Genomic DNA, 57,671 nt, shown 5'->3' on the forward strand with positions numbered 1-57,671 from the left:
CCACTAACAGCTAAGGCTTCGTTCGGCATGCAATGCCTAGAATGAAGCCAATGTTGAACTTAATCTCGAGTAGTTTAGTTTTTCTCTTTTTTCCAAATCTATGGGGTTCTCGTCTATTGCCTTATGAGTTTCTGAAACAGTTTCCTTATAATTTTTGAAGCTTTACCCTATTTCCTATCTATTTCTCCAAATACCCCAAAATCTTTTTCATGTCAAACTCGTCTTCTCCTGAGGCTTCTAGATAGTCGGTTTTTATCGTAGAGGGTTTGCCCATTTTGAGGTAGGATTTCCAGATGTGGTCGATGTACCAAGTGGGTATATAGCCCCAGCGGGAGTCCATGGCTTTTCTGATGATAAAGGTGCGTTTGGATATTTTCACAAAAATGCGTTTCTCGTAAATAGCATTCAGCCGAGCATCATGAAAAGCAAAAAAACCTTCCACTATCACTACATCAAATCGTTCTCTAAAATCAGCAACGACTTCTAGCATAAGATCGTGATCAATAGAAAGCGGTGATTCCCAGTCGGTTTTGTCCTTTATTTTAGGTATTTGGGTTTCGGGAAAAACAAAGTCGTCTTGGTGAAAAATAATGGCTTTTTTGCCATTTCTTCTGAAATGCGTCACCAAAAGATTGGCCAATGTACTTTTGCCTGACCTACTCGGCCCACCGATTCCTATTACCATATTGATTGTCTTAAAACCAACTAGTTTTCTTTTTTCCACCCAAGCCCAAAGCTCCCAAAAGCGACCTTGTGATGATACTGGCAGCAGTTCTACCTATCTGTCGAGTAACGGAGCTTGACAAAATAGTTTCTAAAGTAGATTTCTCTTGTTTTCCTTTTGGAGCCTCTTCTTGCTCTTCAGATTCGTCCGCAGTGTTCAGTTTTTCGTTTAATATTTCGTATGCACTCTCACGATCTATTACTTCATTGTATTTCTTGGCAATCTTCGATTTCTCTATGATTTCTTCTATTTCATCGTCTGACAAAATATCCATTCTACTTCTAGGAGGACACATAAAAGTAACAGCCAGTGGAGTTGGAATGCCCTTTTCGTTCAAACAAGTCACCAATGCCTCTCCTATTCCCATAGCAGTTAGAATATCTTCGGTTTGGTAAAAATCCGTCTCGGGGTAGTTTCCGGCAGCTTCTTTTATGGCTTTTCTATCGTTGGCAGTAAAAGCTCTCAATGCATGCTGTACTTTCAAACCCAACTGAGCCAGAACCGACGATGGCACATCTTGAGGATTTTGTGTACAAAAATATATCCCAACACCTTTCGATCTGATGAGTTTTATAACTGTTTCTATCTGATTCAACAAGGCCTTTGAAGCTTCTTGGAACACCAAATGAGCTTCGTCTATAAATATCACCAGTTTTGGTCGATCTTCATCACCAGCCTCGGGCAAACTTGCATACAACTCTGCCAAAAGACTCAACATAAAGGTAGAGAATAGCTTAGGTCTATCCATCAAATCCATCACTCTCAATATTGAAATCATCCCTTTCCCTTCGTTGTCAATCCGCATCAAATCGTCGATATCAAACGAAGTTTCGCCAAAAAACACGTCGGCTCCTTGCTGCTGAAGCTCTATTACTTTTCGCATAATTGTACCCAGCGAAGTAGTAGACATCCTTCCGTAGTTATTCTCAAACTCGTCTTTGCCTTCGTCGCTCAAAAACTGAATAACTCTTATAAAATCCTTTAAATCAAGCAAAGGCAGTTTATTATCGTCACAGTATTTAAACATTACCGACACAATACCTTCTTGTGTATCATTCAAACCTAATATTTTCGAAAGCAAAATCGGTCCAAATTCCGACACTGTGGCTCTCAATTTAGTGCCTTTTTGGTCACTTAGCGTCAGCATTTCTACCGGGAAGCCATTCGGCGTATATTCAATACCAGCAGCATTTGTTCTTTCTAAAATAAAATCTTTTCCTTCGCCCGGCATGGCTATACCACTTAAATCGCCTTTTATATCCATCATCAGCACAGGCACACTGGCATCACTCAGACATTCGGCCAATACTTGCAGGCTCTTTGTTTTGCCTGTTCCGGTAGCTCCAGCTATCAAACCGTGGCGGTTCATGGTTTTAAGGGGTATTTTGACCTGAGTACCTTCTACCACTTCACCATCGAGTTTGGCGGCTCCCAAAACAATAAAATCACCTTTAAAAGTATAACCTTTCGAAATCTCGTCTTTGAATGACTGAATTTTTGACATATCTGAATGCTAAATTTATATAAACTGCAAGTTGTTAAAACTTCGGTATAATTGAAAATAATTGGGTTTAATAAATGGCGAATTAAAGAAAGAATTCTATTTCGATTATTTAATTTTGTAAAAAAAACACTTTGAAGGACATTTTAAACAAACTCGGTTGGGCATTGCTTTTTTCATTCACTTTGATGGTGGTCATTATTTCTGTCATTTTATTTCAAAACAACTTCACAAATCAACCAAAAATAAAACTTTCCGCATTTTATTTTATCATTTCGATAATTTTCCTGATTTCCGGCCTATATTTCAGAAATCTATCTAAGAAGGTTTAACATCCTGCCTAAATCGAACGCATTGCATTGGCAGAACTACGGCTGCAATCAAAAGCACAATTTGCTTTTTCGACTCCCGCTTGTCGTGGGGTGATATCGGTACGAAATTTGACTAATTTTTCAAAAAAGCAAAGTTTTGCATCGTTTTTTTTCAAAAAAAATATAATAATATAATTAGATAATTTACTTTAGAACATTTTTTAAGGTTTGTTCGTTAGTATTTTGGAATATTAATCTATATTTACTCAAACTACAATAGGGATTCAGGATGTTTAGAAGAAATTTGATTTTATTTTTTACGGCCGCTCTTTTACCTTTTATAGGCTTTTCACAAAAAGCTGATGAAGATACAGAAATAGACACCAAAACGCTATCCTATGGACTTACCACAAACAATTACACCAGTTTGTTGGGAGGAGTAATTCTGCGAAACTCTTTTCCTGTCTCGAAAAGAAAAAGTAAACCTGTCAATCGTTATATTTCTATTGAAGCCATAAATCTCAAAAATCCAAGAGAGGAGAGCATATTAAGTGCTTATGGTAGCAAATTTGTTTATGGCAAAACCAATTATTTCTTTTCTATCCGACCACAATATGGCAGAGAGTATTACTTTTTCCAAAAAGGCGACGAAAACAGTGTGGGTTTTAGCATAATAGTAGCTGGTGGACCGAGTATTGGCCTTTCAAAACCTTATTATATTAAGTATACAAATCAAAAAGGTGATTCACCTCAAACTGTGGCTTACAACCCTGATATTCATACCAATACAAGTTACATAATAGGTGCAGGTAGTATTTTCCAAAGTATGTTTAATGGCTTAAAGTTTAATCCTGGCTTACACGCAAAAGTGGCCACCAATATTGACATTTCAACCTTCAATAATAACGTGACCGGGGTAGAGCTTGGGACACTTTTTGAGGTTTTTGCCAAAGAACCAGAGATATTGGCTCCCAAATTTTCACATAATCCTCAGACCTTTGCTACGCTTTATTTAACTTTGTACTTTGGAAACAAGAAATTGGTAAAAAACAAAAAGAATGGAGGTAAAGGAACCGAGTGAGAGAAAGAAAAGGCCAGATTGGCTTAGAGTGAAACTTCCTATTGGCGAGAGTTATAGAAAAGTAAGAGAGATTGTTGATAACAATAAGCTACACACCATTTGTCAAAGCGGCAACTGCCCAAACATGGGCGAATGTTGGGGTGAGGGTACTGCTACTTTTATGATTCTTGGAAATATCTGCACCCGTAGTTGTAATTTTTGTGCGGTAGCCACTGGCCGACCAACCGAATACGATACTGACGAGCCACAAAGAGTGGCCGAAGCTATAAAAACGATGGGGGTAAAACATGCAGTAATAACCTCCGTAAACCGTGACGAGCTGAAAGACAAAGGTGCCGAGATATGGTACCAAACCGTAGTTCAAACCAAAGAATTGTCTCCAAAAACTACAATTGAAACCTTAATTCCAGACACCAAAAGCGATTGGGATGCCTTATACAGGATGATTTCGGCTGGACAAGAAGTAGTTTCGCACAATATGGAAACCGTAAAAAATCTCTACAGAAGAGTAAGGCCACAAGCCAGATATGAAAGGAGCTTGGAACAAATCAGAAAAACCAAAGAATACGGAAAACGTACAAAAACAGGCATAATGCTTGGATTGGGCGAAACCAAAGACGAGGTTTTTGAGGCCATGGATCATTTGGCAGAAAACGGCTGTGATATACTAACACTCGGCCAATATTTGCAGCCAACCAAAATGCACCACGAAGTTTTGGAGTTTATTCATCCGGAGATGTTTGCTCTTTACAGAGAAGAAGGCTTAAAAAGAGGCATAAAATATGTAGAGTCTGGTCCACTGGTACGTTCGTCTTACCACTCAGAAAGACATGTAAACGTCTGATAAACAATCCTGTAAATGCCAACACTCACATCTCAAAATAATATGTACGATTATATTATTTGTGGAGGAGGCATGTCTGGCCTTTCCCTAGTTTATCAATTATCTAAGTCTTCACTTTCAAAAAAAAACATATTAATAATTGACCATGAAAGAAAAACCAAAAACGATAGAACTTGGGCTTTTTGGGAAAAAATAGACAATCCTTTCGACGAAATTCTTTTCAAAAAATGGGACAAAGTAAAGATAGTTGACACACTCAAATTAGAAAAAACTTACGACTTAGGAGAATACAAATACAAACTACTTAAGGGAATAGACTTTTATGATTTCGTAAATAAACATCTAGACGACTTTCCAAATATTAGTTTTTACTTGGACACCATAGATTCTATTTCAGAACATACTGATAATGTTACTGTTATAACAAAAAACAAAACAAAGTTTGAAGCTGAATATGTTTTTGATAGCACTCATCAGCTAGATCTTAAAAATAGCAATAACCACAACTTCCTTCAGCACTTTAAAGGCCTTGTAATCGAAACCAAAGAAAATACTTTCGAACAGGATATTCCTGAAATGATGAATTTTGGAATACCCCAAAAAGTAGCCGAATGTAGATTTATGTACGTTTTGCCATTTTCTAAAAACACAGCAATTTTGGAGTTTACAGTGTTTTCAGAAAACCTTCTTTCAGAAAAGGAATACGACCAAAGCCTTTTTGATTATATAAAAAATGAACTCAAAATAACCGATTACAGAGTAATTGAGGAAGAATTTGGCGTAATACCCATGTCAGACACTGAAATCACAGAATATCCTTCAAAGAGAATTATCAGAATTGGCACTTCTGGCGGTTATACCAATCCAGCTACAGGATATACTTTTTCTAACACCCAAAAAAAACTAAAAAAAATAGTAGAAAGTCTTGAAAAACAGCATATTGATTTACTCAAAACAAGCATTTGGCAAAAACGGCACAATCTATACGCCTCTACCCTACTCAATGTTATCCAAGAAAACAGACACTCTATGGCTGAGGTTTTCGATCAATTATTTTCCAAAAATCATATTTCTTTGGTCTTCAAATTTCTAGATGGCGAAACAAATTTTCGGGAAGAATTGAAAATAATGTGGTCAACGCCAAAGGTGAAATTCGGAATGGCCTTCTTTGCAATAATTTTGAAAAAGCTCAAAAATGCTTTTTTGTAGAAATTTTTATTTTTCAAAAAGCAAAAAACCATATTAAATAGTTAAATTTTCTAACAAATACTAATTTAATAGATTTTTTCACTAACATTTTTTAGTTTCACCAAAAATTCTGAATTTTGCATTACATCAAGAGTTCCTGATTTATTAGGAAACCAACCGAGTACTTAGAAACACCGCGGTGGTAAAAAAGATGTGGGTCGCCCGACCAAAAAAGTTTCGGCAAAGCACCTGACATTCAATTCTCTTGCTAATTTTTTCAAATCTTTAAAAATTTAAAAAATGGCTTATTTATTTACTTCTGAGTCAGTATCAGAAGGACACCCAGACAAAGTTGCGGATCAGATTTCAGACGCACTTATCGATCACTTTTTGGCATTTGATGCCACTTCAAAAGTAGCTTGTGAAACCCTTGTAACTACCGGATTGGTGGTTTTGGCAGGAGAAGTTAACACCAGCACTTATTTGGATGTGCAAACTATCGCAAGAGACGTAATCAAGAAAATTGGTTATACCAAAGCGGAGTACATGTTTGAGGCAGATTCTTGTGGAATTATTTCTGCAATTCACGAACAATCAAAAGACATCAACCAAGGCGTTGACCGTAAGTCTGGCGACGACTTCGAAGCCAAGGCAAATGCTCAAGGAGCTGGTGACCAAGGAATGATGTTTGGATATGCCACCAAAGAGACCGACAACTACATGCCTTTGGCTTTAGACTTGTCGCACAAAATTCTTCAAGAATTGGCGGATGTAAGAAGAGAAAATGCTGAAATTAAATATCTTAGACCAGATTCTAAGTCTCAGGTTACCATCGAGTATTCTGATGACAACCAACCGCAAAGAATTGATACTATTGTAGTTTCAACGCAACACGATGATTTTGACGAAGACGAAACCATGCTTGCCAAAATCAAGTCGGACATTATCAATATCGTTATTCCTAGAGTAAAAGCTAAACTTAAGCCTGAACTTCAAGCTTTGTTTACAGACGATATTCTTTACCATATTAACCCTACAGGTAAGTTCGTAATCGGTGGACCACACGGAGATACTGGCCTTACGGGTAGAAAAATCATTGTGGATACTTATGGTGGTAAAGGTGCTCACGGTGGTGGTGCTTTTTCAGGAAAAGACCCTTCGAAGGTTGACCGTTCCGCAGCTTATGCGACACGTCACATTGCCAAAAACCTTGTAGCAGCTGGAGTTTGTGACGAAGTATTAGTGCAAGTTTCTTATGCTATTGGTGTTGCTCAACCATGTGGTATTTTCATTGACACCAATGGAACAGCCAAAGTGTCACTTTCTGATGGAGAAATTGCTAAAATAGTGGAAAATACATTCGACATGCGTCCTTATGCTATTGAGCAAAGACTAAAACTACGCACGCCTATTTACTCAGAAACAGCTGCTTATGGACACATGGGTAGAGAGTCAAAAATCGTTAAGAAATCTTTTAACAATGCTGGTCAAAAAGCAGAAGTTGAAGTTGAATTATTCACTTGGGAAAAATTGGATTACGTAGATAAAGTAAAAGCTGCTTTTGGCATCTAATCAAAACTTGTAATCGATTTATAGAAAGTATAAGTTCTAAAATTTTAGAATTTATACTTTTTTTTATTACCAAAAAACTTAAAATACTTACAATAAGATACTTAACCTTTTTTAGGTAAATTTTTTTACCGAGTTTTTTGTATTTTTCTAATTTCGAGGGTACATTTGGAGGAGAATTAATAAGTATTTTTTATCATTTAAATATTTAGTCCGCGTAGCGGCAAAAAACCATAAAGATGAGTATTCTTGTAAACAAAAATTCGAAAGTAATTGTACAGGGCTTCACAGGATCGGAAGGTTCGTTTCATGCCGGACAAATGATTGATTACGGTACAAATGTGGTAGGTGGAGTAACACCGGGAAAAGGTGGTCAAAAACACTTAGAAACGCCAGTATTTAACACCGTTGAGGAAGCAGTAACAGCCACAGGAGCAGATGTATCTATTATTTTTGTACCGCCGGGTTTTGCAGCCGATGCCATTATGGAAGCCGCTGATGCTGGTATCAAAGTGATTATCTGTATCACTGAAGGTATTCCAACCAAAGATATGGTGAAAGCCAAATCTTATATTCAAGACAAAGACGTAACACTTATAGGGCCAAACTGCCCAGGAATCATCACCGCTGAAGAATGTAAAGTAGGTATCATGCCTGGTTTTATTTTCAAAAAAGGCACTATTGGTGTGGTTTCAAAATCAGGTACTTTGACTTACGAAGCAGTGGATCAATTGACCAAAGCTGGACTTGGACAAACTACAGCAATTGGTATTGGAGGCGACCCTATCATTGGAACAACCACCAAACAAGCTGTGGAAATGTTTATGAACGACCCAGAAACAGAGGGAATAGTTATGATTGGAGAAATTGGTGGAGGAATGGAAGCAGAAGCTGCTCATTATATTAAATCAACGGGCAACAAAAAGCCAGTTGTAGGCTTTATAGCTGGTCAAACTGCACCAAAAGGACGTAGAATGGGTCACGCTGGTGCTATAATTGGTGGAGCTGATGATACAGCAGCAGCTAAAATGGCCATCATGCGTGAATGCGGAATTTTCGTAGTAGACTCTCCTGCTGAAATCGGAGAAACAATGCTGAAAGCATTAGGAAAGATATAATTTTTCAAAAAACAGTTCTATTTTATTTTTTGGCACGGTTTTTAACAACTCTTAATTAGTAACGACTAATTAAGAGTTTTTTTTTTGCATTCCTAAACAATAAACATCATGAAAAAGATTTCACTACTTCTTGTAACGCTTTCATTTATAACCTCTTGCACTCCAATTGAGAAAGAAATCCAGTTGATGCCAATAGACTATCTAACTGCTGGATTATCTAAAACTTGGAAACTAACTCAATTTAAAAACGCAGAAATTGACCAACTGACTGACTGCATAAAAGACGACACATTCACATTTAAGAAAAAAGCAGGCGAATATGAATGGAAAAAGGGAGAAAACAAATGTTATTCAGAAGATGTAGATGCTGTGTTTAGTTATAAACTCACTGCAGATGGCTCTACATTGACTATAAACGAATATGAATATAAAGTGAACCGTTTGGATATGAAAAATTTAGAAATTGAAATTGTTTTAAATGGGCATAAACAAATATTGGGTTATTCTACGGTAGAGTAGTTTATTTTGTCGAGAACAATACCATCAAAAAAGCCCGAAAACTTTATAGTTTTCGGGCTTTTTTATATGCCTAAGGAAGAAAATCACAAAGCTGCGTTCATAGCTCTTACCGCCTCAGCTGATTTCTCAAATGCCTCTTTTTCGGCATTGCTCAATCTTAGGTTTATTATTTTCTCCCATCCGCTTCTACCAATTACTACTGGCACACCTATACAGATATCCTTTTGGCCATATTCTCCATTCAAGTAAACACATGAAGGGATAATTTTCTTTTCGTCACGAAGGATAGACTCAACGATTTGGCCAATTGCTGCACCCGGAGCATACCAAGCCGAAGTACCCAACAGACCCGTAAGGGTAGCCCCACCTACCATAGTTTTGTCAGAAACTTCTTTCAGTTTTTCTCCACTCAAAAATCTGCTAACAGGAATACCATTCCAAGTAGCTAATCGAGTCAAAGGAATCATAGTAGTGTCACCATGCCCCCCTATAACCATACCATGAAGGTCACTTTGAGCCACATTTAGAGCCTCACCAAGTCTGTATCTGAATCTCGATGAGTCCAAAGCACCGCCCATTCCAATCACTTTCCTTTTCGAAATACCCATTTCTGCCGCTATTTGATAGGTCAAGTAAGTCATGGTATCCATAGGATTAGACACTATTAAAATAACTGCTTTAGGCGAAACAGCCAAGGCGTTTGTCACAACAGTTCTAACGATTCCGGCGTTTATACCAATCAACTCCTCACGTGTCATACCTGGCTTACGTGGCAAACCCGACGTAACTACTATGACATCAGACTTTGCAGTTCTTTGATAATCATTGGTAACACCCACTAATTTAGTATCGAAACCTTCAATAGAGGCTGTTTGAGCTAAGTCCATAGCTTTACCTTCTGCAAAACCTTCTTTGATGTCTAAAATAATGACCTCAGAGGCTATTTCTTTTCTGGCGATATTGTCTGCGGCAGTAGCCCCGACAGCACCAGCACCTATTACTGTAACTTTCATGTGATTTTAACTATTTTTAGGTAAACCCTATTTGATTTAAAAATTTTAACAAAAATATTGTATAATTTTAATAATAGCCAATTATATCATTTTGATTTTTAATATTTTTTCGATAAATATTACAAAAGAATGGCTTAATTTGTATTGGTTTTAAAAAGTATTCTTTCATATCTGTAGACAATGAACACAAGCAACATATTAGAAAAAATCTTAGATTCGGTTTTCTATAATTCCTCACTAAAAAAAGCATCTAGAATTTCAACAAATGCAGTTGGTATATTAACACTGCTCAAGGGCGTTTTAAAAAAAATACAAGCCGAAGGCAAAAGCACTGTAATGCAGTCCATCACCTCGAAAATTATGACGTTGGGTAAACTACTAAAGTTTTATGCCACTGGCGATTACAGAGGAATTGACCTCAAAAACGTGGTAATTATCATTACAGCTTTCGTTTATTTTTTATCTCCAGTAGACCTTATTCCGGACTTCATACCCATGCTCGGATTTGCTGATGACATCGCTTTGGTAACGTTTGTGTTTAATAGTGTGGCAGAAGAAATTGAAAAATTCGAAACTTGGCTATTGAACAGAGATATTCCTTGACAAAAACTAAGTTTTCAGCGATAGATTAACACGATTTAACACCATTGGTAAAATAAAAAGTTTTTTATTATGGTTAATTTATTAAATTTGTACATCAATTATTTACAAACATGGAATTAGCAACGTTATTGTTTTTAGGAAATTTAGGCGGTACTGAAATTTTCGTTATAGTATTTGTAATCTTATTATTTTTTGGTGCGAAAAAATTGCCGGAATTGGCTCGTGGATTAGGCAAAGGTATCCGTGAGTTTAAAGATGCTACCAAAGATGTAAAAGAAAATATAGAGAAAGCGGCAAATTCAGAAGATTAATAGCCTAGAAAACATTTTTTTGAACAACAGTTTCAATAGAAAATATTGAACCTGTTGTTTTTTATTTTTAAAGGACCAAAGAAGTGATATATCAAACCTATGATACATATCGTAAAGCACTGCTAAGTAACCAAACGACCGTTTCTGCTACTGTAAAGAGTTTTATAGACAATATTGAAATCAATAAAGACTTAAATGTTTTTCTTGAAGTCTATGCAGAAGAGGCTTTGGCTCAAGCAGAAATTGTACAAGAAAAAATAATAAACGGCACCGCAGGAAAGCTTGCTGGCATGGTAGTTGGCATCAAAGACGTTCTCGCGTACAAGAATCATAGTTTGCAATCTGGCAGCAAAATACTTGATGGTTTCAAATCTCAATTTACGGCCACCGCTATTCAAAGACTGCTTGATGAAGACGCAATAATAATAGGAAGACAAAATTGTGATGAGTTTGCAATGGGTTCTTCCAACGAAAACTCTGCTTTTGGGCCGACCTTGAATTTTGCAGATAAAACGCGAGTACCTGGAGGCTCATCTGGTGCATCAGCAGTCGCCGTACAAGCGAATCTATGCCATGCATCTATAGGCTCGGACACAGGAGGCTCTGTCCGTCAGCCAGCTGGCTTTTGTGGAGTAGTCGGCCTAAAACCTACCTATTCGAGAATTTCTAGATGGGGATTGGCAGCATACGCTTCCTCGTTTGATTGTATTGGCCCTATTACTAACTCTATCGAAGATGCCGCACTTTTACTGGAGGTAATGTCAGGAAGTGATCAATATGACAGCACTGTTTCACAATTACCTGTTGAAGATTACAGTTCAGTTTCTGCTTCAGAAAAAAAATACACCATTGGTTATTTTGAAGACGCTATAAACTCTGAAGGAATTGACTATGAAGTGAAGAAAAGAACAGAAGACAAACTTGAAGAGCTAAAAAAAGCTGGTCACACTTTGGTCCCTCTTTCATTTCCAAAAATGAAATATTTGTTGCCAACATATTATATTCTAACCATGGCTGAAGCAAGTTCAAATCTTTCTAGATATGATGGTATTAGATATGGCTATAGAACTCCAAAGGCGGCAAATCTAGAGGATTTGTATAAAAAAACCAGGGGTGAAGGGTTTGGAAAAGAAGTAAAGAAAAGGATTATGCTTGGTTCTTTTATTTTAAGTGCTGATTATTATGATGCTTATTACACCAAAGCCCAAAGAGTAAGAAAGCTAGTAAAAAAAGAAACTGAGAGCTTTTTTGAGAAAGTCGACTTTATAGTATCGCCTACAACACCAACTCCAGCCTTTAAGATTGGTGTAAAAAGTACAGACCCTATGGAGATGTTTTTGGCAGATATTTTTACTGTTCACGCCAATGTAGTTGGATTACCTTCAATATCAATACCAAATGGTAAAAACGCAAATGGACTTCCTATTGGTTTTCAGATACTTGGCACTGAATTTGGGGAAAAAAAGATGTTAGAATTTGCCTTGAACATTCAAAAAATCAATTAACTACCCAGTTTCTAACATTTTTTTTATGTTTAATAATTTTTTTTAGAAAAAAAATACTAGTTTTGAAGTATTGCTTTTCTAAAAACCTCGTTTAGTTTATTTAAAATTGTGAAAACTCATTTTATTAATATGAAAATCTCAAAATTCCTTTTGACCTTTTCTTTTATTGCCGGTTTAAATTTTGCTTCAAATGCTCAAGTGAATTCAGTAATACTTGAAGACCAAGCAGTCATCGATACTACAGTTGCAGAAGAACCCAAAATTATATATCCTTATGAGTTAATTGTCTTTGATGAAAGAGATAAAAAAGAATATAAAGTTCTAATAGAAGATCCTCAGATTGTTGAGCAGAGACTCAAGGCGATAGAAAAAACCATGCCCATGGTTTACAACGAAAGTGTAAAAAAATACCTCGATTTCTTTCTGATTAGAAGACCTAGTTTTTCTAAACACATGATGGAAGAAAAAGAGATTTATTTTCCAATTTTCGAAAATTCCCTTCGACAAAATGGAATGCCAGAAGAATTAAAATATTTGGCTTTACTAGAATCTGGACTTAATCCCAAGGCGGTATCGAGAAGTAAGGCAGTTGGACTTTGGCAGTTTATGTCTTTTACAGGCAAAGAAATGGGGCTAACCATCAACGAGTATGTAGACGAACGTATGCACATAGAAAAATCGACTGATGCTGCTTGTAGATACTTGAAGCAACTTTACAAAAAATTCAATGATTGGGATTTGGCATTAGCTTCCTACAATACTGGTCCTGGAAGAATTGGCAGAACAATGCGTTCTACTGGCCTTTCAAATTATTGGGATCTTCACCCACACATTCACCCAGACACTAGAGCTTATGTACCACAATTCATTGCTTTGGCTTACATGATGAATTATGGACACCTTCATGGAATAACTCCAACTAACATAAAACAAACAGTTCCTGTAGAGAAAGTTATATTGGAAAAATATGTTGATTTAAGTGTTTTGGCTTCTTTAAGTCAGTTAGACCTTGCAGAAATCAAAAGATTAAACCCTCACATCAAAGGCAATATTCTACCAGCAATGCCTTATGGATATGAGTTGACTCTGCCTGCCACCAACCTTGCGTATTTTAACGAAAACAAATTGACAATCTTGGACTCTGCTAGCAGAAAAGGAGAATTACCAATTTCAATTGAAAATTCCGACTCTGAAAACCCAACAATGTTGGCATCTGGCAGTGGCGTAACTACTACTGATGATGGTACAATCGTAATTGGTAGAAAAACTTCGACACCACACATTACTGCATCGAATACTTCTGATGAAGATCAAGAAGAAATTCCTGTAAAGTATAAAAACATCACCAAACAAGTTAAGAAAATTCACAAAGTGAAAAGAGGTGAGTTTTTGAACAAAATAGCCATGAAATATGATGTCAATATGAAAGATATCAAAAAATGGAACAACAAGCGTTCATCTCAAGTAAATGCTGGAGAAAGATTAGTAATATATGTAGATGTAAAGCAAAAAGTTAAAGCAAACAGTATTGCTGCTAAGACTTCTTCAGAAACTATCAAGAAATCTGCTACTTACACTGTTAGGCCTGGAGACACACTATGGAATATCTCCCAACGTTATGATGGAGTAACAATCTCTGACATAAAAAAGTGGAATAATATATCTGGGAATACTGTAAAAGTTGGGCAAAAAATTAAAATTAAGTCTTAAAATACTAAATAGAAAACTTGTAAGAGGAGCTTTTGCTCCTCTTTTTTTTGTAACAATCTCAATAATATCAAAGGTTTTCTTTATTATTGCTTCCCTATTTCAACCCTAATTTAAAAAAATGCCTTTATTACTCACGCTCGTTGCCATTTTGGTATTGATACTGCTGGTTTCTGTTGTCAAACTCGACACTTTCATTTCCTTTATACTTGTTGCTATAGGTTTAGGATTAGCAAATCAGCTAGAAGTCCCAGTTCTCTCTAAAGCCATACAAAATGGAGTTGGTGGTACTTTAGGAGAGCTAACCTTGATCATTGGCTTTGGAGCCATGCTGGGTAAACTCGTCGCCTCCAGTGGAGCATCGGAACAGATTACCAACAAGATTGTGTCGGTTTTCAAAGATAAATACCTTACCTGGGGCTTGGCACTTGCAGGTTTTATAATTGGTCTGCCATTGTTCTACAATGCTGGCTTTGTAATTGTTATTCCTCTAATTTTTGCAATTTCTCAATCAACAAAACTCCCGATTTTGTATGTGGGCATCCCTATGCTGTCTGCCTTGTCAGTTGCTCACGGATATTTACCTCCACATCCATCGCCGGCGGCAATAGCTACCCAGTTAAATGCTGACCTTGGGAAAACGTTGTTTTATGGCATTATGGTAGCCATACCCGCCATTGCTGTGGCTGGACCGATGTTTGGCAGTACACTTAAAAAATACAAACCCGAGATAAACACGAGTCTTTTTGCAAGTGAAAAAGTTGAAATCAAAAACACTCCAAGTGTCTCTATAAGTTTTTTCGTAGCCCTTTTACCTGTGTTTTTATTGACTTACTCCTTATGGTATAATCTTATTTTGGGTATTCTGCCAGATAGTTTGGAGCAAAGCTTCAATGCTTTCTCTCAAATGATGAAAGATAATTTCAAAATCCATTTATTGATTGAGCCGAATTTCAGTTTACTAATATCAGTATTGGTGGCGGTTTATTTCTTAGGAATAAAACAAGGCAAAACAATGCCTCAGGTTGGCAAACTTCTTGAAGAGGCTTTCAAAAATGTAGCTCCTATTCTACTCATTATAGCTGGTTCAGGAGCATTGAAAGAAATATTTATCATCAGTGGTACCAGTAAATATATAGCAGGTTTATTGTTAAATGTGGACCTAAATCCATTGATATTGGGTTGGGCTATAGCAGCCTTAATCAGAGTTTGTATTGGTTCTGCAACTATCGCTGGCCTCACTGCGGTAGGCGTACTCTTGCCAATGATTCAAGCCCAATCAGGCTTATCTCCAGAATTAATGGTTTTAGCGATTGGCTCAGGTAGCTTGATGTTTTCGCACATCAATGACGGAGGATTTTGGTTATTCAAAGAATATTTTAATTTAAGCATAAAAGACACCATCAAAACTTGGAGTATTATGGAAACCATAGTTTCTATTATTGGACTTCTGGGCGTGTTGGTATTAGACCAAATAATATGACAGCAGACATCAAATTTGAAGCATTTGTAAATGAAACACCAGAAGCTCCAGCACCAGCTGGGGTTTACAAACCTATTTTAATAGTAGGTAATATGGCCTATGTGTCTGGCCATGGCCCAAATCTACCTGACGGTAGCCAATTTGTAGGCAAAGTAGGACTGGATGTAGACCAAGAATACGGTAAACAAGCCGCTCGCCAAGTGGGCCTTACCATATTGGCAACTTTAAAGAAAAATCTTGGATCTCTAAATAGGATAAAACGTGTAATAAAAGTATTGGGAATGGTGAACGCTCATCCAGATTTTGGAACACATCCTTATGTTATAAATGGTTGTAGCGAACTATTTGCCGAGATATTTGGAGAGGAAAATGGAATTGGAGTTAGAAGTGCGGTGGGAATGGGCTCTTTACCTGGGCGAATAACCGTGGAAATTGAAGCTGTTTTTGAGCTTCATTGAATTCGTCAATAAACGTACCATTAGATGACAATTTCTTGAAAGATTATCGAAAGGATACGCCAATTTGAAGTAAAATGAAATTCTGAAAAAATTACTAAGAGGTAGTAAAACCATTGAGTGGATACATAATGTATCCACTTTTTGTATTTATTGGGGATTTCGAACCAATATTGGTTCGCATAATTATCAAAAAAAAAACATGCCAATCGCTTGGCATGAAATTCTCATTTAATTGTTTGGTGTGAGACGCCAAAAAAATTCACTTCGACTTTCCCGATTTTGGAAAGTGTTTTCCTAATTAAATTTGCAAATGTCAAAAAGGGAAATGTCGAAGTGTTTTTTTCTCAATCCAAGTGCTTATCTCATTATCCTAGTTTTTTTATTTAACGACCTGTGTTTTTATAAATTCATACAAAAACGGCTTTTCAAAAGTTTTCACTCAATAGCTAAGCAAAGGGGGTGATTTTTTTCACCCTTCTTTCTAATATTCTTAAAATTCTATTCCTCTATCAAAAACGAAACAGAACTGTTTTTTACCAATCTTTTCCATATTATAACATCCAGCAAAAGTACTTGATGTAGCTGTGTTTTTGGGTTTTGTTGTTGTGTACTTTAATCCTTTTACTTCAGTTGGTCTCTCAGAAATTGTAACGTGCATACAAGTGCTTTATTTAATAGTTATTTAATAAGTTTGCATTAGAATTGATATAAATCAATTGCAAATATAGACGAATAATTTCTAAACTGTCACAACGCGATTTGCTGAAATTGACATAAATCAATTCATTTTAAAAGAAATAAAGTACTTAATATTAAGTACTTAATACCAAAACAATACCGTAAAATAATATTTTATTAAAATCAATAATACTTATCAAACGGATACATTTAAATCTACCGTTTTTGTTTCTCTTGAAGGAATTATTGAGGATAAATTCAAAAAATTAATATTTATCTTTTATTTTTTTAATTTTGAATCAAATTAAAACACAAGCATGGAATTAGTGAAAGTGGGAGCTGCCGCGTTGAACCAAACTCCGCTCGACTGGATTGGAAACAAAAACAATATACTGGATGCAATAGAGAGAGCAAAGGCACAAAATATCCAAGTACTTTGTTTGCCAGAGTTATGCATAACCAGCTATGGCTGCGAAGATGCTTTCTATTCGCCTGACGTATTCAAGTTATCTTTAGAAATATTAGAAGACATTGTAGACCAAACTTCCGATATAATAACGTGCGTGGGTTTACCGATATGGGTCAACAATAAAATATATAACTCATCTTGTGTGATAGCCAATAGGCAAATATTGGGCTTTGTTTGCAAGCAGCACCTACCCAATTACGGAGTATTTTACGAAGACCGTTGGTTTCATAGATGGAAGGCAGGTCAAACCTCAGAAATCAGCATAAAAGGCATAAAATATCCAGTTGGAGATTTAGTATTTAGCTTTGACAACATCAGAATTGGTCTTGAAATATGTGAAGATGGCTGGGTGGCCAACAGGCCTGCGGTGAGACATTTCGACAAAGGCGTGGATATTATCCTTAACCCTAGTGCTAGTCCATTTGGATTTCATAAGTTTAAGATTCGTGAGCAATTGGTTACAGATGCTTCTCGTGCTTTTTGTTGTGCGTATGTTTATACCAATTTGCTGGGTAACGAAGCAGGAAGATTGATTTTTGATGGAGATGCCATGGTTTGCTCAGGTGGTGACGTACTTGCTTCAAGTCAGCGTTTTAGTTACGCTGATTTCACTTTGACCTCAGCAATAGTCGACATTGGCAAAAACAAGATAGAGCAAGCCAAAATAAAATCAAACCTACCCACAGACCTCAAACTTATTCAGTCAAATTTTGAGCTGACTTATTCTGAAATCCCTAACACTACTTTTGCCGAAATGGAGGCTTTTGAAAAAGGAGGTTCATTAAAAGAAGAAGAATTTTCAAGATCAGTAAGTTTGGCACTTTTCGATTATCTCCGAAAATCTCGCTCGTTTGGATTCACCATTTCTCTTTCTGGTGGTGCGGATTCTTGTGCTTGCACGGCTTTGTGTGGCTTAATGGTAAGACTTGGCGATGAAAGCATCGGCTTTGAAGCATTTAAAGAAAAGCTCAGCTACATACCAGAGGTAAAAAATACCAAAACTATAGAAGAACTGACCAAAAAACTGATATTGACCATCTACCAAGGAACAGAAAACAGCTCGGATGACACCCTGAATTCAGCTAAAAACTTGGCAGAATCCATTGGGGCACAGTTCATGAAAATCAACATCAATGGCTTGGTGGATAGTTACACCCATTTGATAGAAGACCAAATTGGCCGAAAACTGAGTTGGGCTACTGACGACATACCGATGCAAAACATACAAGCTCGTGTGCGTGCCCCAGGTGTTTGGATGCTCGCCAATCTACACAATCACTTGCTTTTGGCTACCTCCAACCGCTCAGAAGTGGCTGTAGGCTACTGCACCATGGACGGTGACACAGCGGGTAGCATCAGCCCAATAGCTGGAATTGACAAAGATTGGTTAAGAACTTGGCTGATTTGGCTAGAAAAAACAGGCTGTGAAGTAAAAGGCAAACACATAAAAATAGAAGGCTTGAAATACGTAAACGACTTACAACCCACTGCCGAACTAAGACCAAAAGACAACAAACAAACCGACGAAAAAGACCTAATGCCATACAAAGTGCTTAACCACATAGAGCAGTTGGCCATCAGAGACAAAAAATCACCCTTGGAGTGCTTCAAAAACTTGGAGAAATTCTACGAAAACCAATACAGCCGAGAAGACCTCTACAATTGGACGAACCGTTTCTTCAAACTTTGGAGCAGAAACCAATGGAAACGAGAGCGTTATGCCCCAGGTTTCCACCTCGACACGCACAACCTTGACCCACGCAGCTGGACCCGCTTCCCGATTCTCAGCGGCGGTTATGTATTTGAATTGGAAAAACTCAAAGAGTATTATGAAGGGAAGAGTGGCGGTGGGAAGAAGAGGATTGGGTTTTAGTGGGTATTTTGAATTATATTACTCTCGATTATTTTTCTTACTTTTAATTATTATTTCAACCCTTCAAATAAAAAATGAAAAACTCTAGACGTGATTTTTTAAGAAACTTAGCCGCTTCGGGTGTTTTGGTACCTTTGGCCGCTCAAAACTTACAGGCCTACCCTATCACTACTGACCGAAAACTGCGTATAGTTCTTTGTGGATTAGGAAATTATGCTACCAACCAGTTGGCTCCGGGCTTGGCTCAATCTAAAAATTGTGAATTAGTAGGCATTGTAACTGGCTCGCCAGAAAAAGCCGCTAAATGGAAAGAAAAATACAATTTGGCTGATAAAAACATTTATAATTATCAAAATTTCGATACCATAGCCAACAATCCAGATGTGGATGTAGTTTATGTAGTTTTGCCCAATTCTATGCACGCCGAATACGTTATGCGTACGGCCAAAGCCGGTAAACATGTAATCACCGAAAAACCAATGTCGATGGATGCCAAGCAAGCTCGTGAAATGATAGCCTATTGCAAAAGCCAGAAAGTAAAACTTGGCGTAGGATACAGACTTCACTATGAACCATTTACCAATGAAGTCATGCGACTAGCCAAAGACAAAGATTTTGGCAAACCTAAATTTATTGAAACCAAGTTTGCCTGGAGAAACCGTGACCTCAAGGCTTGGCGAATGAACAACAAATGGTCGGGTGGCGGAGCTTTAATGGACGTAGGTATCTACTGCATAAACGCCAGTAGATACGCCACAGGTGAAGAGCCAATTTCGGTTACTGCCCAAGCCATTAAAACAGAACCTGAGGTTTACAGAGACATCGAAGAAACTATTTTATGGCAGTTGAAATTTCCGAGTGGTGCTATTGCAAGTGGGATGAGCTCGTATGCCACCAATGCCCATGAATTGTCTATCCATTATGAAAAAGGCAGTCTAAGCATGTCACCAGCCTATGACTATGGTCCACTTAAAGGAACCACCTCAAAAGGCCCAATGGATTTCCCGATAGTCCATCATCAAGCTTATCAAATGGATGGATTTGCGGATGCCATTTTGAACAATAAACCTATTTTAACTCCCGGAGAAGAAGGACTGAAAGATATGATTATCCTAGATGCTATCAAAAAAGCAGCCAACACCGGAAAAGAAGTAAAAATTGTAATGAGTTGATTAGCTTTTAGTAAAAAATGCATCCTTGGCATCAAGGATGTATTTTTTTTATAAATATCTCAGCCAAGCTTTTGATTTATTCGCCTCTTTATAAGCTCCGTACCATTTACACAAAGGATACATCAATACCACGATTGCCAACCAAATAAGATACACATAAGGCAGCGAAACTCCCCCACCAGTCTCTGGTCGCCCAAATTTAAATGGCCCAAAAACCAAGTCAGACACTGTATAACCTTTAGCAAAAACTATGGCAAACATTGTCAGGTGCACGACGTACCAATGGATCAGATAATAAAATAGCGGTACTTTTCCATATACTTTCAATATTTCAATCAGTTTGTTACTTCGCCCTTCAGCCCACCACATTTTTAAGAAAACCACACCTATTGTTACAAAAAAATACAAAGGCGAAGGTGGGTATTTTGAAACATTAAAGAACGACAATAGTGTGTAAACTGGAGTCTTTTGCACAGACCAATGTGCTGGGTCTCCATAAATGTCAACAGCCCTCAAAATCAAAAATAACGCTAAGAAAATTAAACCATACTTTAGAAAAAGTGCTTTGTTGTTTTTGTCTAAAAACAAACGTCCAAAGCCAAAACCGAGCATCATAATAGCCAACCAAGGAAAGGGAGGATAGGACATAAAAAATGTGAAACTTTCCCCAATAGGTATAAGGGCCGGGAAAAACAAAATTCCAGCTGAATTTCGAATGCCATCAGAAAAAGGAATCAAAGCCAATAATGGATACAATATCAATAGTAAAAATCCGATTTTACCTATGTAAGAAGTGGTGAATTTCAATAAAAGACTCAATAAAACAAACCCAAAGCCTATTGTTCCAATCACTTGAAACATAATAGTCTGAAAGTGAATATCAAACCAAATTCCAAAATTCACAACTGTAATTTCCAACAACAGAAGCCACAATCCTCTCTTAAACAAAAAACTTCGCACTTCATCCAAGTTTTTACTCGACTCAAAAGACATGTAAACTGAAACTCCTGATAAAAACACGAATGTAGGGGCACAAAGATGAGTTATCCATCGAGTAAAAAACAAAATGGGGGTAGTAGTATTCAAATCCGTGGGATCTTGTGTAAATGCATTGGTATGCATCAAATCTCTCACATGGTCTAAAGCCATTATGACCATCACCAAACCTCTGGCAAAATCTATACTTTGAATTCTTTTCATAAAAGGCAATTTTATTTCATTAAATACCAGGCTTTTATAGGATAATGGTCTGAAAAAGGCACATTCGAAACCGTCAAAAAATCAATATTTTCTATTCTTTTATCGTCAAAAAACTGATTGTCTATTCGCAAAAAACTCAACACTTTGTGATAGGTGAAACCAAAACCAAAACCAGTTTCTTCAAAAGCATTGCTGAGTTTTTTCCTTATTCTCCCATAAGCATACCCGTAAGGCAACTCATTAAAATCTCCAGCCAAAATAACTGGATAAGGACTTTCCTCTATCCAGTTTTCTAGTAAATTCACCTGTAAACCTCTATCCTCAAAGCCACCTTTTAGCTTGCTTAATACATTTCGTGTCTCTTGTTTATCTATTTTATTATCTTCCTTTAAAATCTTCTGAACTCGAATCCCCATAGACTTTAACTGAGCATTTATAACTCTAATGGTGTCTTTACCCACCACTATATCAGCCGAAAGCACTCCATTGTTGTTAGGTGGCCAATACAACTCTTTCTTCGATATTATCGGAAATCTACTAAAAATAGCTAAACCAATAGCTCCCTGCCCTTTGTTATTGTCCGTGTTGGAATGCATGTACACGTAATAAGCATTTCGTTTTGAAATACGCCTTAGCAAATCAAATTCATGGTATTTTTCAGTATTATACATTTCCTGAAAACACTTAATATCGGCCGTCAAAGTGTCCAAAACATTCGATAGACCTCTTGCAGAAACTTCGTTCTTTTTTAAAACAAACTGATGATAATCACCATACATAAGGTTGTAGCTGAGTAACGAAAAAGAAAACGGCGGATTGGGTTTTATATCTGGAGGGTTGATTTTCAATGTTCTATCAAAAACTGAGTAGGTTATCAGCAGCATAAATAAAGAAAGCAAAGCTTTGGGTGATTTACCAATAATCCACACCAAAAAAAAGAACAAATGCCCCAACAAAACCAATGGGAAAGTCAACATTAAGAAACCGCCCAACCAATGTCTGATATCAGCAGAAAAAACCAATTGATAAACCAATAGCGAATACAGACCAAAGCTAATATTGATCAGAAAGAAGAATTTTTTTATGAAATTGATTAAGCCCAATAACAATTACATTGAAATGATGGTGCAATAATAGCCAATATGCTTTAAAATATAAATAAAGTAAGGCATAAAAACATGATTTTCAAAAAACTACAAAACTCTATATTTTATTTAGTCCAAATGAATAACTTGCTAATTACTTAACACACTTTATTTCATTTAAAAAACCAATACATTCCCTTTTTTAAACTAAATAAATTTTGGCGATAATAAAGTGATAATATTCAGCCTTATAAATGGAATATTTTAAATTGTTTTTTTTAAATAATATATGGAATTTACCAAAAAATAGACTAATTTTGCATCGAAAAGAAGAATGAGGGGGTATAAAACCTCCTTTTTTGTTGGTAATAACTTTAGATTTGTAGGTTTTTAGATGGCTCTTAGAGAAGCAGTAATTAAATTTTTAGACGAAATAATATCCACCACGGATTATTACTTAGTAGATGTTGTTGTTTCCGACTCCAAAATCAGAAAAAAAATAACCGTATTTATCGATTCTGATGAGGGCATTTCAATAGATGCATGTGGTGATGTTAGTCGTCAGCTTGGTATTGAACTCGAAGAAATCATCGACATTGCCTTTGTCTTGGAAGTTTCATCTCCAGGTGCGGATAGCCCTTTGAAATTTGAAAGACAATATACCAAGAACATAGGAAGAACTTTAAAAGTAACTTTGGAAGATTTGAGCGAAGTAAAAGGAATGCTCACCCAAGTTTCTGACGGAAAAATAACCATAGAACCAGAAGCAAAAAAGAAAATAAAACCTGAAACGGTAACTTTATTGATTGAAAACATCAAGGAGGCTAAAGTTGTCATTTCATTTAAATAAAACATAGACACGTATGCATAGTGGAGATTTAATTGAATCGTTTGCTGAGTTTGCAAGAGAAAAAAACATCGACAGGCCAACCATGATAGCCATCCTTGAGGATGTGCTTAGAACCATGATTCGTAAGGCCTATGGAGATGATCACAACTTTGACATAATCCTAAATGCCGAAAGTGGTGATTTAGAGATGTGGAGAACCCGAGAAATTGTTGACGATAACTCCGAAGACATTTGGGATACAGATAAGATTCCTTTGACAGAAGCTAAAAAAATAGAGCCTGACTTTGAGATTGGTGAAGAAGTAGCTGAAGAAGTAAAAATCGAAGACTTCGGTAGAAGAATTGTACAAACTGCTCGTCAGACATTGATCCAAAAAGTAAAGGATCTTGAAAAAGAAATGCTTTTTGATCAATACAAAGACCAAGTCGGAGAATTAGTTATAGTCGACGTTTATCAAATATTGGGTAAAGAAGTAATCTGTATGGACGAAGAAGGCAATGAGCTTTCACTTCCAAAAGGAGAGCAAATACCAAAAGATAGATTCAGAAAAGGCACTAGTATACGAGCAATTATACATAAAGTGGAAATCAACAACGGAAATCCAAAACTTACACTTTCGAGAACTTCACCTGTGTTTTTGGAGCGTTTGTTTGAACTGGAAATTCCTGAGATTCAAGACGGCGTGATTTCTATCAGAAAGATTGTAAGAGAGCCGGGTGAAAGAGCTAAGGTAGCTGTAGAGTCTTTCGATGACAGAATAGATCCAGTGGGTGCTTGTGTGGGTATGAAAGGTTCTAGAATTCACTCTATAGTTAGAGAACTTGAAAACGAGAACATTGACGTTATTCAATGGACTGACAATACAAACCTATTGATTTCAAGATCACTAAGCCCAGCGAAAATCAGTAACATCAGAATCAACGAAAACAATGAAAGAGTTTCGGTTTTCCTTAAGCCAGATCAAGTTTCGTTAGCAATCGGTAAAGGTGGATTAAACATCAAATTGGCTAGCAAGCTTATCGGATTAGAAATTGATGTATTTAGAGACATCGAAGGAGTGGTAGAAGAGGAAGATGTAGACTTAATGGAATTTACTGACGAAATAGACGAGTGGATATTGTTAGAGTTCAGAAAAATCGGACTAGACACCGCCAAGTCTGTATTGACGATAGGCAAGGCTGATTTAGTGAGAAGAACTGAGCTTGAAGAAGAAACTGTTGATGAAGTACTAGATATCCTAAGAAAAGAATTTGATTGATATGTAAAACACTAGACCACAACAAATTACAATTGTTTTTATAAAATTTAAGAAATATTTATGGCAGAAGAAAAAATGATGCGACTTAGCCAAGCGGCCAAGAAACTTAACGTAGGTACAATTACCATTATTGAGATTCTCAGCTCAAAAGGGCATCGTATTGATAATAATCCCAACGCCAAACTTTCATTTGACTTACTTGAGGTTTTATCAAAAGAACTACATGCTCCTGAACTTCTAGGAGAAATGGGTGGCGGTTCTTCATCTGTTTCACCAACTGAATCATTGTCATCAACTAGGTCTAGTGATGAAATCTTGTATTTTAGAGAAGAGCCCGAAGAGCCTGAAATAATTAAAATAGAACACAATCTTCAAGGCCCTAAAGTTCTGGGCAAAATTGACCTCAATAGCAAAGGACCGGCCAAAATTATTCCGATAGATGCTGAACCAGAGATTATAAAGGAAGAACCAAAGGTTGAGACAAAGCCCGAACCAGTTATACCAATAGTAGTTGAGGAGCCTACAGTGATTGCACCAGTTATAATTGAAGTAAAACCTGCACCACTAGTTGAAGTAAAACCAATAGAGGTTACCAAACCTATTGAAGTTGTACCTGAAGTTGTTATCATAAAGGAAGAGATAAAAATAGAGCCTAAAATAGAGCCTAAGATAGAGACTCCAAAAGTAGAGACCAAAGAAGAAACACTTGGGTTAGAAACTCCATTTTTAGAGAAAATCATCGATGAGGTATTTGAGGAAAAAGAAGAAACTCCGAAACCTAAAATTGTTATTGAAGAAGATAAAATTGAAGAAATCCTACCACCGAAGCTCATTAAAGCTCAAGGGGATAAACTTCAAGGATTAAAGGTACTAGGCAAAATAGAACTTCCTGTTGAACGTAAGCCTCTCACAAAAGAGGAATTAAAGCAAAAAAGAAAAAGAAAAAGGGTAATTGTTGGTGGAGAAAAAGTAGGAGATACTACAAAATCTAATTTCGAGAATTTCAGAAAAGACCCTAAAGCTGTTGGACCAAACAGGCCAAATACACCTAATGCTCCCCATACACCTAATACTGGCGGAACTAAGCCACCATTTACAGGAGGCGGGGCCAACGTGGACAACAAACCAACCACTGCTCCAAACCAGAATCAAGGAACTGGAGGAAACACTGGAGGCAAGAAAGACTTCAAAAAAGGCGGAAATAGAAAAGAGTCGGTGTCTCAAGACGATGTAAAAGACAACATCAAGACTACCATCTCTAAGATGCAGAATAAAGGCAATGAGTTTGGTTCTAAATATCGTAAAGAAAAACGTAGAAACCGTGCTGAAGCCCAAGATGCTTTAGACCAACAAGAACTGGAAGAAAGCGGTACTCTAAAAGTGACCGAATTTATATCAGCTTCGGAGCTAGCTTCGTTGATGAATGTAACGGTTACAGAAGTTATAGCCAGCTGTATGAAGATGGGTATTTTTGCATCTATTAACCAAAGATTAGATGCTGAAACAATTCAAATGATTGCATTAGAATTTAATTTTGATGTAGAATTTATTTCAGCTGAGGAAGAGGTATCATTTGATACAGAAGTAGCCATAGACAAAGAAGAAGATTTAATACACCGTGCACCTATTGTAACTATTATGGGACACGTTGACCACGGTAAAACATCATTACTTGATTATATCAGAAGATCCAAAGTAGCTTCAGGTGAAGCTGGTGGAATTACGCAGCATATTGGAGCATACTCTGTAACCATAAAAGAAGGAGACAATAAAGGAAAATCTATAACATTCCTTGACACCCCCGGTCACGAGGCATTTACAGCCATGAGAGCCAGAGGAGCCAAAGTAACTGACGTAGTAATCATTGTAATATCAGCCGACGATAGTGTAATGCCGCAAACGAAAGAGGCTATTAACCATGCCCAGAATGCAGGTGTACCTATCGTATTTGCCTTCAACAAGATTGATAAACCAAACGCCAATCCTGCCAAAATTAGAGAAGACTTAGCCAAAGAAAACATACTAGTAGAAAGCTGGGGGGGTAAATATCAAGAGCAAGAAGTTTCTGCTAAATCTGGAATCGGTATTGACGAATTATTGGATAAAGTTTTATTAGAAGCTGAATTGCTCGAACTAAAAGCAAATCCAAACAGAAACTCATTTGGTACTGTCATAGAAGCCTCTCTTGACAAAGGCAGAGGTTATGTTTCTACGATATTGGTAGAAAACGGCACCTTGAAAATTGGAGATATCATGTTGGCTGGTCAATACTTTGGTAGAGTAAAAGCCTTAGTAAACTCATTAGGCGAGCGAGTAAAAGAAGCTGGCCCTTCTCAACCCGTGCAAATATTGGGACTTCCCGGTGCACCGCAAGCGGGTGATAAGTTCAATATCATGGAGTCAGACAGAGAAGCTCGTGAAATTGCGAACAAGCGTGAACAACTTAACCGTGAGATGAGTATCAGAGCTAAGAAACACATCACATTGGATGAGATTGGCAGAAGAAAAGCGATTGGAACATTTAAAGAACTTAACGTTATTGTTAAAGGTGACGTGGATGGTTCGGTTGAGGCTTTGTCAGATTCACTATTGAAACTATCAACAGACGAGGTGCAAGTTAATATTGTACACAAAGCAGTTGGTCAAATATCTGAATCAGACGTAACATTAGCTTCTGCTGCCGATGCAATAGTTATTGGTTTCCAAGTGAGACCTTCAAACAATGCAAGAAAAATAGCCGATGCCGAGCAAATCGAAATCAGATTATATTCAATCATTTATGACGCCATAAATGAAATAAAAGCGGCCATGGAAGGCATGCTGGCTCCAAAAGAAGAAGAAGTAGTTACTGGTAACATCCAAGTAAGAGAAGTATTTAAAATCAGCAAAGTGGGCACCATAGCAGGATGTTATGTAACAGATGGCTATGTAAAACGTAACAACAAAGTTAGAATCATTCGTGAAGGTATCGTAGTTCATGAGGGTGAAATAGCTCAATTGAAACGTTTCAAAGACGACGTTGCAGAAGTTAAAAATGGTTATGAATGTGGATTGAGTATCAAAAACTTTAATGATATCATGATGGATGACATCATTGAGAGCTTTGAAATTAGAGAGCTTAAAAGAACATTATAAATTATATTAAGAAAGCCTTTCGAGGCTTTTTTAATATAAAGTAATTTTCATTATTTTCTGAAAATATAATATAAATAATAAATTTGGAATTTACAAAATAATATTTTTATTTTTGCATACAGATGAATACAACAAATGAACAGTTGTACCAATATTGTGAAAATCACAGCAGTTTTGAACCAGATGTCTTGAGAACAATAAGTAGAGATACACATGCTAACTTATTAAAACCAAGGATGCTATCTGGACATTTGCAAGGAAGGTTGCTTTCAATGATTTCGCAAATTTTACAGCCTCAAAGCATACTTGAAATTGGTACCTTTGTAGGCTATTCGGCCATTTGCTTGGCAGAAGGCTTAGCTAAAAATGGTCGATTGGTTACAATTGAAGCCAACGAAGAATTTGAAACAAAAATAAAAAATAATATAAGACTGGCCGGACTAAGCAGTAAAATCGATCTTAAAATTGGCAATGCATTAGAAGTAATTCCTACACTAGATTGTAATTTTGATTTAGTCTTTATTGATGCTGACAAGTTAAATTATATTAAATATTACGATTTGGCGATAGAAAAACTTAACATTGGAGGCTTAGTAATTAGTGATAATGTGCTTTGGGATGGTAAAGTGACCGATGCATCAAAAAAAGATTCCACCACAAAATTATTAAGAGAATTCAACATACACGTTCAAAACGACAACAGAACTATTAAAGTGCTTTTACCCATAAGAGACGGATTATTTGTCTCAAGAAAAATAAAATGAAAATGAAAAAAATTTTAGCTTTCTTTTTTATCTACCCAATCATCTTCTTGGCTGCAGCCCAGACACAAATTAGCATACCGGAGGCTCCAAAAAAAGTTGAGTTTGCCAATATTCTCATTGAACTCAATCCTGAAGCCTTGAAAGCCTTAAATGCCGAAATAACCTCTTTGCTAACACCACAAAATAAATTTCTTGAACAAAAATTGGAAAGAATGCAGTGGTATTTTCCAATTATTGAGAAAATTTTGGAAGAAGAAGATATTCCAGAAGACATGAAGTATATAGCTGTTTTGGAAAGTTCACTACTCCCTGAGGCTATTTCTAGTTCGAATGCCGTCGGTTTTTGGCAATTCAAAGAAGCAACGGCAAAAGAAGTAGGATTAAAAGTAGACAGCAAGCAAGACGATAGAAAAAATATCTTTCTGTCAACAAAAGCTGCCGCTTTATACCTCAAACGTCACAATCTCATTTTTAAAAATTGGCTATCATGTATGATGGCTTACAATATGGGCGTAGAAGGAGCATCAAATAAGATAAATCCAGAATGGTCATTTGCTAGCGAAGTAAAGTTTGATGAGAATACAGACCCTTACTTGATAAAAGCTCTTGCTCATAGAATAGCATTCGAACACCGGTTAAATAGGCTGAAAGACTCTCCAAAAAAATTCGTTGAATATTCCACCAAAGGAAAATCTTTAGCAGAAATTGCCGTGGAACTTACCACTGACATTGCCGAAATTCGCAAATATAATCCATGGTTGTATGCTCCAAATATTCCTGAAGATAAGGCATACAATGTCCTTATTCTTTCAAGAATTGAAGATATTGAAGAAATTACCAATAAGATTCAAAAAAGAGTTGACGCCAACAAAATTGATGTTGGTTTTCCTCAACTGAAAAGAATTACGATGGTTTCTACTTCCCCTGACGATCCTGTTTATTACGAAATAAATGGCAAAAAGGGTATTTTAGCTCAATCTGGAGAAGAAGTAGCACAGTTATCAGCAAAAGCTAAAATGAAAATTGGGAAGTTCTTGTCATATAATGACATGACAGACAAAGACTTAACCAAAGAAGGTAGTATTTATTATTTGCAGAAAAAAAGCAAAAAAGCAGCAACTCAATTTCACACTGTACGCGGAAACCAAACACTCTGGGATGTTTCTCAAATATATGGTGTTGGGTTAAAGTATCTTCTGAAATACAACCGAATGAAAAAATCAGAAAAACTACAACCTGGAAGAGTTATATGGCTGCAAAAAACTAGACCTAAAAATGAGCCTGTAGAAGTCATCAGGGAGGCGATAGAGGATGAGGACAAATTGCCAATAAAAGAAGATTACACGAAAAAGGAAGAGGTGGTTATCAATACGCCTCCAGTAAGGAAAGAAATGCCAGAGGTTATCGAAAAACCGAAAGAAATAGTAAAAGAAACGCCGAAAGGAGTTCAACCTGAAACCGTAATAGACAGTCCAAAAACTGAAGTAACAAAGTTACCTGAGGTTATTAAAACTGAAAAAACGATTGACAATAAGTCAGATGGTCTAAAGGTCAATGATGACTTATTTGAACCAAAGAATACCTCTGCAAACAAACCACCTATCGTGACTACCAGTGAGACAAAATCAACCACTAAGGTAGTAAATACCAAACATATGGTAAAACCAGGAGAAACGATGTTCTCGATTGCTAAACGGTATAATTTAACCGTTGATGAACTTCGCAAAATGAACAGCATGAGTAGCACGGCGAGTATAAAAGCCAATCAATTATTAACCATAGGCTCATCTACGATAGTTACAAAAGACGAGGGAATTGCCAAAACCCCTACGAAAAAACCAATCTCTGATGAACCAATTGGAGAAGAGGAATTAGTGAAACCTAAGCCAATCGTAAAAGAACCAACTACGGCGAAACCACAAACCCATGTGGTAACTTCTGGTGAGACACTTTTCAGTATTTCTAAAAAATATGATGTTTCAGTTTCGCAAATTAAAGAATGGAATAACATTGTTGGAAATAGCATAAATTTAGGTCAGAAGTTGCTAGTTTCGAACAAGAAAACATCAAATGCTGTAATTGGCAAAGAGCCTGTTACAGAGGTCAAGAAACCCGTTAGCAATTCAGGCAGTACATCTCATACTGTGACTAAAGGAGAGACATTATATAGTATTTCTAGAAAATACGATGTTAGCGTAAATGACATAAAGAAATGGAACAACATGGCTGATAATGAAATCATGCTTGGTTCAAAAATTATTATAAAGAAATGATCTTAATCGAAGACACTTGCATAAGTGACGATGTAGCAGAGAAGTTTTTTGTATGTGACATAGAAAAATGCAAAGGTGCTTGTTGTGTTGAAGGCGACCTTGGGGCTCCTCTAGAGGATGTTGAGTTGCCCATTCTCGAGGAAATTTACGAAAAAATAAAACCCTATTTATCGCCAGAAGGCATAAAAGCCATAGAAGAACAAGGCAAATACATCAAGGATTGGGAAGGAGACTATTCTACCACCACAATCGATGAAAAAGAATGTGCTTACGCTGTCTATGATAAAAAAGGAATCTTACAATGTGGCATTGAACAAGCATATAACGACGGAGTTATAGATTTCAAAAAGCCAATTTCTTGCCACTTATACCCCATACGAATCACGAAGTATGAAAGCTACCATGCAATAAATTATGACCGATGGAGCATCTGCTCCGACGCTTGTACATTAGGTGACAAGCTCGGCGTTGAAGTTTATAAGTTTTTAAAAGAGCCGCTCATAAGAGCCTATGGCGAAAACTGGTACAATCAATTGGTCAAAGAAATCGAAGATGCAAAGCTTTGAAGAGGTTTATGAGGTAGTAAAACTCATTCCAGAAGGCAGAGTAAGCAGTTATGGAGCTATTGCCAAATACTTAAGTACTGGAGCAAGGTTGGTGGGTTGGGCTATGAACGCTGCTCATGGACTTCATGATGTACCCGCCCATAGAGTGGTTAATCGCAACGGTATATTAACTGGAAAATTCCACTTTGAAAGTCCAACACTAATGCAAGAGCTTTTAGAAGCAGAAGGCATAGAAATAGTAGCAGACAAGATTCAAAATTTCTCCAAAATCTACTGGGATCCCCAAATTGAACTCTCACTTTAGTGAGGGTTTTTGTAATATTTTTATTTAAAATATTATTATTTACACAAATAACATCTCCTAAATACCATTAAAAAAGAAGTTTATTTAAATAATTTAAAATTTTAATATAAAATAGTATCTTTACACAGAATAAAATTCTGAAATCATCAATCAAACAAATCAATGGCTGTCGGTAAATTAGATCAAATTGATCACAAACTTTTAGAAATACTCCAGAGCAACGGAAAAATAACAAACGCTCAACTTTCCAAAGAAATTGGCCTTTCTCCTGCACCAACTTTGGAAAGGGTAAAAAAACTTGAAAATACAGGTATTATTGAAAGCTATCATGCTCAAATAGATAGAGAAAAAGTGGGCTTAGGTGTAATGACTTTTGTTCAAGTTACCTTGTCTGGTCATAGAAAATCAATCACGGAGTCCTTCGTAAAAACCATAGAAGCAGTACCCGAAATCATTGAATGTCATCACGTTACAGGATCTTGCGATTTCTTACTGAAAGTAATTGCCAGAGACATAGCTTCTTATCAGACTTTAATAATGGAAACTATAAATGAAATTGAAGTGGTGGCCAGCACACAAACCATGGTTATATTGTCAACTTTCAAAAACACGAAAGTTCTTCCTATTCCTTGAAATCAGAAGATTTTGATATACAAAAAGGGAAAATTTACTTTTTCCCTTTTTTTTGTGCCTTTAACCTCTTGGTAAGGTCTTCCAATGCTTTTTTAGCTTGCTTATACGAATTCGAATTTTTCTCTGAATTCTTCAAGACTTCGGCAAAATATTCAACCGCCGCCTTATTTTCATTCTCTTTCAAAGCAATATTGCCCAAGGCCATGTTAGAAGCAACATAATAGCCTGATTCTTTGGTATTATTGCTCAAAGAGTAATTGATACATTTTTGGTAGAAGAACTTGGCTTGGGTATCGTTGTGCTTATAGTTTTGGTTTACATAACCCAAAATATAAGCCGAATATCTACCGTCATTGTCACCATATCCATAACTTTTCTCTTCCAACCTCGCCATCAATTCGTTGGCGTAAATCTCTGCTTCGTCTAATCTTCCAAGAGCAAAACTATTGCGAGCTACATATCTATGAAAAAACGAATTATTGGGATAGAGGGTGTGCATTTGACGAGCCATAGTCAATGATTTTGCCGATTGATTCTCCGCTGCGTATATCTGAATGAGAAAATACCTAGCTTCCATCCTTGAATAAAAAGCATTATTTGCCACATTTTCCAACTGCCTAATTCCTAAACCCTTATCTCCTTTCCTAAAAAAAGTAAGTAGTGGCTTTAAAGATTTATAATTATCATGAATCCACTTTGAATAATAGTTGTACACACCATCGCCAAAAAGTAACTCAGGATTTATATTCTCTTCTCCCCTACTGTAATCTAGGTATTTAATGGCCTGCTTACCCGCCCAAGCAGATTTTACCCATTTTTCCCTCTCTGCATATAGTCTACCTTTTATGGCATAAGCAGCAGACAGAAAAAATGCCGCCTCTTTGTTCTTTTTGTTTTCATCAAACATTTCGTCAGCCTTATCTATGGCGTCATCCATGTAGGCGTGGCATTGCTCATCAAAACGTTCCTGCTTGGTGTCGGGCACTATTTTCCACCATTCGTTTAGTCCCAAAAGAAAATCCCCTAGCGGATGTTCTGGATATTTTACCTTGAGCCACTTATATTCTTTCTCAGCCTCCGTAAAATTAAAGTTGTACATGTTATTAACGGCAGCAGTAGTGCTGATCTGCACACCTCTATCGAGCAATAACATTTCAGCTTTAGGTTTTTCTTTTGAATTTAAAAAAGAAAACAATTGGGCATTTGAAATGAAATGAGAACAAACAAGAATAATAAATAAAAAGCCTTTTTTCAATATGTATATTTTTGTAAAAAACGAAATAGAACTGCTAATAATTGTATGACAAAATTAGAGATTTTTGAAATTTCATTTGTCAAAAAAAGTAATCTTAACAAAATATTATTTTATTTTACATGAAAAACTAAAACATGGTAGAGGTACTGGATTTAAAATTCAAAGAATTAATCACAAGCGAACAAATACAAGAAAGAGTTGACGATATCTCAGAAAAACTTAATGAGCGTTTTAAAGGTAAGAACCCTGTATTTTTAGGGATTTTGAACGGTTCATTTCTATTTATAGCAGATATTTTCAAGAAACTCACCATACCTTGCGAAGTAAGTTTTTTAAAAATCCATTCTTATCAAAACACTGAATCTACTGGTAAAATGAAAGAATTGATAGGTCTGAATCAACCTATTGAAGGCCGCCATGTGGTTATATTGGAGGACATAGTTGACACAGGTCGTACCCTAGATTTTTTAATGAAAACACTGGAAATTCATAATCCAGCCAGTATTTCAGTTGCCACGCTGCTACACAAACCAGAGGCAATGCTTGTGCCTATTCAGCTCGATTATGTGGGATTTGAGATTCAAAATCAGTTTGTAGTGGGCTATGGGCTTGATTACAATGGTTATGGAAGAAACAGCAGTTCTATATTAATCAAAGTGGATGATTGAGGTGAGGTTAAACCTAAGTGTTTGACCAACCAGAAAAGGCTTTTTACTCAAGCAATAAATAGTTGTTGCCTGAAAATCTATAATTATTTCATAAAAAGCTCCTTTAAAAATATTATTGGTTACAGTAGCTTCGTATTCACCTCCTGAATCTATTTCGATATTTTCAGCCCTCACAAAGGATTCTTTCCCAGCAATATTTATTAAAAAGCCATCGCCTGTGAGTAGGGCTACATATTTATTTTTGGGCGAATTATAAATTACTTCTGAGGTTCCCTTCTGAACCATTCTGCCGTTTTTGAGAATAAAAAGTTCGTCGACCAAACCAAAAGCATCATGAATATCGTGTGTCACAAAAATACAAGCAATAGATTCCTTGCGAAGCACCGATTGTAAGTTAATCAAAACTTTTTTCTTAATGATGGGGTCAAGATTGGCAAAAGGCTCGTCTAACAACAATACCAACGGCTCGTCAGCAATGGCTTTGGCCAACATTACTCTCTGGATTTCTCCGCCTGACAACTCCCTTGGAAATTTTGTCAATAAATGACTGATATTTAAATCCTTAGAAAGTTTATTTACGCGTTGAGATTGATATTTTTTTTCAAAATATCTCAACTCATAGGCTATGTTTTCAGCAATCGAAATATTGGGAAAGAGTGTATTTTGCTGCGTTACCATCTTTATCTGTTTATGGCCAGCAATCAGTTTTTTAGAAGGCGGCTCTAAAGCTATATTATTCAGATAAACAGCTCCAGAACTCGGATCTTTTAGACCTGCCAACATTTTTAGTAAAGTCGTTTTTCCAGAACCGCTTTGGCCTATAATTCCCAGAATTTTCCCCTTTTCAACTTTAAGATTTATGTTTTTTAAGGAAAAAATATCAGAATATTCAAAATTTACTTTTCTAGCTTCTATCATATTTAGCAAAAGTAAAATGTATTCTCCGATTTTTTTTTATTAATTTGTAAAAAAACCTATGTATGCTCGACCTTTACAATAAACAAATCAAGTGTCTTGTCGCACTTGACTCTATAATTTTTGGATTTGACGGCGAAGAATTAAAAATATTACTAGTAAAAAGAGGACTAGAAGAGACTAAAGAAACCTGGTCACTTATGGGCGGTTGGCTTCAAGAAAATGAAGGCCTAAATGAAGCCGCAGATAGGATTTTATTTGAACATACTGGCTTGAGAGACGTATATTTAGAACAGCTTGCTGCCTTTGGTAACCCAAAAAGAGACCCCGTAATGCGAACTGTTTCGGTTACTTACAAAGCTCTTTTGAACATTGCTGATTATGACCACAAATTAACCAATAAAATAAATGCAAAGTGGTTTTCTCTTAAAAACCTGCCTATGTTGTTATTTGACCATTCTGAAATGGTCGCTTTGGCCGTAGAGCGACTAAGGGCTAATGCGTCTTTGCACCCAATTGGATTTGAACTACTTCCGGAAAAATTCACATTACCACAGCTGCAAAACCTTTATGAAGCTATTTTTGACACCAAATTTGACAAAAGGAACTTTACACGAAAACTACTTAGTACTGATATTTTATCGAAAACAGAAGAAAAGCAAAAAGGTTTTTCTAAAAAAGGAGCATACTACTATACTTTAAATAAAGAGAATTATCAACATAGTACATCCTTCAACTTCCTTTCTTTAACAAATCCGGACAAGATATTATAAAAAAAACTCAGTAAACTTTCTGAAGTCTACTGAGCTAATGCTTTCCATTAAAAAATAAATAATTACTTACTTGGTCACCACTTTTATTTTTGGGAAGTTACCACCGTTTCCACCAGATCCAGCATCAATTCTAATCGTATTTACGCCTTTCCTTAGCAGTACTTTCTTTACGGCAAATGCTCTTTTATTGTTAAGTTTAAGATCTCCTCCCTCAGAGAATGCAGTTATTTTAATTTGTAATCTCTCATTAGCATTCATCAAACCCGCAATACTGTCAATAACTGATATTGACTCATTGGTGAGATCAAATGATTTGTCTAGATATTGAATACTTTTAAAATCAAACTCTGACCCCTCTGCCTTAGAAGCATCACTCACATACTGTTTAAGAGCAGTAAATTCAGTGGCATTCAGAGGCTCTTTAGTTTTCACTGAGTCTAATCTGGCATTAATCTTAACTGAATCTTTGGATACTTTATCTAGCGAATCTGCAAACATCAATTCCTCATCCATGGACTCTACTGGGGCTTCTTCTTTGCTAAAAAAACTAAAATCACCATTTTGAGCCCACAAATAGTAGAATATTCCACCCAATAATGCTAAGACAAAAAAACCAATGAGTATTTTTTTATTAAAAAATGTTTCTGAAGCAGAGTCGTTTCTGTAGTCTTCAGAAGGTAAACTTGCTGATGAGTTAACAACCTCCTCTTCCGCTGCTCTTGCTTCAGGCTTTTTGGGAGCCACTATTTTTGTATTTATCAATTCTTGCAAACCAAGAGCAGGAATCATCTTTTCCATTAGCGATTCTGGAGCCTTTTGTAATAATACTTCGTGATGTTGTTTCAGATAATAAATCAAACCATCTTTATCCAAATTCTCAGAATCTATTTTGTTTCCAAGCAGGTCTATTAATAACGAAGACGTAAGACCTGAAGTGATAACGGTTACATTTTTGCTCGTATTGGCATAAGAACCTATCATACTTAGCAAAGGGCTTTTGTATGCTGGAAAAATCTGACTGATAATTTTCGAACCGTCTTCAGAAACCTTCTCCATCAAACCCTTCTGAGTGAAAAGCAAAGATTTATCTTCAGGTATTGAACTTTTATTGTATTTTTCTTTAATCTGATTGTATAGCATTCCAGCACTCATGTCACTGTTAGTACGCCTTATCAATCCTGCTACCAAAGTATAGAAAACACCCTTTACTGCTACTTCAACATCTCCCAAATTATCACTAGAATACGATTTCAATTTAGCTATAAAATCTTCATTGATAATATCTTCAAAGTTTTCGAAAAGATTCATTTTTGTGTTAAAGTTTAAAATTAGCATGCAAAAAAACAAAAAAAACGTTGTTTTACCTATATTTATGCGGGCTATTTATAATTTTACGGTCAAATTTTATTCAATCATAAATGAAAAACGACAACAAAGAAGAATTACGGAGTAGAGATTGGTTTGGAAAAACCGGTAAAGACGGATTTATTTATCGTTCATGGATTAAGAATCAAGGTTATCCTGCTCATCAGTTTAAAGGCAAACCTGTAATAGGAATTTGCAATACTTGGTCAGAAACCACACCCTGCAATGGACATTTTAGAGAGATTGCTCAGTTTGTAAAAAACGGCATCTATGAAGCAGGAGGTTTTCCGCTAGAATTTCCGGTGATGTCCTTGGGCGAAACTATCATTAGGCCTACGGCCATGCTTTATAGAAACCTTGCTGCTATGACTGTCGAAGAAAGTATTCGTGGTAATCCTTTTGATGCTGTCGTGTTGTTGACGGGTTGTGACAAAACCACTCCTTCCTTAGTAATGGGTGCTGCAAGTGTAGATTTACCTACCATCGTTGTGCCTGGTGGCCCGATGCTCAATGGCAGATTCCAAGGAAAGGCTATTGGATCAGGAACCGACGTTTGGAAATTTGCTGATGATTTTAGAACTGGAAAAATGTCAGCCGAGGACTTTGAAGAAGCAGAGGCCTGCATGAGTCGTTCTGCTGGTCATTGCTCTACCATGGGTACAGCCTCCACAATGGCCGTAATGACCGAAGCCTTGGGATTAACATTGCCTGGCATATCAGCAATCCCTGCAGTGGATTCTCGCAAAAAAATGCTTGCCCACATGAGCGGTATGCGAATTGTGGAAATGGTGAAAGAAAACCTTAAAATTTCGGATATCCTTACAAAAGGTGCTTTTGAAAACGCGATAAAAGTAAATGCGGCCGTTGGAGGATCTACAAATCTTATTTTGCACTTATTGGCCATTGCAGGTCGTATTGGTATAGATTTAAAACTGGAGGATTTCGACGATTTAGGTAGTAAGATTCCACTTTTGGTTAACCTTATGCCTTCAGGGAAATTCCTAATGGAAGATTTTTATTATGCAGGTGGACTACCTGTTGTAATTAAAGAAATGTCAGAAATTCTGAGGAAAGATACCATTAGTGCCAATGGAAAAAGCATCGTAGAAAACTCAGAAAAAGCCCGAAACTGGAACCCAGAAGTTATTTTTCCATACAATGCCCCGCTCAAAGAGGAAGCAGGCATAACCGTAGTGAGAGGGAATCTTTGCCCTGATGGATCCGTAATTAAGGTTTCAGCCGCAACAGATAAACTACTGACGCACAGAGGAAAAGCAGTGGTTTTTGAGACTATAGAAGACTACCACGAAAGAATAGATGACCCTGAGTTGGACATAGACGAAAACTCCATCATGGTATTGAAAAATGCAGGGCCGAAAGGTTATCCAGGTATGCCAGAAGTGGGCAGCATGGCTCTTCCAAAAAAACTGATAGAAAAAGGAATAACGGACTTGGTAAGAATATCAGACGCACGTATGAGTGGGACTGCCTTTGGAACAGTATTTTTACATGTTTCACCTGAATCAGCAATCGGTGGTCCATTGGCTTTTGTTCAAAATGGCGACATGATAACGGTAGATGTTCCAAACAAAAAGCTGAATCTAGATATTTCGGAAGAAGAAATGGAAACCCGAAGAAAGAATTGGAAACCGATTGATCTTGGTTATGTAAGAGGTTATGCCAAAATGTATATTGAGTCAGTAAATCAAGCACATTTGGGTGCCGATTTTGACTACTTGGTGGGCAAGTCAGGCAGCAAAGTAAATCGAGAGTCGCATTGATATGATAGAATTCCGAACCGTTATAGAAAAAATAAATCCTGAGTTTCAGATTTTGTTGAATTCCAAAATCTTGACTTTAGGCTCTTGTTTTTCAGACGTTTTGGGAAATTATCTGGCAGAAAACAAAATTGAATGTTTAGCCAACCCATTCGGAAATGTTTATAACCTAAGTTCTATCAGTAGCCTGCTAGAAGAACTCTTAGAACCTTCTGATAATAATGAGGACACCATCGTAGAAAACGATGGTGTCTTTTTTCATTATAATTATCATTCTGAAATTAGAGATTTTACTAAAGTCGGCCTTATTGAAAAAATAAAAGCTTTAAACCAAAGTACTGGGTCATTCTTAAAATCAGCTGATTATTTGATCATTACATTGGGTACAAGTTGGGTTTATGAGCAAAAACAAACACAGAAAATTGTTTCAAATTGCCACAAACAAAAGGCATCATTATTCAATAAAAAACTTTTAGGCGAACAAGAACAATTAGATATTTTTGAAAATATCTATACAAAACTCAGAATATTTAATCCTGAGCTGAAAATTATATTTACGGTGAGTCCGGTAAGGCATATCAAAGACACGCTTCAACTAAACAGCGTATCCAAATCCATTCTTAGGACTTTGTGTAATACGATAACCAACAGATATTCTGATACTTACTATTTTCCGTCCTACGAAATTGTTATGGATGATTTGAGAGATTATAGATTTTTCAAATCTGATTTAATTCATCCAAACGAACAAGCAGAAAAATATATTCTTGATATTTTCTCTGAAACTTATTTCGATGATAATCTGAAAATTTTTATTAACTATTGGAAAAAAATCAAATCCGGGTTAGAACATAGACCTTTCAACCCAAATTCTGAAAATCACCAAAAATTTCTTCAAAATCTATTAACCAAAATACAAACATTTGAAAATCAAATAGATATTTCAAAAGAAAAAGAAGCTATTCAGAATCAAATCAGCTAGTTTAGCATTTGCCCGAACTTTAAGCCTTTTGCCAATGTTTGCTAATTTAGTATAAAACTATTCATGGGAGAATTTACAGTTACAAAAGAAAAATTATTATTAGCACTAAGCACCGTTGAAGAGCCTGATCTTAAAAAAGATTTGGTGACTCTCAACATGATTTCAGATATAGAGATCGGAGTAAATCAAGTCACTTTCACCGTAATTTTGACTACGCCTGCCTGTCCGCTCAAAGAACTGATCAAACAAAGGTGTGTTGACGCTATTCACAGAGACTTGGGAGATGGTTTTGAGATAAACATCAACATGACTTCAAACGTCACGTCGATTTTAAACAAGAATTTACTTCTTCCGCAAGTAAAAAACATCATCGCTATTTCCTCAGGAAAAGGTGGTGTTGGAAAATCTACCGTGACGGTAAACCTTGCAATGGCCCTAAAAAAATCAGGTGCTAAAGTCGGAATTATTGATGCGGACATTTCTGGACCGTCGATTCCAATCATGTTTGGAGCTGAAAACATGCAGCCGATGGTTTCGGTGAAAGACGGAAAAAACTTTATTTCTCCAATTCTACAATATGGCATCAAAATGATTTCAATAGGCTTCCTCACGCCGCCAGACAGTGCCGTGGTGTGGAGAGGTCCCATGGCCAGCCAAGCCCTAAAACAATTCTTCGGTGATGTAGACTGGGGTGAATTAGATTACCTTTTGTTGGATTTACCTCCAGGAACTGGCGATATTCACTTGACTTTGGTTCAGACTGTACCTGTGACGGGAGCAGTTATCGTTACTACCCCTCAAAAAGTGGCTTTGGCCGATGCCACCAAAGGCGGTTCGATGTTTAGCCAAGCCAACATCAATGTGCCTATATTGGGAATAATTGAAAACATGGCTTATTTTACTCCCGAAGAACTTCCTGACAATAAGTACTTTATATTTGGAGAAGGAGGCGGCCAGCAATTGGCCGACAAATTCAATGTACCCGTTTTGGGGCAAATACCTTTGGTTCAAAAAATCAGAGAAGGAGGCGACTCAGGCAGACCCATTATGATGGACGAAAGTGAAGTGGTTTCGGCTGCATTTTTCTCGGCGGCAGAGAATCTCGCCCAACAAATAGCTATCAGAAATGCTAACTTGCCAAAAACAGAACCAGTGAAAATGAGATAAAACATTACAACATATTTTACAAAAAAGACTTCTTCCGAGAGGTCTTTTTTGTTTATAATTAAACACAAATTGTTCCAGATTTTTAATAACTTTCTGATTGAAAATTCAACCTGAATAATAAATGAAAAATTCTAGAAGACAATTCGTGAGAAATGTGGCTTTATCAAGCTTGGCATTTCCGAGCATTTCGACTGCCTTAGCCAATTCCAGACCAAAAAGTGTAGCACCTTCAGACAAAATGAAAATTGGCTTGATTGGTTGCAAAGGAATGGGTTTCTCAAACCTACAAAGGCATATAAAAAACAAAGGCATAGAGTGTGTTGGCTTGTGTGATGTCGACCAAAACGTCTTGGACGAACGATCGGCACAATTAGAAAAAATGCAAGGGAGCAAAGCCAAAACCTACGGCGACTACCGACAAATGCTTGACAATAAAGACATAGATTATGTAATAGTAGGCACACCAGACCATTGGCATTGTCTAAACATGATCGGAGCTCTGGATGCAGGCAAACATGTATATGTAGAAAAACCGATTGCACACAACATGGATGAGTGCAATTTGATGGTAAAAGCAGCCAAAAAATACGGAAAAATAGTTCAAGTAGGACAATGGCAAAGAAGTGGTCCTCATTATGAAGAAGCCTTTAAGATGGTGAAGTCTGGTATGTTGGGCAAAATTCGATTGGTAAAAGTTTGGGCTTACCAGGGCTGGATGAAACCTGTAAATGTATTGCCAGACACAGCAGTTCCTAAAGGCGTAAATTACGATATGTGGCAAGGCCCTGCCCAAAGACACCCATTTAACGAAAACCGCTTCCATTTTAACTTTAGATGGTTTTGGGATTATGCGGGAGGATTAATGACTGACTGGGGTGTACATGAAATCGATATAGCCTTACACGCCATGGAAGCTAAATCGCCCATATCGGTGATGGCATCTGGTGGTAAATTTGCGTATCCGGATGATGCCTCTGAAACACCAGATACTTTACAGACAGTCTTTCAATACGATGGCTTCAATATGCTTTGGGAACACGCCACGGGCATTGATGGCGGCAATTACGGAAAAACTGAGGGCATTGCATTCATAGGCAACAACGGCACGCTGGTGGTTCATCGTGGTGGATTTGAGCTGATTCCAGAAACTTATACAGAAAATAAAGTTAAAAAAACCAAGGTTGAGCCAATACCTATTTTTACTAAGAAAGCAGAAGATGATTATTTGTACAATCATGCTGAAAACTTCATCAATGCTATCAGAAACAACGACCCAAAATCGCTCAAATGCGGAATTGAAACGGGTAGTATTGCGGCCATTAATGCGATAATGGGTAATATTTCTTACAAATTGGGCAGAAAAGTATTTTGGGATGAGGCAAACGGAAACTTCAAAAATGACAAGGAAGCTAATGCGTTAATGGTCTCGCATTACAAAAATGGCTATACTTTACCCAAAGTTTAAAAATATTATTTGAATTTTTTAAAGGTATTTTCGTTTTAAAGTAGTTCAAGAGTTTTGGAACAAATTTTGCACCTAGCTTCCTAATTGATTGAATTCTAATGCGTAAATACCTCTATTTTTTCTTTACAATTGTCTTTTTCTCGTGTGAAAAAACGGATACTTTCACGGAAGAAAAATCTATATCAACAAATGAAGACTTCCTAAAACTGGTGAACAAGGCCAGATCAGAAGGTCGAAAATGCGGAACACAATATTTTGCCGCAACCAGTCCAGTAACTTGGAACAGCGACCTTGAGAAAGCCGCCTACCTTCATAGTAAAGATATGTTTGAAAACAAATACTTTTCTCATGTCTCAAAAAATGGAGTAGAACCCTCGGCTAGAATATTAGCTCAAAATTATTTCTTCAAATCATTTGCAGAGAATATTTATGCAGCATCTGGATTTTCTCCAACGCCTGAAGAGATAATAATACAGTGGGTTAATAGCCCAACACATTGTGCAAACATCATGACACCAGACTTCAAAGACATGGGAATCGGTGGATACCAAAACCACTGGACACAATTATTTGGCTCAAAATGAACAAATATATGTCATTTTTTGTAATATTGTAAGAACTTTCACCCACCAGATGGACGAATTAATAGAAAAAGTAGAACAAGCATTAAACAATATTAGGCCTTATCTTATCGCTGATGGTGGTAATGTAGAGGTAGTTGAAATCACTCCCGATTTCACTGTAAAGTTGGAGTTTACTGGCTCATGTGGTTCGTGTCCAATGTCTTCTATGACTTTTAAAGCAGGCTTAGAAGAAGCTATTCTGAAAAACGTACCGGAAATCAAAAAAGTAGAAGCAATCAATATGGTTGCCTTCAATGCTTGATATTTAAAAAAATATCCATTCCTTCCCTCTAAATTGCCCAATTGGCAAATTCTTTTTATAACTTGCAAAATTATTTTGTAGCTGCATGTCCCTAAATCACTATGGATAAGAAAATAAAAGTTGGAATATTCTTTGGAGGCCAATCTCGCGAAAGAGAAATATCTTTTTTAGGTGGAAGAACTGCCTATGAACACATCGATAGGCGGTATTTTGAGCCAGTTGTCATTTTTGTGGACAGCATTGGAAATTTCATTAAAATAGACCCTCAATTACTTTACGAAGAGGACATTAGAAGCTTTTATCCTTCGAAAAATCAAAACAATGGTTATAAAGTTTATATAGAATCTTTGGGACCTTTGAGAGATACTCAGCTTTACAAATTGATTTACAAAATTGGTTCTCAAATAAAAGTCGAAGAACTAAAAAACCACATAGATTTTGCGTTTGTAGTTATGCATGGTCCTTATTCTGAGGATGGTAACATCCAAGGAATGATGGAATGGTTGAACATACCCTACATGGGCCCCGGCATTTTGGGCTCTGGCGTGGGCATAGACAAACCCGTTCAAAACCGACTTATGGAGTTGGCCACTGGTCAAACAAAAAAATACAAGACTATATCGAAAGACACTTGGGAATCTTCTGACAAATCAAAACTTTTCACGAGCCTTATAGCTGAATTAGGCTTCCCTTTAGTGGTAAAAGCTCCTCACCAAGGTTCTTCTATTGGCGTAGCCATTGTAAAAAAGCGTAGTTTGGAAGAATTTTCAAAAAGCATGAGTCAGTGCTTTTTTGAAACCCAAATTCTGAAAAAGGATTGGATAAAACTAAGCACTCGCCAGAAGAAAAATCTTATGGAAAAAACTTCGAATTTAGACGAAGGGATAGGTTTTCCAGTAGTACTAGACAGCGAAGTCATTTATCACCCATCAGACCTACTTAAACGATTAGACATTTATCTAAATTTCCATGATAATGCCATCATAAGTTCTACGAATGCCGAAGATTATGTTTTGATAGAGGAATTCATCTCTGGCCAGGAATTTTCTGTGGGCGTTATTCAGGACGATTCTGGAAAAGCATTTGCACTTCCTCCTGCCGAAGTTTATGGTGATGTGCAAACATTCGATTTTAAATCGAAATACAAATCGAATGTGAGTAAAAAGAGAATACCAGTGGAAACCAAATATGAAAATTTGGAAAAAATCCATGAAAACATCCTCAAGGCATTTGAAATCACCAACATGAGCGTAATTAGCCGAATTGATGGTTTTCTTACTGCCGATGATGTGGTAATTCTCCACGACCCCAATACAATTCCAGGTATGTCTCCAGCTTCGTTTATTTTTAAGCAAATGGCAGAAATCGGATTCGGAATTACCGACTCAATAACTTATTTGATCAGACAATCTATAAGAGAAAGAATCAGAAGCGGCAAAAACGTTTTCAATCTTAGAAACCTTCTTAAAAACATAGATGCCAAGATAGATACCGCCAAACTTAAGCCACGAAAAAAACTTGCGGTGTTGTTTGGAGAAAATGAAGATGAATACAAAATAGCAAAAGCCAAATTTGGTCAATTTGGAGGTAATGAAGAATTTGAACCCGTAGCGGTTTGTTCTGCTCTAAACGGAGGAAAATACAGAATTCCGCTTAATTTGATGTTCAAGCCAGACATCATGGAATTTGGAATGTCCATCGGAAAAGCCAAACATCCGTTTATTCAAAAAAACATAGAAAGTACTGCTGCAATACGTCAATTTTATGTGGGTGATGTAGATTTTTCAGTATCTAAAATATCTGAAGAAGCTTTTGTTAAGGACTTTGTGGCTGTTTTTGACTGCAAAACCCAAGAGCTTATTCAGTCTTGATATATGGCAAAAAAAGTCAAATTTTATGCTGTTTGGTCAGGAAGAGAAAAAGGAGTTTTTAGCTCATGGGACGATTGCAAGAAACAAGTTGATGGCTTTGATGGTGCTCAATACAAATCCTTTGAAAGTAAATCGGAAGCTGAAAATGCTCTAAAAAGAAACTATTATGCAGTTGTAAATCCAAAATCTTCGGCCACACAAACTGCTATAATGCAACCCTCACCGACCATTGCCGCTTGGGCAGTAGATGCAGCGTGGAATACCAAAACTGGCGACATGGAGTATCAAGGAGTGGACTTACAAACCAGAACCTTGGTATTTAGAAAAGGCCCTTTTTTTGACGGAACCAACAACATTGGGGAGTTTTTGGCCATTGTACATGCCCTAGCTTTGTTAAAAAAACACAATTCTGATGTGCCCATATTTTCAGATTCAAAAACGGCCATTTCTTGGGTAAAAGCAAAAAAAGCGAATACAAAATTGGAATCGACCTCCAGAAACTCCGAGTTATTTGAACTCATAGAAAGAGCTGAAGCATGGTTGAAAGACAATAACTATAAAAACAAAATACTAAAGTGGGAAACCAAATGGTGGGGTGAAAATCCTGCTGATTTTGGCAGAAAATAATGTTTCGGTTTAAACAATTCGCCATAAAACAAGAGCGTGCCGCCATGAAAGTCTGCACCGATTCTTGCTTGTTTGGCTCTTTAATTGCCACAGAAAACAAAAAAAATGCTTTAGATATTGGCTGCGGCACTGGGCTGTTGTCGCTTATGGTTGCTCAAAAAAACCAGAAGATACAAATTACAGCTTTGGAGATAGACCAAAATGCGGTTCTAGATGCTACCGAAAACATTCAAGAAAGTCCTTTTGCAAATCAAATTACCCTTCATCACCAAACTGTTCAAGATTTCGCAAAAAAATCAGATAACAAATTTGACCTAATCTTTTGTAATCCACCATTTTATCAGAACAATCTTAAGTCTGACAAAATAGATAAAAACATTGCTCACCATGCTGAGACACTAACTTTCAATGACTTAGCTAAATGTATTGATATTTTACTTGAAGAAAACGGAAGTGCTTGGATACTATTGCCGCCTTTTGAAATGCGAGAATTCATAAGTTTAGTAGAGGAAAGAAAACTGTATGTTTCTAAAAGGTATGAAATCAGACATGATGAAAATAAGCCTGTTTTTAGGGTAATTATAGAGTTAAAAAGGGCCAAAGCAGTTTTAGAGGAAATCTCTCTCATAAATATTTATGAAAACAAGCAATATAGCCCTATTTTTGCAGAGCTTTTAAGAGACTATTATCTGATATTTTAAGAACCCAAGTATGAGCAAAGTGGATATTTCTGTTGTCATTCCTTTTTTTAACGAAGACGAGTCTTTGAGCGAACTGCATGCTTGGATAAAAAAAGTAATGGATGAAAATGCTTTCTCTTATGAAGTCCTTCTGATAGACGATGGTAGCAGAGACGACAGCTGGAACATTGTAAAAAAACTCAAAGAGACCAATCCAGAAGTTAGGGGTTTTAAATTCTCTAAAAATCATGGAAAAACGGCTGCCCTTCAAGTTGGATTTAATGAGTGCGTAGGCGAGGTTGTCATAACCATGGATGCCGACCTGCAAGACAGTCCTGATGAAATACCCGGCCTCTACAAAATGATAAAAGAGGAAAAATACGACATTGTATCTGGCTGGAAACAAAAACGTTATGACCCCATCACCAAAACTTTACCAACCAAACTTTTCAATGCCACTACCCGATATATATCAGACATTTACCTACATGATTTCAATTGTGGACTGAAGGCTTATGACAGCAAAGTAGTTAAAAACATCACCATTTATGGCGAAATGCACCGCTATATTCCGGTTATAGCCAAATGGAATGGTTTTTCTAAAATAGGAGAAAAAGTGGTGCAACACCGCTCTAGAAAATACGGAACGACAAAGTTTGGTCTTGAACGCTTTTTGAACGGCTTCCTAGATTTACTTTCTATAACTTTTGTAAACAAGTTTGGAAAAAGACCCATGCACTTTTTCGGTTTGTTTGGCGTGATTTCTTTCTTCTTGGGTTCTTTTATTACGTTTTTCCTTATCGCCGAAAAAGTCATATCTATCTATAATCGACAACCATATCGCAACGTAACCGATAATCCACTTTTCTATTTGGCTTTGGTAGCAATCCTTATTGGTTCTCAGCTGTTTTTGGCGGGATTCCTTGGCGAACTATTTGTAAAACAAGGTATTACGAAAGAGGACTATTTCGTCTCTGAAAAAGTATAATCAATTATTAAACACGAACATATACACCATGAAAAAACAGATTTTTGTCCTTTTTGCAGTTCTAGGATTAGGACTTAGCTCATGCTCAAAAAAAGACGACGTAACACCATCAACTCTGGAAGGCACTTACAATTTGGAGACCATTTCTCTTAAATCTAAAGTTGTCGATCAAGTGGCAGAAGACGAAAACGAAAATGTATCCGCACAAAAAATGTACTATACTTTCAGTGCGGATGGCACATACAAAACCAATGCCACTTGGACTATTGGTGAGATCAACTCAAGCGGTGTCGTTTCAACTGGAAAATATACCATTAATGGAGACAAACTCAATATTACATACAAAGACAATGACTTAGGAAAAGAGTTAACCCAAACCATGCAAATTAAAACCAATTCGGATAGTCAACTGGTTTTGTTTATTGGTCTCGACGAACTAAAAGCTAGCCTTAAGGCAGCTGCAGGAGGTCTGGATGCATTCACCGCGGCGTTTCTTGAGATTTTCTTAAGCCAAATGGTTCAGTTTGAGTATACATTGACCTTCAAAAAAGCTTAATTTTCAAGCATTGATATATTCATTGAAAAGAGCTTTCGAGCTCTTTTTTTTATTCATAACCATACCAATCGCCCCACCATTGTTGCAGAGATCGTTTTATCTCATTTTCCCGAGCATTGTTGCTTGGCTCATAAAGCTTCTCCCCTTTTAATTCATCTGGAAGGAAATTCTGTTTGGCAAAATTACCTTCATAATTGTGCGAATACTGGTAGTTTTTTCCATAGCCAATCTCTTTCATGAGCTTGGTTGGTGCATTCCGTAAATCGACCGGAACAGGTAAATGTGAAGTTTTTTCTGCTAATGCTATGGCCGTATCAATTGCCACATAAGAGGCATTTGATTTAGGTGATGTTGCCAAATAAATGACTGTTTGTGAGAGAATAATTCGTCCTTCGGGGTATCCGATTTTCATAATAGCGTCCATGCAAGAGTTAGCCACCATCATGGCAGTTGGATTAGCTAAGCCAATATCTTCACTGGCTAAAATCAACATTCTTCGAGCAATAAACTTGGGATCCTCGCCTGCAATAATCATCCTCGCCATCCAGTACAATGCTGCATTGGGATCTGAGCCACGAATAGACTTTATAAAGGCCGAAATAATATCATAATGTTGCTCGCCTGATTTGTCGTATCTGGCCAAGTTTTTCTGTACTACTTCTTCTACCAAATCGTTGTTGATTACAATTTCGGGTTGGCCAACTTGTGCATTTACTACCAATTCCAAAAGATTCAAAAGCTTGCGACCGTCACCACCGGAAATTCTAAAAAGTGAATCAGAAGATTCTATTTTTATGTCTTTGTCTTTGAGCCAAGTATCTGATTTTAAAGCCCTTTCAAGCAACAATTCTAGTTCTTTTTTACCGAAAGCCTCTAAAATATAAACTTGACAACGAGAAAGTAAAGCTGAATTTACCTCAAAAGAAGGATTCTCTGTAGTAGCCCCAATAAGTGTCACTTGGCCTTTTTCTACAGCCCCTAAAAGCGAATCTTGTTGCGATTTGTTAAATCGGTGAATCTCATCAATGAACAATATCGGTGGAAATAATCCTGATGGTTTTGACAAAACTTCCCGTAAATCTTTCACGCCTGCACTGATGGCACTCAAACTGTGAAATTGCCGTTTGGTAATCTCAGCCATCATCAATGCTAGCGTAGTTTTGCCCACACCTGGAGGTCCCCAGAGAATCATGGAAGGCACAATACCCGACTCTAAAGTACGTCTAAGCGGCTTATTTTTACCTAAAATATGCTCCTGACCAATGTATTCTTCCAGATTTCGAGGCCTAAGTCTTTCGGCCAATGGTGCAAAGGGTTCCAACTATTGTTTTTATTTATTCGTAAAATTCCAAAATAAAAGCAGAATTGCCAATGGTTATCCCATCTGATTCAAAATTTATATAATTCTTAGCATTCTGTTAATTGCTTTCATTGTCTTTTCTAAGAAGGAGTTCATTTTGAAAATTGTCAAATATTAATTAAAATAAAAAAGGTTCCATAACTGATGTTTCAGAATAAAGCAAATAGATTGTTTGTAAAAAAATAATGAACTTGCATACAACATGTAGAATTGTCAATTTATTGAATCCGAATATTAAATTCTTATTGTTCCTAATATTTTCTGTGCAGTCCGTTGTAAAATTTCGCTACTCCTATTTTTGTTAGATCGAAAAGCTTAAAGCGAAATTTTTCAGAGGATCATTGCACAGAAAGTGTTTTTTTGGGTTCTTTTTTTTCGAAAAAAAGAATGCCCGCCTGGCAAGGCACACAAAGCATGTAATTTCGTAGGTTTTAAAATCCGAAACTTTGATCGTATTACTTCTAAAACCCCCAATTTTTACTAATTTTGGAAACTCAACCAAAACAAATAAATGAATTTCAGAAGATTCGGTAAAACCAATCAAAATATCTCAGAAATAGGCCTTGGAACATGGCAAGTAGGCGGAAAATGGGGCTCACCATTCGACCACAAGTTAGCAGAAAACATCCTTAATACTGCCGCCGAAAATGGCATAAACTTCATAGATACTGCGGATGTGTATAGCGATGGCGAAAGTGAAAAAGCCATTGGCAATTTCCTAAAAAAACGCTCAGAGATTTTTTTTGTGGCTACCAAATGTGGTCGCCAAATCAATCCACATAACAACGAAGGCTATACGCCTGCGGTTTTACGAAAATATATCGAAGACAGTCTAAAAAGACTTCAACTAGAAACTTTAGATTTGGTACAGCTCCACTGCCCTCCTACTCAGGTATTTTATAGACCCGAAATCTTTGGCCTTTTCGAAGACCTTAAGGCTGAAGGAAAAGTTCAAAACTTGGGTATCAGTGTAGAAAAAGTAGAAGAGGCCTTGAAAGGTATTGAATTTGACAATGTGGTTTCGGTACAAATAATCTTCAACATGTTCCGTCAGCGGCCAAGTGAGTTGTTTTTCGAACAAGTCAAAAAGAAAGATGTAGGCGTGATCGTAAGAGTACCTTTGGCCAGCGGACTATTGACTGGAAAATACACCCAAGACACCAATTTCGAAGCAGGTGACCACCGCTTTTTCAATCGCAATGGTGAAATGTTCGACAAAGGCGAGACTTTCTCAGGCATAGACTATAACACTGGTTTAGAAGCAGTTGCAGAACTTAAAGAACTATTCGAAGGCCAATTGAATTTGGCAGAAATAGCATTGAGATGGATTTTGATGTTCGAAAATGTGAGTACAGTTATACCTGGAGCATCGAGACCTGAGCAAGTAACAGAAAACCTCAAATGCTTACAACAGCCAGCATTAAGAGACCTACAAATGAGCAAAGTAAAAGAGATTTACCTTAAATATTTCAAAAAAACAATACACCAGTGGTGGTAAGATAATGTACATAGCAGACGAAAAAAGATACGAACAAATAAGCTACAGACGTTGTGGCAAAAGCGGCATCAAATTGCCAGAGATTTCATTGGGCCTTTGGCACAACTTCGGAGGAGTAGATACCTTCGAAAACTACCGAGCAATTCTCCGAACGGCCTTCGACAAAGGCGTTACGCACTTTGACCTCGCCAACAACTACGGCCCACCTCCAGGCTCCGCTGAAGAGAATTTTGGCATTTTAATGAAAAAAGACTTTGCCGCTTACCGCGACGAACTCATCATATCTTCCAAAGCTGGCTACTTGATGTGGCCTGGCCCTTATGGCGAGTGGGGCTCAAGAAAGTACATCATAGCCAGCTGCGATCAAAGCCTTAAACGCATGGGATTGGATTATGTTGACATATTTTACTCACACCGCCCAGACCCCGACACCCCGATGGAAGAAACCATGGGTGCCTTGGACACGCTCGTGAGACAAGGCAAGACACTGTATGTGGGCTTATCCAACTACGACGCCGACCAAACCAAAGAAGCCTTGGCGATACTAAAGCAACTCGGGACACCATGCCTTATACACCAACCGAAATACTCCATGCTCGTTCGTGATCCAGAAAACGGACTATTGGATGTTTTGGGTGAAAATGGCGTGGGTTGCATCCCTTTCTCGCCATTGGCACAAGGTATATTGACCAACAAATACCTCCACGGCATTCCTGAGGACTCAAGAGCAGGAAAATCAACTGGTTTTTTGCAAAAGGACCAAGTTACCACCGAGACCATCGGCAAAGTAAAAGCCCTTCACGAAATAGCCGAAAAACGAGGCCAAAGCCTTGCCCAAATGGCCATAGTATGGCTACTAAAGGACCAACGAGTAACCACAGTATTGATTGGTGCCAGCCGAGTAGAACAACTCCTTGATTCGCTTAAAGCCGTTGATAATAAACACTTTGATGCGGCTGAATTGGAAGTGATTGAGGGGATTTTGGGGTGATTATTAAGATTCGAATGAAATTCAGAGTCCCCTAAAGGGAGACTCTGAATTAACAATAAATTTTATCAATAAACCCATGAACATCATAACCACCCTAACCAACACCAAAAACGAAACTGAAAAGTATTTTGACTTGTCTGAGGAAGATTTGGCAAAAACTTATGGAGAAGGCAAATGGACTGTCAAGCAAATACTAGTGCATTTAGCAGATGCCGATAGCGTGTTATTGGATAGAATAAAAAGGGTAATTTCTGAGCCCAAACAAGTTATTTGGGCTTTTGAGCAAGACCTTTGGAATGAGAACTTAGACTACAAAAACTTCCCATTGGCCATTAGTAAAGCCGTCTATTTGGCCAATAGGGAAATGGTTATTTTTCTTGCTGAGAAGTATTACGATACCTTGGGCGGCAAAGAGTTTATTCATAGCCAAACTGGCCTCAGAACCCTCAAAGATGAGTTTGATAAAGTCAGCTGGCATAATCAAGGGCATTTGGATCAGATAAGAATCGCCCTTGCGAGTGAATAATTGGCAGATAACTCTACTTCAACTTACGTTTTACGCCCCCGAAAGTCATTTTAACATTTTCGATTTTTCCGTCTTTGTCAAAAAACATTCGATCAATACACACCACACGGTGGTCACGGTCTAGATTAGGAATAGGGCGACGGTGATACACCATGTACCATTCGTCGGTGTTTGGAATATTTATTACGGAATGGTGCCCAGCACCTGTAGCGATACTTTCATCGGCTTCGAGAACCGTAGAAACTCGTTCAAAAGGACCAAAGACCGAATCCGAAACGCCATAAGCTACTTTGTATGTGCCGTTTGTCCAACCACCCTCCGACCACATGAGGTAATATTTCCCATTTCGGATAAACATCGTTGGGCCTTCGACATAGTTCTTTGGAGTAATTTCTTTCACCAAACTACCATCCGGAAAAGGCACCAAGGCAGTGAAATCATCGTTTAATTTACCAATATTGCAACGTCCCCAACCGCCATAAAAAATATAAAACTGCTTGTCTTTGTCTTGAAACACGAATTGGTCAATCGGCTGGGCATTGTTATAAAACTGATTGATAAGTGGCTTGCCCAAATGATCTTTGTATGGCCCTTCTGGTTTGTCCGCCACGGCTATTCCAATACCTCCATTGTGGTCATCCTCTTTCCCATTTCGGGCTTTACTTTGTATGTCATTTGCCGAAAAAAACAGGTAATACTTTTTGTCTTTTTTGACAATAGACGGTGCCCATATAGCCATATAAGCCCATTTGATGACTGTCGTATCAATAATATGCTCATGTTTTTTCCAAGTAACCATATCCTTTGATGAAAAAGCATCTAAGAAAACTTGTTGGCGATATTTGGCCGAAAAAGTAGGAAAAACCCAATATTGCTTATCCAAAATAACTCCTTCTGGGTCAGCATACCAACCATCAATTATTGGATTTTTAGATTGTGCAGATGTAAATTGAATTCCGAAGGAACATATAAAAATTATACTGAAAAGGATACTTTTGTTCATTGTTTAAAAGTTTTGTTGCTTTATGCAAATTTACATTAGAAGTCCGTTTCTAATTTTCAGATGGTAGATAATTATTTTTGAATAGACAGTAGTAAAGCGATTTTTCAAATCGCTTTATGCATTACTTTTTTGTGCAATTTGAAAAATCGAACCACAAAAAAAGTTTAAAATAAGCCTTGATAAATGCAAAATGCATAAAAAACCGACCCAAATGAGCCGGTTTCATATTATTTTTTAGATTTTGGTGCGATTATCACGTTCAATCTTTTTCCTTCTAATTTCGGTGGTGCTTCTGGCTTGCCAAGTTCTTCAAGGGCTTTTACAAATTTCTCCAAGAGTTTAAATCCTTGTTCTTTAAAAACTATCTGACGGCCAATGAACTGTACATAAGCCTTAACTTTTGAGTTTTCTTTCAAGAAGTTTTCGGCATGCTTTAGCTTAAACTCGTAATCGTGATCATCGGTTTGAGGACCAAACCTAATTTCCTTGATAACCGTTTTTACTTGCTTAGCTTTTAGTTCTTTTTGCTTTTTCTTTTGTTCGTATTTAAACTTAGAGTAATCCACGATTCTACAAACTGGCGGTACAGAGTTTGGAACAATCTCTACCAAATCCAAATTTTGCTCTCTGGCTATTTCAACAGCCTTAGCGAACGGGTACACTCCTACCTCTATATTTTCTCCTACTAATCTTACCTCTACAACACCTCTAATTTTCTCGTTAATCCTGTGTTCGTCTTCTTTTCTAACCGGTGGACGATACGGTTTTTTCATGTTTTTTGCCATAAAAGAATTTAAATGTGAGATTTTAAGCTACTTACAACTTAAAATTTCATCAAATTTATTATTTACTTTTCAATTTTTACCAAAACTCGGTATATTTTTATTTATTTCTGCTTTAGCAAATGCCACAAACTCATCAATCGTGAAACTTCCCAAGTCACCTTCACCCTTTTTCCTTAGTGATATTTTACCTTCAGCGGCTTCTTTTTCTCCAATAATAAGCATCAAAGGCACTTTAGCCACTTCCGCATCACGGATTTTTCTACCAATTTTCTCTGAGCGATGATCTACATATCCTCTGATATCATGCTCTTGCAAACTCAAAAACACATCGTTGGCGTAGTCTTCATATTTCTCCGAAATAGGTAAAACAGCAATCTGTTCTGGTGAGAGCCAGAATGGGAAATTACCAGCTGTATTTTCTATCAAAATGGCGATAAATCTTTCCATAGAACCAAACGGTGCACGATGAATCATGACCGGCCTATGTTTCTGATTGTCAGCCCCAGTGTATTCCAGTTCGAATCTGTTTGGCAACTGGTAATCTACCTGAATAGTACCCAACTGCCACTTGCGACCCAAGGCATCTTTCACCATAAAGTCTAGCTTAGGGCCGTAGAAAGCAGCTTCGCCATATTCTACTACAGTTTTAAGTCCTTTTTCGTCAGCCGCTTTTATAATCGCAGATTCCGCTTTGTCCCAATCTTCGTCAGAACCGATATATTTCGAACTTTTTTCTTTGCTTCTCAACGAAACCTGAGCACTGTAATCGTCGAATCCGAGTGATTTGAATACATATAACACCAAATCAATTACTTTCATAAACTCAGCCTCCACTTGGTCGTTGGCACAGAAAATATGGGCGTCATCTTGCGTAAATCCTCGCACACGAGTTAGTCCATGCAGCTCTCCACTTTGCTCGTAACGATACACCGTACCGAATTCAGCCAAACGCAAAGGCAAATCTCTGTAGCTGCGTGGCTTAGATTTGTAAATTTCGCAGTGGTGAGGGCAGTTCATTGGTTTTAGCATAAACTCCTCCCCTTCCTCTGGAGTTTTGATTGGCTGGAACGAATCCTCGCCGTATTTTTCCCAGTGACCAGAGGTGACATAAAGTGCCTTGCTACCGATATGCGGCGTAACCACTGGCAAATATCCAGACCTCAGCTGAGCTTTTTTCAAGAAATTCTCCAAACGCTCTCTGAGCATGGCACCTTTTGGCAACCAAAGCGGAAGACCTTTTCCTACTTTCTCTGAAAACGTAAAAAACTCTAATTCAGCACCTAATTTTCTATGGTCACGGCGTTTGGCTTCTTCCAAAAGTGTCAGGTATTCTTCTAGTTCTTTTGCTTTTGGAAACGTTACCCCATAAATACGGGTGAGCATTTTGTTGTTTTGGTCGCCTTTGAAATATGCTGCAGCAGCATTCATTATTTTGGCGGCTTTTATGAATCCAGTGTTTGGAATATGCGGTCCGCGACACAAATCAGTAAAATTACCTTGTTGATACAAAGTAATATTTCCATCCTCCAAGCCTGAAAGTAAATCCAGTTTATATTCATCACCTTTATCGCCAAAATATTTTAATGCATCTGCTTTGGTTATAGGAATTCTCTTAAATTCGTTTTTCTGACGGGCGAGTTCCAACATTTTATCCTCGATCATTTTGAAATCGTCTGAAGAAATGCTCTTTTCACCTGTATCTATGTCGTAATAAAATCCATTTTCTACTGGTGGGCCTACCCAAAACTTCACACCAGGGTAAAGAGATTCTAAAGCTTCCGCCATCAGGTGGGCCGAAGAGTGCCAAAATGTAGATTTTCCTTCTGTATCATTCCAAGTGAGCAACTGCAAGTCGACGCTTTTCTCCAAAGGCGTGTTTAAGTCAACTACTTGACCGTCAACTTTAGCGGCCAATACATTCCGAGCCAATCCTTCGCTTATAGATAAGGCCACGTCCATAGGAGAGGCTCCATTCTGATATTCTCTTTTACTGCCATCAGGCAGTGTAACGCTGATCATCATATTTTTAATTTCTAGTGGTATCTTTACCTATTGTAATTTGACTCCTTTTTTGTATTTTTTCTATGTTTCCGATATCAAATATTCTTCTCTGTGGTTCAGGTTCCTTAGTTTCTTCAACTTTCTTTTTCTTGTTGTTAGAATAAAACTGTTGGGTATTTTCGAGATAATCATTGGCATTTTGCTCCAAAATGTTATTAACAGATTCTAATCTCAAAGCTAGGGCTTTGTTTTCAGGCATTTTTTCTACTGCACCTTCCAAATATGTCTTGGCGTTGGTATAGTGTCCCTGAAGTTCATAACACGAAGCAGCTTTGAGATATGCTTGTTCTGTATCAGGTACGGCTTTACTCCATTTATCATAAATCAAAAATGCTGCCGCATAGTTTTTTTTGCGTAAATAAATATTCCCCACTTTTTCTAAAACGTCATATCGAGAAGGCTCCAACCTCAGAAATGCCTGATAAACCTTAGTGGCACTATCTAATGAACCCACGTTTTCTAGAATTTGTGCTTTGTTATAAACCAATTCTTTGTTTGTAGGAAACCGCTTTAATGCTTTTTCGTTGTAGGTCAACGCGGAGTCTACTAAGTGAGCCGAATTAAAGATTTTTATAAGGTAATCATATGGTTCAAAGCCGTGGGGGCGAAGTACCAAGGCTCTCTTAAAATTGTTTACGGCGGTTGTGGTGTCATTTTGCATAGCGTAGTATTTACCCTTAACCAAAAACAACTCGGAGTTGTACGGATAAAGAGATTCTGCTTTTTGCATATATTTTTGAGCCATTCTAAAGTTCTTTTCCTTGAGGTATAAATCGGCTAGGAGAACATAAAGCGAAGGCGAACTAAACTGCTGACTTTCGGCATCTAAGGCGTTTTTCAAAGCTCCTTTTTCGTTCAGAAGGTTTTGAATTTTGGCTTTCTGAAACAAAAACAAACCAGAGTTTGGGTTTAGCCGCTCCGCTCTTGTGATATCCACCAAAGCATCTTTGTAATTGCCCAATTCGTGTTGAAGAACAGCTCTTTTGTAATAATTATCAGGATCACTCGGGTTGTTTTTTATAGCGTCAGAAAGAATACTTAAAGCCGCCAAATGTTGATTTTCCTCATTCTGCTTTTTACCTACAGGTATGTCATAACCATCTCTTGATTGGTCAGCACAAGCAAAAAGTGTGAGAAAACATAAAAACAAAACGTACCTCATAAAGGGAGCACTAAAAATTGAACCGCAAAAATCCGAATTTTTTAACAAAATGTGAAGTAAAAGCGTGCAAACTTTCAATAAAACTGCGATAATGACTGAGAATCAATTTTGATTC

52 protein-coding genes and 1 riboswitch (1 of these 53 running past the window's edge) are annotated in these 57,671 nt (G+C 37.1%); of the genes, 38 read left to right on the forward strand and 14 right to left on the reverse strand.

All coding sequences use genetic code 11. The features are described from left to right. Nucleotides 1–178: 178 nt before the first annotated feature. Both EGI26_RS00005 and EGI26_RS00010 read right to left on the reverse strand, forming a co-directional pair. Nucleotides 179–685: a uridine kinase gene (locus EGI26_RS00005; protein WP_255075491.1), complete on the reverse strand. Its 507-nt coding sequence runs from the start codon at nucleotides 683–685 to the stop codon at nucleotides 179–181. 10 nt (nucleotides 686–695) lie between these two features. Further along, on the reverse strand, nucleotides 696–2,228 hold the full coding sequence (locus EGI26_RS00010) for a helicase HerA-like domain-containing protein (protein WP_255075492.1): 1,533 nt from the start codon (nucleotides 2,226–2,228) through the stop codon (nucleotides 696–698). Nucleotides 2,229–2,825: 597 nt separating this feature from the next. Between EGI26_RS00010 and EGI26_RS00015 the strand changes: the two genes are divergently transcribed. From EGI26_RS00015 to EGI26_RS00040, 6 genes are all read left to right on the forward strand, one after another. Further along, on the forward strand, nucleotides 2,826–3,617 hold the full coding sequence (locus EGI26_RS00015) for a hypothetical protein (RefSeq protein WP_255075494.1): 792 nt from the start codon (nucleotides 2,826–2,828) through the stop codon (nucleotides 3,615–3,617). After that, nucleotides 3,595–4,461 (forward strand): lipoyl synthase, encoded by an 867-nt coding sequence (lipA, locus tag EGI26_RS00020; protein ID WP_255075495.1) that lies wholly within the window; start codon nucleotides 3,595–3,597, stop codon nucleotides 4,459–4,461. The genes EGI26_RS00015 and lipA overlap by 23 nt, the downstream gene beginning before the upstream one ends. A gap of 15 nt (nucleotides 4,462–4,476) precedes the next feature. Beyond that, nucleotides 4,477–5,670, forward strand: a complete 1,194-nt coding sequence (locus tag EGI26_RS00025) for a lycopene cyclase family protein (protein WP_255075496.1) — start codon at nucleotides 4,477–4,479, stop codon at nucleotides 5,668–5,670. Between the two features lie 118 nt (nucleotides 5,671–5,788). Next, a riboswitch (SAM-I-IV-variant riboswitch) is annotated at nucleotides 5,789–5,893 on the forward strand. Between the two features lie 56 nt (nucleotides 5,894–5,949). Beyond that, nucleotides 5,950–7,221: a methionine adenosyltransferase gene (metK, locus tag EGI26_RS00030; protein ID WP_255075497.1), complete on the forward strand. Its 1,272-nt coding sequence runs from the start codon at nucleotides 5,950–5,952 to the stop codon at nucleotides 7,219–7,221. 236 nt (nucleotides 7,222–7,457) lie between these two features. Continuing rightward, nucleotides 7,458–8,336: a succinate--CoA ligase subunit alpha gene (gene sucD, locus EGI26_RS00035; RefSeq protein WP_255075498.1), complete on the forward strand. Its 879-nt coding sequence runs from the start codon at nucleotides 7,458–7,460 to the stop codon at nucleotides 8,334–8,336. 108 nt (nucleotides 8,337–8,444) lie between these two features. Beyond that, nucleotides 8,445–8,855 carry a lipocalin family protein gene (locus EGI26_RS00040; RefSeq protein WP_255075499.1) on the forward strand — a complete coding sequence of 137 codons (411 nt, stop codon included), beginning with the start codon at nucleotides 8,445–8,447 and terminating at the stop codon, nucleotides 8,853–8,855. Between the two features lie 83 nt (nucleotides 8,856–8,938). On the opposite strand, the gene EGI26_RS00045 is transcribed toward EGI26_RS00040, so the two are convergent. Beyond that, the gene (locus EGI26_RS00045) at nucleotides 8,939–9,868 is read right to left on the reverse strand and encodes a malate dehydrogenase (protein ID WP_255075501.1); all 930 of its coding nucleotides are present in this window, start codon (nucleotides 9,866–9,868) and stop codon (nucleotides 8,939–8,941) included. Nucleotides 9,869–10,048: 180 nt separating this feature from the next. Between EGI26_RS00045 and EGI26_RS00050 the strand changes: the two genes are divergently transcribed. From EGI26_RS00050 to EGI26_RS00085, 8 genes are all read left to right on the forward strand, one after another. Continuing rightward, the gene (locus EGI26_RS00050; RefSeq protein WP_255075502.1) at nucleotides 10,049–10,471 is read left to right on the forward strand and encodes a YkvA family protein; all 423 of its coding nucleotides are present in this window, start codon (nucleotides 10,049–10,051) and stop codon (nucleotides 10,469–10,471) included. Nucleotides 10,472–10,581: 110 nt separating this feature from the next. Beyond that, nucleotides 10,582–10,782, forward strand: coding sequence for a twin-arginine translocase TatA/TatE family subunit (locus tag EGI26_RS00055; protein ID WP_255036369.1), 201 nt, complete (start codon nucleotides 10,582–10,584; stop codon nucleotides 10,780–10,782). A gap of 83 nt (nucleotides 10,783–10,865) precedes the next feature. Beyond that, nucleotides 10,866–12,287 (forward strand): Asp-tRNA(Asn)/Glu-tRNA(Gln) amidotransferase subunit GatA, encoded by a 1,422-nt coding sequence (gene gatA / locus EGI26_RS00060; RefSeq protein WP_409035348.1) that lies wholly within the window; start codon nucleotides 10,866–10,868, stop codon nucleotides 12,285–12,287. Nucleotides 12,288–12,416: 129 nt separating this feature from the next. Further along, complete coding sequence (locus tag EGI26_RS00065) at nucleotides 12,417–13,997, forward strand: lytic transglycosylase domain-containing protein (RefSeq protein ID WP_255075504.1); 1,581 nt, start codon at nucleotides 12,417–12,419, stop codon at nucleotides 13,995–13,997. Nucleotides 13,998–14,115: 118 nt separating this feature from the next. Further along, nucleotides 14,116–15,477 carry a gluconate:H+ symporter gene (locus EGI26_RS00070; protein ID WP_255075505.1) on the forward strand — a complete coding sequence of 454 codons (1,362 nt, stop codon included), beginning with the start codon at nucleotides 14,116–14,118 and terminating at the stop codon, nucleotides 15,475–15,477. After that, on the forward strand, nucleotides 15,474–15,935 hold the full coding sequence (locus tag EGI26_RS00075; RefSeq protein ID WP_255075507.1) for a RidA family protein: 462 nt from the start codon (nucleotides 15,474–15,476) through the stop codon (nucleotides 15,933–15,935). The genes EGI26_RS00070 and EGI26_RS00075 overlap by 4 nt, the downstream gene beginning before the upstream one ends. Nucleotides 15,936–16,930: 995 nt before the next feature. Then, on the forward strand, nucleotides 16,931–18,955 hold the full coding sequence (gene nadE, locus EGI26_RS00080; RefSeq protein WP_255075508.1) for an NAD(+) synthase: 2,025 nt from the start codon (nucleotides 16,931–16,933) through the stop codon (nucleotides 18,953–18,955). Between the two features lie 74 nt (nucleotides 18,956–19,029). After that, nucleotides 19,030–20,127 (forward strand): Gfo/Idh/MocA family protein, encoded by a 1,098-nt coding sequence (locus tag EGI26_RS00085; RefSeq protein ID WP_255075510.1) that lies wholly within the window; start codon nucleotides 19,030–19,032, stop codon nucleotides 20,125–20,127. Between the two features lie 48 nt (nucleotides 20,128–20,175). Here EGI26_RS00085 and EGI26_RS00090 read toward each other — a convergent pair whose 3' ends face one another. Both EGI26_RS00090 and EGI26_RS00095 read right to left on the reverse strand, forming a co-directional pair. Further along, nucleotides 20,176–21,327 (reverse strand): DUF1624 domain-containing protein, encoded by a 1,152-nt coding sequence (locus EGI26_RS00090; RefSeq protein WP_255075511.1) that lies wholly within the window; start codon nucleotides 21,325–21,327, stop codon nucleotides 20,176–20,178. 11 nt (nucleotides 21,328–21,338) lie between these two features. Continuing rightward, on the reverse strand, nucleotides 21,339–22,430 hold the full coding sequence (locus tag EGI26_RS00095) for an endonuclease/exonuclease/phosphatase family protein (protein WP_255075513.1): 1,092 nt from the start codon (nucleotides 22,428–22,430) through the stop codon (nucleotides 21,339–21,341). A 376-nt stretch (nucleotides 22,431–22,806) separates the two neighbouring features. On the opposite strand from EGI26_RS00095, the gene rimP reads away from it, so the two are divergent. The 8 genes from rimP (at nucleotide 22,807) to EGI26_RS00135 (ending at nucleotide 32,195) form a co-directional block, all read left to right on the forward strand. After that, nucleotides 22,807–23,262, forward strand: a complete 456-nt coding sequence (rimP, locus tag EGI26_RS00100; protein WP_255075514.1) for a ribosome maturation factor RimP — start codon at nucleotides 22,807–22,809, stop codon at nucleotides 23,260–23,262. A gap of 13 nt (nucleotides 23,263–23,275) precedes the next feature. Beyond that, nucleotides 23,276–24,520, forward strand: a complete 1,245-nt coding sequence (nusA, locus tag EGI26_RS00105; protein ID WP_255075516.1) for a transcription termination factor NusA — start codon at nucleotides 23,276–23,278, stop codon at nucleotides 24,518–24,520. 60 nt (nucleotides 24,521–24,580) lie between these two features. Continuing rightward, nucleotides 24,581–27,655 carry a translation initiation factor IF-2 gene (infB, locus tag EGI26_RS00110; RefSeq protein WP_255075517.1) on the forward strand — a complete coding sequence of 1,025 codons (3,075 nt, stop codon included), beginning with the start codon at nucleotides 24,581–24,583 and terminating at the stop codon, nucleotides 27,653–27,655. 122 nt (nucleotides 27,656–27,777) lie between these two features. Further along, on the forward strand, nucleotides 27,778–28,419 hold the full coding sequence (locus EGI26_RS00115; protein WP_255075518.1) for an O-methyltransferase: 642 nt from the start codon (nucleotides 27,778–27,780) through the stop codon (nucleotides 28,417–28,419). A 2-nt stretch (nucleotides 28,420–28,421) separates the two neighbouring features. Beyond that, nucleotides 28,422–30,692, forward strand: coding sequence for a LysM peptidoglycan-binding domain-containing protein (locus EGI26_RS00120; RefSeq protein WP_255075520.1), 2,271 nt, complete (start codon nucleotides 28,422–28,424; stop codon nucleotides 30,690–30,692). Beyond that, the gene (locus EGI26_RS00125) at nucleotides 30,689–31,258 is read left to right on the forward strand and encodes a DUF3109 family protein (RefSeq protein WP_255075522.1); all 570 of its coding nucleotides are present in this window, start codon (nucleotides 30,689–30,691) and stop codon (nucleotides 31,256–31,258) included. Before EGI26_RS00120 ends, EGI26_RS00125 begins: the two co-directional genes overlap by 4 nt. Then, complete coding sequence (locus tag EGI26_RS00130) at nucleotides 31,245–31,562, forward strand: MGMT family protein (RefSeq protein WP_255075523.1); 318 nt, start codon at nucleotides 31,245–31,247, stop codon at nucleotides 31,560–31,562. Before EGI26_RS00125 ends, EGI26_RS00130 begins: the two co-directional genes overlap by 14 nt. Nucleotides 31,563–31,724: 162 nt before the next feature. After that, complete coding sequence (locus tag EGI26_RS00135; protein ID WP_255036351.1) at nucleotides 31,725–32,195, forward strand: Lrp/AsnC family transcriptional regulator; 471 nt, start codon at nucleotides 31,725–31,727, stop codon at nucleotides 32,193–32,195. A 34-nt stretch (nucleotides 32,196–32,229) separates the two neighbouring features. Here EGI26_RS00135 and EGI26_RS00140 read toward each other — a convergent pair whose 3' ends face one another. Beyond that, nucleotides 32,230–33,348, reverse strand: coding sequence for a lipopolysaccharide assembly protein LapB (locus EGI26_RS00140; RefSeq protein WP_255075526.1), 1,119 nt, complete (start codon nucleotides 33,346–33,348; stop codon nucleotides 32,230–32,232). 236 nt (nucleotides 33,349–33,584) lie between these two features. Here EGI26_RS00140 and hpt point away from each other — a divergent pair, with 236 nt between their 5' ends. Beyond that, nucleotides 33,585–34,118, forward strand: a complete 534-nt coding sequence (hpt, locus tag EGI26_RS00145; RefSeq protein WP_255075528.1) for a hypoxanthine phosphoribosyltransferase — start codon at nucleotides 33,585–33,587, stop codon at nucleotides 34,116–34,118. Here hpt and EGI26_RS00150 read toward each other — a convergent pair. Then, nucleotides 34,098–35,036 (reverse strand): ABC transporter ATP-binding protein, encoded by a 939-nt coding sequence (locus EGI26_RS00150; RefSeq protein ID WP_255075529.1) that lies wholly within the window; start codon nucleotides 35,034–35,036, stop codon nucleotides 34,098–34,100. The two genes, hpt and EGI26_RS00150, sit on opposite strands and share 21 nt — an antisense overlap. Nucleotides 35,037–35,098: 62 nt before the next feature. Between EGI26_RS00150 and EGI26_RS00155 the strand changes: the two genes are divergently transcribed. Further along, the gene (locus tag EGI26_RS00155) at nucleotides 35,099–35,806 is read left to right on the forward strand and encodes an NrtR DNA-binding winged helix domain-containing protein (RefSeq protein ID WP_255075530.1); all 708 of its coding nucleotides are present in this window, start codon (nucleotides 35,099–35,101) and stop codon (nucleotides 35,804–35,806) included. Between the two features lie 66 nt (nucleotides 35,807–35,872). On the opposite strand, the gene EGI26_RS00160 is transcribed toward EGI26_RS00155, so the two are convergent. Beyond that, the gene (locus tag EGI26_RS00160) at nucleotides 35,873–37,114 is read right to left on the reverse strand and encodes an OmpA family protein (RefSeq protein WP_255075531.1); all 1,242 of its coding nucleotides are present in this window, start codon (nucleotides 37,112–37,114) and stop codon (nucleotides 35,873–35,875) included. Between the two features lie 110 nt (nucleotides 37,115–37,224). Here EGI26_RS00160 and EGI26_RS00165 point away from each other — a divergent pair, with 110 nt between their 5' ends. The 11 genes from EGI26_RS00165 to EGI26_RS00215 all read left to right on the forward strand — a co-directional run bounded on the left by EGI26_RS00165 (nucleotide 37,225) and on the right by EGI26_RS00215 (nucleotide 48,170). Then, a complete protein-coding gene (locus EGI26_RS00165) occupies nucleotides 37,225–38,952 on the forward strand; it encodes an IlvD/Edd family dehydratase (protein WP_255075532.1) in 1,728 nt (575 codons plus the stop codon). A gap of 1 nt (nucleotide 38,953) precedes the next feature. Continuing rightward, on the forward strand, nucleotides 38,954–39,931 hold the full coding sequence (locus EGI26_RS00170; RefSeq protein ID WP_255075533.1) for a GSCFA domain-containing protein: 978 nt from the start codon (nucleotides 38,954–38,956) through the stop codon (nucleotides 39,929–39,931). Nucleotides 39,932–39,994: 63 nt separating this feature from the next. Next, nucleotides 39,995–41,098, forward strand: coding sequence for an Mrp/NBP35 family ATP-binding protein (locus tag EGI26_RS00175; protein ID WP_255075534.1), 1,104 nt, complete (start codon nucleotides 39,995–39,997; stop codon nucleotides 41,096–41,098). A 121-nt stretch (nucleotides 41,099–41,219) separates the two neighbouring features. Continuing rightward, complete coding sequence (locus tag EGI26_RS00180; RefSeq protein ID WP_255075537.1) at nucleotides 41,220–42,563, forward strand: Gfo/Idh/MocA family protein; 1,344 nt, start codon at nucleotides 41,220–41,222, stop codon at nucleotides 42,561–42,563. A 98-nt stretch (nucleotides 42,564–42,661) separates the two neighbouring features. Continuing rightward, complete coding sequence (locus EGI26_RS00185) at nucleotides 42,662–43,147, forward strand: CAP domain-containing protein (RefSeq protein ID WP_255075538.1); 486 nt, start codon at nucleotides 42,662–42,664, stop codon at nucleotides 43,145–43,147. 49 nt (nucleotides 43,148–43,196) lie between these two features. Further along, entirely contained in the window at nucleotides 43,197–43,448 is a 252-nt protein-coding gene (locus tag EGI26_RS00190) for a NifU family protein (RefSeq protein WP_255049573.1), read from the forward strand. Nucleotides 43,449–43,549: 101 nt separating this feature from the next. Continuing rightward, complete coding sequence (locus EGI26_RS00195) at nucleotides 43,550–45,319, forward strand: D-alanine--D-alanine ligase (protein ID WP_255075540.1); 1,770 nt, start codon at nucleotides 43,550–43,552, stop codon at nucleotides 45,317–45,319. Nucleotides 45,320–45,322: 3 nt separating this feature from the next. Next, complete coding sequence (locus tag EGI26_RS00200) at nucleotides 45,323–45,946, forward strand: viroplasmin family protein (RefSeq protein ID WP_255075541.1); 624 nt, start codon at nucleotides 45,323–45,325, stop codon at nucleotides 45,944–45,946. Further along, nucleotides 45,946–46,647, forward strand: coding sequence for a tRNA1(Val) (adenine(37)-N6)-methyltransferase (locus EGI26_RS00205; RefSeq protein WP_255075542.1), 702 nt, complete (start codon nucleotides 45,946–45,948; stop codon nucleotides 46,645–46,647). The genes EGI26_RS00200 and EGI26_RS00205 overlap by 1 nt, the downstream gene beginning before the upstream one ends. Nucleotides 46,648–46,657: 10 nt before the next feature. After that, complete coding sequence (locus EGI26_RS00210) at nucleotides 46,658–47,614, forward strand: glycosyltransferase family 2 protein (protein ID WP_255075544.1); 957 nt, start codon at nucleotides 46,658–46,660, stop codon at nucleotides 47,612–47,614. 28 nt (nucleotides 47,615–47,642) lie between these two features. After that, complete coding sequence (locus EGI26_RS00215) at nucleotides 47,643–48,170, forward strand: lipocalin family protein (RefSeq protein ID WP_255075546.1); 528 nt, start codon at nucleotides 47,643–47,645, stop codon at nucleotides 48,168–48,170. A 49-nt stretch (nucleotides 48,171–48,219) separates the two neighbouring features. On the opposite strand, the gene EGI26_RS00220 is transcribed toward EGI26_RS00215, so the two are convergent. Then, nucleotides 48,220–49,491 carry a replication-associated recombination protein A gene (locus EGI26_RS00220; protein ID WP_255075548.1) on the reverse strand — a complete coding sequence of 424 codons (1,272 nt, stop codon included), beginning with the start codon at nucleotides 49,489–49,491 and terminating at the stop codon, nucleotides 48,220–48,222. Between the two features lie 550 nt (nucleotides 49,492–50,041). On the opposite strand from EGI26_RS00220, the gene EGI26_RS00225 reads away from it, so the two are divergent. The 3 genes from EGI26_RS00225 to EGI26_RS00235 all read left to right on the forward strand — a co-directional run bounded on the left by EGI26_RS00225 (nucleotide 50,042) and on the right by EGI26_RS00235 (nucleotide 52,545). Beyond that, complete coding sequence (locus EGI26_RS00225; protein ID WP_255075549.1) at nucleotides 50,042–51,028, forward strand: aldo/keto reductase; 987 nt, start codon at nucleotides 50,042–50,044, stop codon at nucleotides 51,026–51,028. A gap of 4 nt (nucleotides 51,029–51,032) precedes the next feature. Beyond that, nucleotides 51,033–52,019 (forward strand): L-glyceraldehyde 3-phosphate reductase, encoded by a 987-nt coding sequence (mgrA, locus tag EGI26_RS00230; RefSeq protein WP_303626701.1) that lies wholly within the window; start codon nucleotides 51,033–51,035, stop codon nucleotides 52,017–52,019. Between the two features lie 76 nt (nucleotides 52,020–52,095). Then, the gene (locus EGI26_RS00235) at nucleotides 52,096–52,545 is read left to right on the forward strand and encodes a DinB family protein (protein ID WP_255075551.1); all 450 of its coding nucleotides are present in this window, start codon (nucleotides 52,096–52,098) and stop codon (nucleotides 52,543–52,545) included. Between the two features lie 13 nt (nucleotides 52,546–52,558). Here the strand turns inward: EGI26_RS00235 and EGI26_RS00240 are convergent, their stop codons facing one another. From EGI26_RS00240 to EGI26_RS00260, 5 genes are all read right to left on the reverse strand, one after another. Then, nucleotides 52,559–53,548: a glycoside hydrolase family 43 protein gene (locus tag EGI26_RS00240; protein ID WP_255075553.1), complete on the reverse strand. Its 990-nt coding sequence runs from the start codon at nucleotides 53,546–53,548 to the stop codon at nucleotides 52,559–52,561. 227 nt (nucleotides 53,549–53,775) lie between these two features. Then, nucleotides 53,776–54,321 carry a translation initiation factor IF-3 gene (infC, locus tag EGI26_RS00245; RefSeq protein WP_255075555.1) on the reverse strand — a complete coding sequence of 182 codons (546 nt, stop codon included), beginning with the start codon at nucleotides 54,319–54,321 and terminating at the stop codon, nucleotides 53,776–53,778. A gap of 81 nt (nucleotides 54,322–54,402) precedes the next feature. Beyond that, a complete protein-coding gene (gene thrS / locus EGI26_RS00250) occupies nucleotides 54,403–56,355 on the reverse strand; it encodes a threonine--tRNA ligase (RefSeq protein ID WP_255075556.1) in 1,953 nt (650 codons plus the stop codon). A 4-nt stretch (nucleotides 56,356–56,359) separates the two neighbouring features. After that, nucleotides 56,360–57,556, reverse strand: a complete 1,197-nt coding sequence (locus EGI26_RS00255) for a tetratricopeptide repeat protein (RefSeq protein ID WP_255075558.1) — start codon at nucleotides 57,554–57,556, stop codon at nucleotides 56,360–56,362. 102 nt (nucleotides 57,557–57,658) lie between these two features. After that, on the reverse strand, nucleotides 57,659–57,671 hold the 3' end of the coding sequence (locus tag EGI26_RS00260; protein ID WP_255075560.1) for a hypothetical protein. It continues 1,523 nt past the right edge of the window; the window shows 13 of its 1,536 coding nt (coding positions 1,524–1,536); its start codon lies beyond the right edge, outside the window; its stop codon occupies nucleotides 57,659–57,661.

This window comes from Lacihabitans sp. CCS-44, from assembly GCF_024343735.1.
Taxonomy (GTDB): domain Bacteria; phylum Bacteroidota; class Bacteroidia; order Cytophagales; family Spirosomataceae; genus Leadbetterella.

Bases quoted from the DNA above. Each gene is read 5' to 3' on its own strand.
- EGI26_RS00140 (WP_255075526.1), bottom strand. From the start codon at position 33,348: ATGTTATTGCTCGATAGAGGTGTGCAGATCAGCACTACTGCTGCCGTT.
- EGI26_RS00075 (WP_255075507.1), top strand. From the start codon at position 15,474: ATGACAGCAGACATCAAATTTGAAGCATTTGTAAATGAAACACCAGAA.
- EGI26_RS00165 (WP_255075532.1), top strand. From the start codon at position 37,225: ATGAAAAACGACAACAAAGAAGAATTACGGAGTAGAGATTGGTTTGGA.
- nadE (WP_255075508.1), top strand. From the start codon at position 16,931: ATGGAATTAGTGAAAGTGGGAGCTGCCGCGTTGAACCAAACTCCGCTC.
- EGI26_RS00065 (WP_255075504.1), top strand. From the start codon at position 12,417: ATGAAAATCTCAAAATTCCTTTTGACCTTTTCTTTTATTGCCGGTTTA.
- EGI26_RS00005 (WP_255075491.1), bottom strand. From the start codon at position 685: ATGGTAATAGGAATCGGTGGGCCGAGTAGGTCAGGCAAAAGTACATTG.
- EGI26_RS00150 (WP_255075529.1), bottom strand. From the start codon at position 35,036: ATGATAGAAGCTAGAAAAGTAAATTTTGAATATTCTGATATTTTTTCC.
- EGI26_RS00045 (WP_255075501.1), bottom strand. From the start codon at position 9,868: ATGAAAGTTACAGTAATAGGTGCTGGTGCTGTCGGGGCTACTGCCGCA.
- EGI26_RS00195 (WP_255075540.1), top strand. From the start codon at position 43,550: ATGGATAAGAAAATAAAAGTTGGAATATTCTTTGGAGGCCAATCTCGC.
- EGI26_RS00185 (WP_255075538.1), top strand. From the start codon at position 42,662: ATGCGTAAATACCTCTATTTTTTCTTTACAATTGTCTTTTTCTCGTGT.
- mgrA (WP_303626701.1), top strand. From the start codon at position 51,033: ATGTACATAGCAGACGAAAAAAGATACGAACAAATAAGCTACAGACGT.
- infC (WP_255075555.1), bottom strand. From the start codon at position 54,321: ATGAAAAAACCGTATCGTCCACCGGTTAGAAAAGAAGACGAACACAGG.
- EGI26_RS00170 (WP_255075533.1), top strand. From the start codon at position 38,954: ATGATAGAATTCCGAACCGTTATAGAAAAAATAAATCCTGAGTTTCAG.
- EGI26_RS00205 (WP_255075542.1), top strand. From the start codon at position 45,946: ATGTTTCGGTTTAAACAATTCGCCATAAAACAAGAGCGTGCCGCCATG.
- EGI26_RS00090 (WP_255075511.1), bottom strand. From the start codon at position 21,327: ATGAAAAGAATTCAAAGTATAGATTTTGCCAGAGGTTTGGTGATGGTC.
- EGI26_RS00200 (WP_255075541.1), top strand. From the start codon at position 45,323: ATGGCAAAAAAAGTCAAATTTTATGCTGTTTGGTCAGGAAGAGAAAAA.
- EGI26_RS00015 (WP_255075494.1), top strand. From the start codon at position 2,826: ATGTTTAGAAGAAATTTGATTTTATTTTTTACGGCCGCTCTTTTACCT.
- EGI26_RS00255 (WP_255075558.1), bottom strand. From the start codon at position 57,556: ATGAGGTACGTTTTGTTTTTATGTTTTCTCACACTTTTTGCTTGTGCT.
- hpt (WP_255075528.1), top strand. From the start codon at position 33,585: ATGGTAGAGGTACTGGATTTAAAATTCAAAGAATTAATCACAAGCGAA.
- EGI26_RS00070 (WP_255075505.1), top strand. From the start codon at position 14,116: ATGCCTTTATTACTCACGCTCGTTGCCATTTTGGTATTGATACTGCTG.
- EGI26_RS00240 (WP_255075553.1), bottom strand. From the start codon at position 53,548: ATGAACAAAAGTATCCTTTTCAGTATAATTTTTATATGTTCCTTCGGA.
- sucD (WP_255075498.1), top strand. From the start codon at position 7,458: ATGAGTATTCTTGTAAACAAAAATTCGAAAGTAATTGTACAGGGCTTC.
- infB (WP_255075517.1), top strand. From the start codon at position 24,581: ATGGCAGAAGAAAAAATGATGCGACTTAGCCAAGCGGCCAAGAAACTT.
- metK (WP_255075497.1), top strand. From the start codon at position 5,950: ATGGCTTATTTATTTACTTCTGAGTCAGTATCAGAAGGACACCCAGAC.
- EGI26_RS00210 (WP_255075544.1), top strand. From the start codon at position 46,658: ATGAGCAAAGTGGATATTTCTGTTGTCATTCCTTTTTTTAACGAAGAC.
- EGI26_RS00125 (WP_255075522.1), top strand. From the start codon at position 30,689: ATGATCTTAATCGAAGACACTTGCATAAGTGACGATGTAGCAGAGAAG.
- EGI26_RS00235 (WP_255075551.1), top strand. From the start codon at position 52,096: ATGAACATCATAACCACCCTAACCAACACCAAAAACGAAACTGAAAAG.
- EGI26_RS00190 (WP_255049573.1), top strand. From the start codon at position 43,197: ATGGACGAATTAATAGAAAAAGTAGAACAAGCATTAAACAATATTAGG.
- EGI26_RS00135 (WP_255036351.1), top strand. From the start codon at position 31,725: ATGGCTGTCGGTAAATTAGATCAAATTGATCACAAACTTTTAGAAATA.
- EGI26_RS00040 (WP_255075499.1), top strand. From the start codon at position 8,445: ATGAAAAAGATTTCACTACTTCTTGTAACGCTTTCATTTATAACCTCT.
- nusA (WP_255075516.1), top strand. From the start codon at position 23,276: ATGCATAGTGGAGATTTAATTGAATCGTTTGCTGAGTTTGCAAGAGAA.
- EGI26_RS00055 (WP_255036369.1), top strand. From the start codon at position 10,582: ATGGAATTAGCAACGTTATTGTTTTTAGGAAATTTAGGCGGTACTGAA.
- EGI26_RS00085 (WP_255075510.1), top strand. From the start codon at position 19,030: ATGAAAAACTCTAGACGTGATTTTTTAAGAAACTTAGCCGCTTCGGGT.
- EGI26_RS00225 (WP_255075549.1), top strand. From the start codon at position 50,042: ATGAATTTCAGAAGATTCGGTAAAACCAATCAAAATATCTCAGAAATA.
- EGI26_RS00115 (WP_255075518.1), top strand. From the start codon at position 27,778: ATGAATACAACAAATGAACAGTTGTACCAATATTGTGAAAATCACAGC.
- EGI26_RS00175 (WP_255075534.1), top strand. From the start codon at position 39,995: ATGGGAGAATTTACAGTTACAAAAGAAAAATTATTATTAGCACTAAGC.
- EGI26_RS00180 (WP_255075537.1), top strand. From the start codon at position 41,220: ATGAAAAATTCTAGAAGACAATTCGTGAGAAATGTGGCTTTATCAAGC.
- EGI26_RS00160 (WP_255075531.1), bottom strand. From the start codon at position 37,114: ATGAATCTTTTCGAAAACTTTGAAGATATTATCAATGAAGATTTTATA.
- EGI26_RS00025 (WP_255075496.1), top strand. From the start codon at position 4,477: ATGCCAACACTCACATCTCAAAATAATATGTACGATTATATTATTTGT.
- EGI26_RS00050 (WP_255075502.1), top strand. From the start codon at position 10,049: ATGAACACAAGCAACATATTAGAAAAAATCTTAGATTCGGTTTTCTAT.
- EGI26_RS00155 (WP_255075530.1), top strand. From the start codon at position 35,099: ATGCTCGACCTTTACAATAAACAAATCAAGTGTCTTGTCGCACTTGAC.
- thrS (WP_255075556.1), bottom strand. From the start codon at position 56,355: ATGATGATCAGCGTTACACTGCCTGATGGCAGTAAAAGAGAATATCAG.
- lipA (WP_255075495.1), top strand. From the start codon at position 3,595: ATGGAGGTAAAGGAACCGAGTGAGAGAAAGAAAAGGCCAGATTGGCTT.
- EGI26_RS00130 (WP_255075523.1), top strand. From the start codon at position 31,245: ATGCAAAGCTTTGAAGAGGTTTATGAGGTAGTAAAACTCATTCCAGAA.
- EGI26_RS00120 (WP_255075520.1), top strand. From the start codon at position 28,422: ATGAAAAAAATTTTAGCTTTCTTTTTTATCTACCCAATCATCTTCTTG.
- EGI26_RS00010 (WP_255075492.1), bottom strand. From the start codon at position 2,228: ATGTCAAAAATTCAGTCATTCAAAGACGAGATTTCGAAAGGTTATACT.
- rimP (WP_255075514.1), top strand. From the start codon at position 22,807: ATGGCTCTTAGAGAAGCAGTAATTAAATTTTTAGACGAAATAATATCC.
- EGI26_RS00215 (WP_255075546.1), top strand. From the start codon at position 47,643: ATGAAAAAACAGATTTTTGTCCTTTTTGCAGTTCTAGGATTAGGACTT.